Source organism: Candidatus Phytoplasma fraxini, from assembly GCF_038024965.1.
Classification (GTDB): Bacteria; Bacillota_I; Bacilli_A; order Acholeplasmatales; family Acholeplasmataceae; genus Phytoplasma; species Phytoplasma fraxini.
On record NZ_CP146843.1, the window covers coordinates 519,043 to 576,713 of the forward strand.

General features: G+C 23.9%; 46 protein-coding genes, 5 tRNA genes, 3 rRNA genes, 1 other RNA gene and 2 pseudogenes (2 of these 57 only partly in view). 7 read left to right on the forward strand and 50 right to left on the reverse strand.

Features of this window, described 5'->3' with window-relative positions; translation table 11 throughout:
• The 26 genes and pseudogenes from AADV48_RS02565 to AADV48_RS02680 form a co-directional block, all read right to left on the reverse strand.
• Window positions 1-373, reverse strand: the 5' portion of a protein-coding gene (locus tag AADV48_RS02565; RefSeq protein WP_341266509.1) for a hypothetical protein. The gene continues 212 nt to the left of window position 1, outside the view; the window shows 373 of its 585 coding nt (coding positions 1-373); it begins with the start codon at window positions 371-373; its stop codon lies off the left edge, out of view.
• Between the two features lie 87 nt (window positions 374-460).
• Complete coding sequence (locus AADV48_RS02570; protein WP_341266510.1) at window positions 461-904, reverse strand: hypothetical protein; 444 nt, start codon at window positions 902-904, stop codon at window positions 461-463.
• A gap of 55 nt (window positions 905-959) precedes the next feature.
• Window positions 960-3,641, reverse strand: a complete 2,682-nt coding sequence (locus AADV48_RS02575; protein WP_341266511.1) for a PHP domain-containing protein — start codon at window positions 3,639-3,641, stop codon at window positions 960-962.
• A gap of 51 nt (window positions 3,642-3,692) precedes the next feature.
• A complete protein-coding gene (lysS, locus tag AADV48_RS02580) occupies window positions 3,693-5,180 on the reverse strand; it encodes a lysine--tRNA ligase (RefSeq protein WP_341266512.1) in 1,488 nt (495 codons plus the stop codon).
• A 246-nt stretch (window positions 5,181-5,426) separates the two neighbouring features.
• Window positions 5,427-5,838, reverse strand: an RNA gene (gene rnpB, locus AADV48_RS02585) — RNase P RNA component class B.
• A gap of 158 nt (window positions 5,839-5,996) precedes the next feature.
• Window positions 5,997-6,863 carry a hypothetical protein gene (locus tag AADV48_RS02590; protein WP_341266513.1) on the reverse strand — a complete coding sequence of 289 codons (867 nt, stop codon included), beginning with the start codon at window positions 6,861-6,863 and terminating at the stop codon, window positions 5,997-5,999.
• A 142-nt stretch (window positions 6,864-7,005) separates the two neighbouring features.
• Entirely contained in the window at window positions 7,006-8,187 is a 1,182-nt protein-coding gene (locus tag AADV48_RS02595) for an AAA family ATPase (protein WP_341266514.1), read from the reverse strand.
• Window positions 8,188-8,650: 463 nt separating this feature from the next.
• Entirely contained in the window at window positions 8,651-8,896 is a 246-nt protein-coding gene (locus AADV48_RS02600; protein WP_341266515.1) for a hypothetical protein, read from the reverse strand.
• Window positions 8,897-9,069: 173 nt separating this feature from the next.
• Window positions 9,070-9,855, reverse strand: coding sequence for a hypothetical protein (locus AADV48_RS02605; RefSeq protein WP_341266516.1), 786 nt, complete (start codon window positions 9,853-9,855; stop codon window positions 9,070-9,072).
• Window positions 9,856-10,472: 617 nt separating this feature from the next.
• A complete protein-coding gene (locus AADV48_RS02610) occupies window positions 10,473-12,593 on the reverse strand; it encodes a polyribonucleotide nucleotidyltransferase (protein ID WP_341266517.1) in 2,121 nt (706 codons plus the stop codon).
• A gap of 76 nt (window positions 12,594-12,669) precedes the next feature.
• Window positions 12,670-12,745 (reverse strand) — tRNA-Asn (locus AADV48_RS02615).
• Between the two features lie 30 nt (window positions 12,746-12,775).
• Window positions 12,776-12,851 (reverse strand) — tRNA-Val (locus AADV48_RS02620).
• A 7-nt stretch (window positions 12,852-12,858) separates the two neighbouring features.
• Window positions 12,859-12,973, reverse strand: a 5S ribosomal RNA gene (gene rrf / locus AADV48_RS02625).
• A 44-nt stretch (window positions 12,974-13,017) separates the two neighbouring features.
• Window positions 13,018-15,872 (reverse strand): 23S ribosomal RNA (locus AADV48_RS02630).
• Between the two features lie 81 nt (window positions 15,873-15,953).
• Window positions 15,954-16,030 (reverse strand) — tRNA-Ile (locus AADV48_RS02635).
• Window positions 16,031-16,113: 83 nt separating this feature from the next.
• Window positions 16,114-17,648: ribosomal RNA gene (locus AADV48_RS02640) — 16S ribosomal RNA — on the reverse strand.
• Together the 16S, 23S and 5S rRNA genes with 4 tRNA genes alongside form the textbook arrangement of a ribosomal RNA operon.
• An 88-nt stretch (window positions 17,649-17,736) precedes the next feature.
• Window positions 17,737-17,822, reverse strand: a tRNA-Tyr gene (locus tag AADV48_RS02645).
• Window positions 17,823-18,015: 193 nt separating this feature from the next.
• Complete coding sequence (locus tag AADV48_RS02650) at window positions 18,016-19,155, reverse strand: hypothetical protein (protein WP_341266518.1); 1,140 nt, start codon at window positions 19,153-19,155, stop codon at window positions 18,016-18,018.
• A 1,127-nt stretch (window positions 19,156-20,282) separates the two neighbouring features.
• Window positions 20,283-21,251 carry a hypothetical protein gene (locus tag AADV48_RS02655; protein WP_341266519.1) on the reverse strand — a complete coding sequence of 323 codons (969 nt, stop codon included), beginning with the start codon at window positions 21,249-21,251 and terminating at the stop codon, window positions 20,283-20,285.
• 1,006 nt (window positions 21,252-22,257) lie between these two features.
• Entirely contained in the window at window positions 22,258-22,374 is a 117-nt protein-coding gene (locus AADV48_RS02660) for an SVM family protein (protein WP_341266520.1), read from the reverse strand.
• Between the two features lie 405 nt (window positions 22,375-22,779).
• Window positions 22,780-22,965: pseudogene (locus AADV48_RS02970) on the reverse strand (hypothetical protein); the annotation flags it as partial.
• Between the two features lie 120 nt (window positions 22,966-23,085).
• Window positions 23,086-24,219: pseudogene (locus AADV48_RS02665) on the reverse strand (DpnII family type II restriction endonuclease).
• Between the two features lie 64 nt (window positions 24,220-24,283).
• On the reverse strand, window positions 24,284-24,484 hold the full coding sequence (locus AADV48_RS02975) for a DNA adenine methylase (RefSeq protein WP_423064661.1): 201 nt from the start codon (window positions 24,482-24,484) through the stop codon (window positions 24,284-24,286).
• Between the two features lie 16 nt (window positions 24,485-24,500).
• Complete coding sequence (locus AADV48_RS02670; protein ID WP_341266521.1) at window positions 24,501-24,776, reverse strand: DNA adenine methylase; 276 nt, start codon at window positions 24,774-24,776, stop codon at window positions 24,501-24,503.
• Window positions 24,777-24,868: 92 nt separating this feature from the next.
• A complete protein-coding gene (locus AADV48_RS02675; RefSeq protein WP_341266522.1) occupies window positions 24,869-25,006 on the reverse strand; it encodes a hypothetical protein in 138 nt (45 codons plus the stop codon).
• Window positions 24,987-26,051 carry a hypothetical protein gene (locus AADV48_RS02680; RefSeq protein ID WP_341266523.1) on the reverse strand — a complete coding sequence of 355 codons (1,065 nt, stop codon included), beginning with the start codon at window positions 26,049-26,051 and terminating at the stop codon, window positions 24,987-24,989. The genes AADV48_RS02675 and AADV48_RS02680 overlap by 20 nt, the downstream gene beginning before the upstream one ends.
• Before the next feature lie 412 nt (window positions 26,052-26,463).
• Between AADV48_RS02680 and AADV48_RS02685 the strand changes: the two genes are divergently transcribed.
• The gene (locus tag AADV48_RS02685; protein WP_341266524.1) at window positions 26,464-27,117 is read left to right on the forward strand and encodes a hypothetical protein; all 654 of its coding nucleotides are present in this window, start codon (window positions 26,464-26,466) and stop codon (window positions 27,115-27,117) included.
• 33 nt (window positions 27,118-27,150) lie between these two features.
• Here the strand turns inward: AADV48_RS02685 and recU are convergent, their stop codons facing one another.
• On the reverse strand, window positions 27,151-27,696 hold the full coding sequence (gene recU / locus AADV48_RS02690) for a Holliday junction resolvase RecU (RefSeq protein WP_341266525.1): 546 nt from the start codon (window positions 27,694-27,696) through the stop codon (window positions 27,151-27,153).
• Window positions 27,697-27,835: 139 nt separating this feature from the next.
• Between recU and AADV48_RS02695 the strand changes: the two genes are divergently transcribed.
• The 6 genes from AADV48_RS02695 (at window position 27,836) to AADV48_RS02720 (ending at window position 34,709) form a co-directional block, all read left to right on the forward strand.
• Window positions 27,836-29,515 carry a ribonuclease J gene (locus AADV48_RS02695; RefSeq protein ID WP_341266526.1) on the forward strand — a complete coding sequence of 560 codons (1,680 nt, stop codon included), beginning with the start codon at window positions 27,836-27,838 and terminating at the stop codon, window positions 29,513-29,515.
• Between the two features lie 52 nt (window positions 29,516-29,567).
• On the forward strand, window positions 29,568-31,262 hold the full coding sequence (locus AADV48_RS02700; RefSeq protein ID WP_341266527.1) for a ribonuclease J: 1,695 nt from the start codon (window positions 29,568-29,570) through the stop codon (window positions 31,260-31,262).
• Between the two features lie 121 nt (window positions 31,263-31,383).
• Entirely contained in the window at window positions 31,384-31,713 is a 330-nt protein-coding gene (locus tag AADV48_RS02705; protein WP_341266528.1) for a hypothetical protein, read from the forward strand.
• A gap of 101 nt (window positions 31,714-31,814) precedes the next feature.
• On the forward strand, window positions 31,815-32,630 hold the full coding sequence (gene mutM / locus AADV48_RS02710; RefSeq protein WP_341266529.1) for a DNA-formamidopyrimidine glycosylase: 816 nt from the start codon (window positions 31,815-31,817) through the stop codon (window positions 32,628-32,630).
• A gap of 38 nt (window positions 32,631-32,668) precedes the next feature.
• Entirely contained in the window at window positions 32,669-33,874 is a 1,206-nt protein-coding gene (locus AADV48_RS02715; protein ID WP_341266530.1) for a DnaD domain protein, read from the forward strand.
• Between the two features lie 19 nt (window positions 33,875-33,893).
• Window positions 33,894-34,709: an ATP-binding protein gene (locus AADV48_RS02720; RefSeq protein WP_341266531.1), complete on the forward strand. Its 816-nt coding sequence runs from the start codon at window positions 33,894-33,896 to the stop codon at window positions 34,707-34,709.
• A gap of 550 nt (window positions 34,710-35,259) precedes the next feature.
• On the opposite strand, the gene AADV48_RS02725 is transcribed toward AADV48_RS02720, so the two are convergent.
• The 23 genes from AADV48_RS02725 to tsaD all read right to left on the reverse strand — a co-directional run.
• On the reverse strand, window positions 35,260-35,682 hold the full coding sequence (locus AADV48_RS02725) for an OsmC family protein (protein WP_341266532.1): 423 nt from the start codon (window positions 35,680-35,682) through the stop codon (window positions 35,260-35,262).
• A gap of 30 nt (window positions 35,683-35,712) precedes the next feature.
• Complete coding sequence (locus AADV48_RS02730) at window positions 35,713-36,063, reverse strand: hypothetical protein (protein ID WP_341266533.1); 351 nt, start codon at window positions 36,061-36,063, stop codon at window positions 35,713-35,715.
• A gap of 17 nt (window positions 36,064-36,080) precedes the next feature.
• Window positions 36,081-36,287, reverse strand: coding sequence for a YneF family protein (locus tag AADV48_RS02735; protein WP_341266534.1), 207 nt, complete (start codon window positions 36,285-36,287; stop codon window positions 36,081-36,083).
• Window positions 36,288-36,975: 688 nt separating this feature from the next.
• A complete protein-coding gene (gene yqeK, locus AADV48_RS02740) occupies window positions 36,976-37,545 on the reverse strand; it encodes a bis(5'-nucleosyl)-tetraphosphatase (symmetrical) YqeK (protein WP_341266535.1) in 570 nt (189 codons plus the stop codon).
• Window positions 37,546-37,563: 18 nt separating this feature from the next.
• Window positions 37,564-38,118: an HAD-IIIA family hydrolase gene (locus tag AADV48_RS02745; protein ID WP_341266536.1), complete on the reverse strand. Its 555-nt coding sequence runs from the start codon at window positions 38,116-38,118 to the stop codon at window positions 37,564-37,566.
• Between the two features lie 4 nt (window positions 38,119-38,122).
• Window positions 38,123-38,596: a transcription elongation factor GreA gene (gene greA, locus AADV48_RS02750; protein WP_341266537.1), complete on the reverse strand. Its 474-nt coding sequence runs from the start codon at window positions 38,594-38,596 to the stop codon at window positions 38,123-38,125.
• Between the two features lie 56 nt (window positions 38,597-38,652).
• The gene (locus AADV48_RS02755) at window positions 38,653-39,252 is read right to left on the reverse strand and encodes a hypothetical protein (protein WP_341266538.1); all 600 of its coding nucleotides are present in this window, start codon (window positions 39,250-39,252) and stop codon (window positions 38,653-38,655) included.
• 20 nt (window positions 39,253-39,272) lie between these two features.
• The gene (gene ruvX, locus AADV48_RS02760; protein WP_341266539.1) at window positions 39,273-39,722 is read right to left on the reverse strand and encodes a Holliday junction resolvase RuvX; all 450 of its coding nucleotides are present in this window, start codon (window positions 39,720-39,722) and stop codon (window positions 39,273-39,275) included.
• A complete protein-coding gene (alaS, locus tag AADV48_RS02765) occupies window positions 39,719-42,355 on the reverse strand; it encodes an alanine--tRNA ligase (RefSeq protein ID WP_341266540.1) in 2,637 nt (878 codons plus the stop codon). Before alaS ends, ruvX begins: the two co-directional genes overlap by 4 nt.
• A 62-nt stretch (window positions 42,356-42,417) precedes the next feature.
• Window positions 42,418-42,609 (reverse strand): 50S ribosomal protein L32, encoded by a 192-nt coding sequence (rpmF, locus tag AADV48_RS02770; protein ID WP_341266541.1) that lies wholly within the window; start codon window positions 42,607-42,609, stop codon window positions 42,418-42,420.
• Between the two features lie 126 nt (window positions 42,610-42,735).
• Window positions 42,736-42,812: transfer RNA gene (locus tag AADV48_RS02775), tRNA-Arg, on the reverse strand.
• A gap of 71 nt (window positions 42,813-42,883) precedes the next feature.
• Window positions 42,884-43,324 carry a tRNA (adenine(22)-N(1))-methyltransferase TrmK gene (locus tag AADV48_RS02780; RefSeq protein ID WP_341266542.1) on the reverse strand — a complete coding sequence of 147 codons (441 nt, stop codon included), beginning with the start codon at window positions 43,322-43,324 and terminating at the stop codon, window positions 42,884-42,886.
• Window positions 43,321-44,589, reverse strand: coding sequence for a sigma-70 family RNA polymerase sigma factor (locus tag AADV48_RS02785; RefSeq protein WP_341266543.1), 1,269 nt, complete (start codon window positions 44,587-44,589; stop codon window positions 43,321-43,323). Before AADV48_RS02785 ends, AADV48_RS02780 begins: the two co-directional genes overlap by 4 nt.
• A 26-nt stretch (window positions 44,590-44,615) precedes the next feature.
• Complete coding sequence (gene dnaG / locus AADV48_RS02790) at window positions 44,616-46,475, reverse strand: DNA primase (protein ID WP_341266544.1); 1,860 nt, start codon at window positions 46,473-46,475, stop codon at window positions 44,616-44,618.
• A 52-nt stretch (window positions 46,476-46,527) separates the two neighbouring features.
• Window positions 46,528-47,907: a glycine--tRNA ligase gene (locus AADV48_RS02795; RefSeq protein ID WP_341266545.1), complete on the reverse strand. Its 1,380-nt coding sequence runs from the start codon at window positions 47,905-47,907 to the stop codon at window positions 46,528-46,530.
• Between the two features lie 23 nt (window positions 47,908-47,930).
• Window positions 47,931-48,788, reverse strand: a complete 858-nt coding sequence (era, locus tag AADV48_RS02800; protein WP_341266546.1) for a GTPase Era — start codon at window positions 48,786-48,788, stop codon at window positions 47,931-47,933.
• A 45-nt stretch (window positions 48,789-48,833) separates the two neighbouring features.
• Complete coding sequence (ybeY, locus tag AADV48_RS02805; protein WP_341266547.1) at window positions 48,834-49,238, reverse strand: rRNA maturation RNase YbeY; 405 nt, start codon at window positions 49,236-49,238, stop codon at window positions 48,834-48,836.
• Between the two features lie 111 nt (window positions 49,239-49,349).
• Window positions 49,350-49,523: a 30S ribosomal protein S21 gene (rpsU, locus tag AADV48_RS02810; RefSeq protein ID WP_341266548.1), complete on the reverse strand. Its 174-nt coding sequence runs from the start codon at window positions 49,521-49,523 to the stop codon at window positions 49,350-49,352.
• Window positions 49,524-49,876: 353 nt separating this feature from the next.
• Window positions 49,877-52,225: an endopeptidase La gene (lon, locus tag AADV48_RS02815; protein WP_341266549.1), complete on the reverse strand. Its 2,349-nt coding sequence runs from the start codon at window positions 52,223-52,225 to the stop codon at window positions 49,877-49,879.
• Between the two features lie 156 nt (window positions 52,226-52,381).
• The gene (gene tig, locus AADV48_RS02820) at window positions 52,382-53,680 is read right to left on the reverse strand and encodes a trigger factor (RefSeq protein ID WP_341266550.1); all 1,299 of its coding nucleotides are present in this window, start codon (window positions 53,678-53,680) and stop codon (window positions 52,382-52,384) included.
• A gap of 330 nt (window positions 53,681-54,010) precedes the next feature.
• The gene (locus AADV48_RS02825) at window positions 54,011-55,081 is read right to left on the reverse strand and encodes a DUF2130 domain-containing protein (RefSeq protein ID WP_341266551.1); all 1,071 of its coding nucleotides are present in this window, start codon (window positions 55,079-55,081) and stop codon (window positions 54,011-54,013) included.
• Window positions 55,082-55,084: 3 nt separating this feature from the next.
• Window positions 55,085-56,716 (reverse strand): glutamine--tRNA ligase, encoded by a 1,632-nt coding sequence (glnS, locus tag AADV48_RS02830; RefSeq protein ID WP_341266552.1) that lies wholly within the window; start codon window positions 56,714-56,716, stop codon window positions 55,085-55,087.
• A 54-nt stretch (window positions 56,717-56,770) separates the two neighbouring features.
• Window positions 56,771-57,671: the 3' portion of a tRNA (adenosine(37)-N6)-threonylcarbamoyltransferase complex transferase subunit TsaD gene (gene tsaD, locus AADV48_RS02835; RefSeq protein WP_341266553.1), read on the reverse strand. 104 nt of this gene lie beyond the right edge of the window; the window shows 901 of its 1,005 coding nt (coding positions 105-1,005); the start codon falls outside the window, past its right edge; its stop codon occupies window positions 56,771-56,773.

A 57,671-nucleotide genomic window follows, 5' to 3' on the forward strand; every position in this document is an offset into this window, starting at 1 on the left:
ACAAAAAAACTGAAAACAATCTTTTATTACTAAAAAATTTTTTTTGTTTATCAAAACAAAAACCCGAGATACTAATAATCAAATCAGGAAATATATAATCCAAAAAAACAGAAAGCAAAATTTGAAAAAAACTTAATTTTAAACTTTCCATTACAGGTTGCCAAGAAGAAAAACTTCTTATTAAATGAAAAAAAGAATAAAAACAACAAATAAGAAAAACACTTGGAAAACCTAATAAACAACCTGATATAAAAATAATAACTAAAGGTAATTTGAATAATCGAATATATGAACTTATAAATATATCTGTTATAACGGATATAGTTATAAAAAAAGAAATAATAATAATTTGTTGTAAAAAAGTTTGCTTCATAAACAAAATCTCTCAAAAAATATACATTTTGTAAATTTTTCTATTTCTTATTTTGCAAAATATATAACTCAATAATTATTATTTTTTTTACGAAAAGATTTTACCAGAAAAAAAAAATTCTAAAAAATAAATAACAGAAGGACAACCTATAGAAATCCAAATACCCAAACAAGCACCTACCAAAAAACCCAAACTAATACCAATTAACCCTTTTTTAAAACCACAATAAATAACAAAAATAAGAATACCAATAATCATACCTTTAAGATAAATTATTGTTTTTTCTGTATCATTTAAATCTTTATTGAGATAATATTCTTTAATTTTTTTTATATCAAAAACATCAGAAAATGTACATAATTGATTTTTCCAAATGTCTCTTGTTGAACCTCCAACATTATAAGCAGAAACAAAACAAAAAATAATAATGCCTAAAACAATCACAAACCAACGAAAATATTTATTATGACGACAACAATTAGGAATCAATTTTTCCTGAAAAAATAAAACTGTTTTTTTATATAAATTCATTTAGATCATATTTCCTATTCCTATATATTCTATTATATCACTATAATATGATAATTCATAAAAGCAAAGTTTTCAAATCAAAACCAAAAATTTTATTCATTTCTTGTTTTAAATATTCTTCAGAAAACTCCTTTAAGAAAATTTGTTTTTTAAAAGGTAATAAATATTCTTCATGTTCTAAATATTCTAAATTAGATTCATTTAATAAAGTATTTTTATTAAGTCCGAAATCACTAAAAGCACCTGCTAAAACTAAACTTCTTAACAAATCATTGTTTAAAACCTTTTGACATCTATTTTTAAAATCATAAAAATTCACAAATTTTTTTATCTTTCTTTCTTTCATTATAAATAAAGCTATTTCTTCATTTACATTTTTAATCGAAATCAAAGGCAATAATAATTTTCCTTCAATTAACTCATATTTAAGACCACTTTTAAAAATATTAGGAACTATAATCTGAATCTTATTATTTTTTTGAATTTTTTTCAATAAATCTTCTGTTTCGGAAGGTATTTTTTGATATTCTTCTAAAAGTACTTTTGCAAAAAGATAAAAATAATGAGTTTTTAAATAAGCCATGCGATAACTAATCAAAGAATAAGAAACACTATGACTTTTATTAAAACTATAATTAGAAAATTTTAAAATATAATCGTAAACACTAGCAGCTATTTTTTCAGAATGTCCTTTTTGTTGACTACATTTAATAAATTCTGTTCTAATTATTTTTTGTTCTTTATCATCGCTATCAGATTTTTGAATTATATATTTTGTAAATATTTCTGCTTCACTAAAATCATAACCAGCAAAAGAAAAAGCTATTTCCATAATTTGTTCTTGATAAAGAATAAGACCGTGCGTATTTTTTAAAATATTTTGTAAATATTGATAAGTTTCTTTGTCAACTAAAAAATTTTGCTGCTCTTGTTTATGACGGCAATAAGAATCAATATAATTGATTTGTCCTGGTCTATTCAAAGCTAAAGCAGCAGCCAAATCTTCAATTTTTTCTGGTTTGACTTTTTGTAACACTTTTTGAGCCATTAAAGATTCTAATTGAAAAATATATTTAGTATCGCCTTTTTGTAATAATTGATAAGTCAATTTATCATCAAAAGGAATTTGGTGCCAATTTATTGTTTCTTTATTATCAACGTTAATTTCTTTTAAGATTTTATCAATTAAAGTCAAACTTTTTAAACTTAAAACATCTATTTTAGGCAAACCTATCTTGGATAAATATCGATCTTCTATTTGAGTTTGATATCGCAAAGGAGAATTACTTTGAGGATTATTTTGAACAGGAAGATATTTCGTTAAATCCTTATTACTAATAATAACACCAGATGGGTGAGTGCTAGTAAATTGCGGTAACCCTTCTAATTGACCTAAAATTTTTTTTTGTTGTTCATCAAGTTTTGATGTTTTTAAAAATTCTTTTTGATATCGAATATAATTAGTATTTTGAAGAAAAGATTTTTTAGTTAAAGTGTTAAAAGTAATAATATTAGCTGTATACGATGGGCCATATTTATCATAAATATATTTTAAAATAATGTTTATTTTATTATCTGGAAAATCTAAATCGATATCTGGTTTTTTATTTCTTTTAGAATTTAAAAACCTTTCAAAAAGAAGATTATAAAGTAAAGGATCCGCTTCTGTAATACCTAAACAAAAACAAACTAAAGAACCAGCTGAAGAACCTCTCCCCGGTCCTAATAAAATACCTTCATTTTTAGCATAACGCAATAAATCAAAAACAATCAAAAAATAATCCTCATAATGCATATCTTTGATAATTTTTAATTCTTTTTTTAATCTTTCATCGTAAAAAGAAAATTGAGACAATGAAATCGGAATTTTTTCTTTCAAAAAAGCATATGTTATTTTTTCTAAATAATCAGCAGACGATTCTTGTGATATTTGAGAAAATTTAGGTAATGTTAAATCTGAAGGAAAAATGTTTAAATATTGAATAGGTGCAATAAAAGACTCTAAATCTAAAAAAGATTCTTTATACTCATCGTAATAACTTTGATATTTAATATCTATTTCTTGTTGAGTTAAAAATTGAAAAGACATATCCAAATCTTTAGAAGGATACATCAATTGGAGTAATAATTGATGAGCTTCTCTTTGAGAAGATTCCAAAAAATTTGTTTTATGAACAACTACCGCTGAAATTTTCAATTTTTCTACTACAAGAGCTAAAATATTATGCGCAAATAATTCTAAAAAGTCTGATTGTAAAGATAAACCAAAAAAAAACAAATTGAAATTATTTTTTAATTGAACAAAAATTTTTTCTATCAAATTTAAATCCGAAATATCAGAAAGAAAAAAATCTACATTACTTAAAATAAAAAAAAGCCCTTCTTGAAATTGTTTTAAAGTTGTTAAAGTCATTTTTTGAGAATTAGTTCTTATCCAATTAGAAATCTGAATTAAATTATTAATGCCGACGTCATTTAAAGCGTAAATTAAGACTCCAATTTGTTTATTTTGACCAATAATATCATTTAATGCTAAATATATTTTTATTCCTAAAATAGGTTTTATTTTATATTTTTGACAAATATCAAAAAATTCCACTATGCCGTGTAAATTTTCATTATCGCTCAAAGCCACAAAACGATAATTATTCTCTTTAGCTTTCCTTACCAAAACCTCTACAGAAGGAATGCTTTCCATAATACTATAATTACTTTGTAAATAAAAAACACCTATCATGAACAAACCTCTATGAAAATGATATTTCTAATAATTTTAAAATAAAAAGAATTATTTTGGGTTATTAGCAAAATGAGGAAATAAAATAACATCTCGAATATTAGCAGTATTGGTTAAAAACATTACTAAACGATCTATTCCTATACCTAAACCCCCTGTAGGCGGCATTCCGTACTCTAAGGCTTCGATAAAATCTAGATCTAATTCTTCAGTTTCTTCATTACCTAATTTTTTTTGTAACAATTGATCTTCAAAACGTTTCTGCTGTTCAATAGGATCATTTAATTCACTAAAAGCATTCACTAATTCTTTACCAGCTATAAATAATTCAAATCTATCTACAAATTCTTCGTTTTCCATGCTCTTCTGAGCTAAAGGACTTGTTTCAAAAGGATAATTATAAATAAAAGTTGGTTGAATTAAATTTTTTTCTACAAATTCTTCAAAAAAAGCCATTATAATATGTCCTTTGGTATAAAAAGGTTTTATTTCAATATTATGTTCTTGAGCTATTTTTTGGCATTGTTCTAAATCCATTTTCTTTTTAAAATCAATACCTGTTTTTTCTTTAATTATCTCAACCATATCATATTTATAAAAAGTATTAAAATCAATCAAATATTCTTGATAATTAAATTTTAAACAACCTAACGTTTTTGTGCAAATTTCTTTTAAACATTCTTCTGTTAACTGCATTATATCTTTCATATTAGCATAAGCTAAATAAGCTTCTATTGTTGTGAATTCTGGATTATGAGTAGCATCAATGCCTTCATTGCGGAAAACTCTTCCTATTTCATAAACAGCTCTTATGCCACCAACTATTAATTTTTTCAAAGGTATCTCTGTAGCTATTCTTAGATAAAAATTAGATTCTAAAGCGTTATAATAGGTAATAAAAGGTTTAGCTGCGGCTCCACCAAAAACATAATGTAAAATAGGGGTTTCCACTTCTAAAAAACCTTTATTATCAAAAAAATTTCGAATAAGTTTAATAATTTTACTTCTTAGAAGAAATGTTTTTCTTGTTTCAGCATTAATAATCAAATCAATATATCTTTTTTTTCGAATATTTTCTTTATCTTTTAAACCTTTATATTTATCAGGCAAAGGCATTAAACTTTTACTTAAGTGAACTACATCTAAAGCTTTCACTGTTAATACTTGTGTTTTAGTTTTAAATAAATAACCAGAAATACCTATAATATCTCCTAAATCTGCTTTTTGATAAACTTGAAAAGCTTTGGCCGGAATTATTTTTTTATTTAAATAAATTTGGATAGAATGATCAAAATCTTGTAAATGCAAAAAACCAGCTTTACCCTGATTTCTATTAGTAATAATTCTGCCAGCAATATTAACTTTAATTTTTTTGCATTCTAATTCATCAGCATTTAAAGATGTATAATTATTTAAAATATATGAAATATTATTATCCACCACAAAATAATTACGAAAAGGATCTAATTGTAATTGTTTTAATTCTTCAATTTTGTTTCTTCTAATAATAGATTGTTCGATTATCTTTTTTTTAATCATTTTTAGTTTCAAAACCTTTTTTATTTTATTAAAATTAAAATTATATTTTTTTATATTCATTTTTTAAAACATAAATCATTATTTTATTTATTATATATTTAATAAAAAGAAAATGAATTTTAAAAATATATATAATTTCAATTCATTTACTAATAATTATAACACATTATAAAGAATAATAATTTCAACACGTGTTAATAAATAAAAAAAGAATCTTTCGAAAAAGATTCTAATTTAAAAAATAACATGAATAAGCCATGTTCTGTTCTTGTTTTTAAAATGAAAACAAGTGTGACCATTTATCTCTATTTTTAATTTTAAAAACAGTATAAAAACCAATTATAAAAATTTGCATTAGGAAAAATTGATTTTTATATGCTCCTACCATATTTTGGATTGCTAGCTTGAGGGGTTTACCGCGTTTCACTTAATTATTTCTAATTAACTCGTCTCTGTGGCACTTTATTTTTTATTTTCATAGATTTATAAATAATCCTTAGAATTTAAAAAGCCGTTACTTAATTTTCTTAAGTACCTTAAGTTATTTTTTTCTTAAGCACAATCACTACATGCTTCCCTAAAAACATGTGCTAACATGGACTTTCCTAAATCTAATTTTATTTGTCAAAATAAAATTAAACCTCGATCACCACTTTGTTATTTTTTAACAATAATATTTTATCAAAATTTATATTAAAAATATAAAGAATCTTGAAAATTTTTCATTTCATCCATATATTTTCTTTTAAAAAATTATATGGATGAATTATTTAATTATTGTTTATGATAACTACTCGTAATAATTTATGATTTGGTTTATTTTGAAGCAGTTGGGCTAATATCACATGCCACATGAATTGGTATTACACTGTTTAAGTTTACTTTATCTGCAATATGTCTAATTGAATCATTTATGTAAGGCACATATCTTATTTTCAATTTATATGTTATACGATCTTTTTGTAATAACTCTTGTAAATGTGCATGAATATCATTTTTGTCTTCATCTGAAGTGTCGGACTTTTCCATCATTCGAAATAATTCTATTTCCTTGTAGTCTTTACCTTTGTAATTTGTTTTTTGTGTTTGTGACAATGATCGAATAATTTGTTTTTTTTCATTAACAACTTGTTCTGATGATTTCCAATCTAAATCTTTATTTTTTTCATCAAACATTGGATCATTTTCTGGTCCGAATTTATATTGTAGTACTCCAAAATATTGGTTCCATTGTTGTGGACTATCTTTGTATGTAGCTAATTCATCTTTTGTTTCTTGTGAAAATTGTCCTTGAAGAAATTGACTCACATATACATAATATGGTTTCTCAGGTATTATATCTGGCAGAATTTCGATATAACAAGTTGCTGTTAGATACTTATTGTCTTCCAAACCAAACAACTTTAATCCTTTTTCGGTTTTACAAAATGCTGAATTTAACTCATCTTTTGTTACTATTGAACCTTCTCCCCAATATACTTTTTGTGTATCCGAATCTTTGTTGTATACTTTTATTTTTTGTTTGTCATATTCCCCTGGTGTGGCACTTTTTACAATTGAGTGAACTAAGTCGTATTTTACGGAATATTGTGTGACAGCAACAGCAAACAAAGACATTATTACTAAAGGGCAAAGTAAAACTAAAATGATAATAAAATTATATTTTTTTACATTAATTTTCAAATTTATCAACCTTTTACACTAAAATAAATCATTCTATTTAAATTAAAAATATTTCAATTATATTTGAAACATTTAAAAAATTTAATATTCATTTATACAAAATTCCTATTTGTTATTTTTATATTCTTGTGTTTTTCTTTCACTATTCTTTTTTGTTATGTCTCTCTGTCTTTTTTCGATCTTCAATATCTTTTACTTTTTCATCAAAAACTGATTTAACGATATCTTGAGAAATTACTGGGTTTGTATTGTTTTGAGAAACAGCACGAATAGAACATCCTCGTATAAACTTTTCTATTTCACGAATGGATTTTAAATCATCATGTTGCTCAATGTCTACTGCTAATACGTTTATAATATAGTTACAAGCTTCTGGGGTTATAGCATTTGTCTGTATTTTATTTAATTTATGTCGAAACAATTGTTGACGTGCTTGTGTTTCTAAGTATTTAACTTCTATGATATGTTCAAAACGAGATACAATAGCACTATCCAGTTCGTCAACATGATTAGTAGTTCCAATCCAAAAAACCATAGGCCCACTATTTGCATGGATACCAGTAAATTTATTTTTAAATTTAGTAACGATATTTTTAGTAGCTTGATTTTCAGCTTTTGTTAAATTCCCCCATGTATTTTCACATTCATCTATACATACTATAATTCGTTCGTGGTCTTTATCTTCTCGTACTTTGTGAAATAAAGCATCAACTCGACAAGGTCCTTCTTCCCTACTATATTTCTGAAAATCAGTTCCATCGATTTCAATATAAGCGCATCCAGCAGTTTTAGCTAAAGCTCTTGCTAAAGAAGTTTTTCCGGTCCCAGGACAACCATGAAAAATAATTCCTGTAGGTCGTTTTTGTTGAAATGTTGTTTCAATAGTACGTAAATTATTTATACACGTTTGAAATTCAGTTAAAGCTGCTTTTTCTCTATCTAATCCAATAAGTTGATCTAATGACAGCATGTCTTCAACATTTTCAAAAGTTATGTCCTTTGCTAATGCTTCTATATTATATCCCTTTGTGTGAAAACTAGCCATTTGATTTAAAGGTTTCTCAACTTGACTTATTTTCTCTGTCATATTGTTCAATCCTGTTTGTAAAGGTTTCTCAACTTGACTTATTTTCTCTGTCATATTGTTCAATCCTGTTTGTAAAGTTTTTTCTAACTGTTCAGTGTTTAAATTAATATTTTCAGATTCAAAAGTAATATTATTTTCTGAAGCAAAAAGTTTATAACAAATAATAATACTACAAATAGCCATTATTATTAATGATAAACTTGGAATAATATTAGATTTATAATTTTTTTTAACCATCTTAAATTTTTCTAATTAAATTTTAAGTTATTCCACTTTTTATCGAAATAAAATCTATAACTTATTGATTATATCATACTTTTTTAAAATAATTGTTAATATCTTCTGAAACAAATAGATATTTATATTTGTTTATTGATTTATATTAGTTTAAATATAAGATTTTTGATCTTTAAATAAAAAACATCTTTAATTTAATTCAAATAACTAATGTCATTTATTATAATAATTTAACTCATCTTAATAAATTCTTACTAAATTATTTATTGATAATCAACAATTTAATAAACAAAAAAATATCATTTTGTTTGCAATTATAATTTATAATAAGAAATTATATAAATATATAAATCGTTGAAAAAGAAATTATAATCAATTTGCATTAATATAACATTTTTGTCTATTGTTAAGATTTTCTCTTCTTCTCAAAATATATTCATATTAAAAAAGTATTCAAATCATCTTAATCAACATCTTTGGTTTTTGATTTATCTTCTTTTAATTTATTTAAAATATATTCATTCATTCCTTTGTTATATGCAAAGATATATATTGGAAAAGTACATATTAATAGATAATGCATAAAAGCACTTAATTGTTTACCTTGTTGTCCTCTTTTAAATCCTTTTTTCCATAAAACAATATTGCAAATAATAAGCAAAATCAAAATTAAAACATAACATATTTCTAATATTTGTGTTGTTGCCATTATTTAGCTCCTTTTCTAATTTTTTGAATATTTTTTTATAATTTTGATAATATTTTTGCTCTTTTTTTGTTTTTGATATATCTACACTTACTTTTATCAAAAATATTTGTTGTACCAATCTTTTATATTCATCACATTCAAATTACCTTTTATAATTTATTCATAAAGTATTATCATCTTATTTGATTTTTAAATTCTATTTGTTTAATTTTAATAAATAAATAACCACCGAATAAAAATATAACAAACAAAATAATACAAGACAAAGATATCAATATAATAAATGATTGATTTTTTAATTTGTTATTTATTTTATCTATTTTAATTTTGTATTTATTTAATTTTGTGATTAATTTATCTGGTTTTTGTATTGATTCTTTATATATTTCATTTATAATTGGTTTGTTTGGATTATTAGAATCTATTGTGTTGGATGGCGGGTTTGTATTAGAATCTATTTTGTTTTCTAACTGTGTGAATTTTTCATTAAACTGTTGTGTTAAGTTGTCATTTAATTTTTCTAATTCATCTATTTTATCTAATTTATCTAATTTTTCTAATTTCTTAGATATTTCTGGATTAATCCCTTGTGCATTATCTGTTTTGGATTTTGATACTGTTGATCTATTTTGCGACTTTGCTTTGTTTTTTTGTTCTAATTCATCATTATCTTTTCTTAATTTAGTATTTTTTTCTTCTAATACTTTGTGTTCCGCTTTATGTAATAATGTATCTATTTTATCTAATCCTAAACGTTGAGATACAACCGAAGGTAACAGACATAATTTATGAGATATATAAAGGATAAAAAAACAAAACAAAAAAATATGAAACAAAATTAATATATTACGTGTTAACGAATAAACAGATGAATTATTTTTATTTTTTTTAATATTTTTGTTTTTTCTAATTTTTTTGTTTTGTGTCAAATTTGAAGGTGTTTCAAAATCTAATTTCATTACTTATCACATTATCACTTATAAATTCGAAATAATCTATTAATATTCTTCATATATCCCAAACACTAATAAAATCCAAATAACAATCATCTCCAAGACTTTTGAAAATATATAAAAAAACTTTTATATATTTTCAAAAATTTTTTAATAAAAATAATTTATATAAAAAATAAATTATTTTGTAAAGTATAATATCATAAATAAAAAAAAATACAAGCCTTTATTTATTTTAGATTAAAAATCTAATACAAATTAGATATTTTGAATTATTTAAAAATATTAATCATCATATAAATTATGAAATTTTTTAATTTAATTGGTCTTCTTACACAAAAATCCAAACTAACAAATTATATTGTTGAGTTTGGATTATGTGGGTTATAATAAATAAAATATTATTTAATAAGAAAGTTTAACAAAAATTTATTAAAAAATAACTGTTTTTTATAAACAACTCAAACAATCTCTTTTTCATTATTGTTAGTTCGTTGAATCATCTTATAAAACTAACTCTATACCGCTTTGTTTTAAAATAATCCTTATAACCTTTTATATCTACTTAATTATAATCTTTTTTTAGATCTAAAATTATTTTTTTATTCATATTCAAAATAACTTTATATTTTCTTTTGTTCAACATCTCTTAAAGATAAAAATATTTTACCTTTATTATTAATTTCAATACACTTAGCTAAAACTTTATCGCCTACATTTAAAACATCTTCAACAAATTTTGTTTTTGTATGAGATAACTGACTAATATGTATAAAACCTTCAATATTTTGAAAAATCTCTACAACTGCTGCAAAAGATTGACCTTGATTATTAGTTAAAATTTTTAAAACGGTTACATCATAAATTTCATTTATCTCAATATTTTTAACTAAATTTAAAATATAATTAGCTGTTTTTTCAACAATATCAATATTTATATGAGTTATAAATATCTTACCATCTTGTTTGATATCTATTTTAACATCATCATGTTGTTCAATAATACGAGAAATAATTTTGCCGCCCGCACCTATAATATCTCTTATTTTATCGATTGGAATATTAATAATTTTAACTTTAGGAGCATAAATAGATACTTCCTTTTTATTTTTAGAAATAACCTGATTCATTTTTTTTAAAATTTTTAACCTAGCCAAACGTGCTTTTTGTAATAGTGTTTTTAAAATATTAAAAGTAATATCTTGTCTTTTAGTATCCATTTGTAAAGCAGTGATTCCTTTTTCAGTTCCAGCTACTTTAAAATCCATATCCCCTTCGTGATCTTCTAAACCTTGAATATCAGTTAAAACAACACATTGTGTATCATCACAAAACAAACCCATAGCTACTCCTGCTACAGCTTTTTTCAAAGGGACACCCGCATCCATTAAAGCCATTGAAGCAGCACAAATAGTAGCTTGTGAAGAAGAACCATTAGATTCTAAAATTTCTGAAACCGCTCTTATAGAATAAGGGAATTCTTGTTCCGAAGGTAAAAGATAAAATAATGCTTTTTCAGCTAAAATACCATGTCCAATTTCTCTTCTAGAAGGAGCCATATAACGACCTACTTCACCAACAGAAAAAGCGGGAAAATTATAATGTAAAAGAAAAATTTTTTCTTCTTCTTCTGTTAAATCATCAATCATTTTACTTTCTTTCAAAGTTCCTAATGTAACAGCTACTAAACTTTGTGTTTGGCCTCTAGTAAAAAGAGCTGAACCATGAACTCTAGGTAAAAAACCTACTTGACTTTCAATTGTTCTGATTTCATCTAATTCTCTACCATCGATTCTCTTTTTATCTTCGATAACCATTTTTCTAAATTCTTGACTTAACAAACGACTTACAATATTTTCTATTTCTAAAATTGTAACATTATCAATATCCTTATATTCTAATAATAATGTTTCTTTCAACTGATTAATATCTTTTTTAAATATTTTGGAATCTCTTTTTTGTTGTGCATTTATTTCTAAAATATTTTTTATTGAATTTGTATATTTTTCTCTAATTTGTTTATATAAATTTTCATTAATTTCTGGTTCTACCAAAAGTTGTTTTTGAGGATTTATTTTATCTCTAATTTCATCTTGAAAAATACAAAGTTTTTTTATTATATCATGCCCATAAACCATAGTTTCTTGTAATTCTTCTTCTGTTGTTTCTGCGGCAATAAGTTCGATCATATTTAAACTTTGTTTAGTACCTGATAAAGTTAATAAAAAATCTGATTTTTCTCTTTTATCTGAACTAGGATTAATAATTAACTCATTATCTATTCTGCCTATGCAAACACCTGCAACAGATTCTACAAAAGGAATATCCGATACAATCAAAGACAAAGAACTAGCTAAAATAGCGAACATCTCATTATTGCAATCATAGTCGCTACTTAAAATAGTATTAATGATTTGAATTTCTTTTTTTAAATTTTTAGAAAATAAATGTCTTAAAGTCCTATCTATTAATCGAGATTTTAAAACCTCATGATCAGAAGATTTTCCTTCTCTTTTAGTAAAACTTCCGGGTATTTTCCCTACAGCATAAAGTTTTTCTTGATAAATAACTGTTAATGGAAAATAATTTAAATCAGTATCTTTTCGACTTGCAACTGATACAGTTAAAATAACATTATCTTTATAACGAAGTAATACAGAAGAATTAGCTTGTCTAGCTAAATTATTTATTTCAACACTTAATAAATTATTTTCAAAAATAGTTTTAAATACTTTTGCAGTCACTTGAGTTTCCTTTTTTCTAAACAAATGTAAAACTATTTTTAAAAATAAAAATTAATTTTTACAAATTTTTTTATTATGGCGCCTATACTAGGGTTCGAACCTAGGACCCTCTGATTAACAGTCAGATGCTCTACCAACTGAGCTATATAGGCTTTTCATTTTATTATTTAAATTATCAATATTGGTAGAGGATGAGGGACTTGAACCCCCGACATTCTGCTTGTAAGGCAGACGCTCTCCCAACTGAGCTAATCCTCTAAAGTTTACCTTGGCTAATCTTATTTTTGCTTTTGAAATCAAAAACTATCTTCAGGTTAAAAGGACTTAACTACTGTATTCGGAATGGGAACAGGTGTTTCCCCTTTTATAAATAACCAAGGATCTTTCAAAACTAGATAAATACAACTTTTTTCATTCTTTTATAAAATCAAAGTCAATGGATCTATTAGTATCAGTCAACTCAAAAGATCACTCTTCTTACATCTCTGACCTATCAACCTGTTAGTCTTTCAGGGATCTCATAGGGAAATCTCATCTTAAAGGAGGCTTCACACTTAGATGCTTTCAGTGTTTATCCTTTCTATACATAGCTACTCAGCTATGGTCCTGGCGAACCAACTGAAACACCAGAGGTATATCCATCCCGGTCTTCTCATACTAGGGACAGCTCTTTTCAAATTTCCAACGCCCACGACGGATAGAGACCGAACTGTCTCACGACGTTCTGAACCCAGCTCGCGTTCCGCTTTAATGGGCGAACAGCCCAACCCTTGGAACCTTCTTCAGCTCCAGGATGCGATGAGCCGACATCGAGGTGCCAAACCGCTTCGTCGCTGTGAACGCTCAGAAGCGATAAGCCTGTTATCCCCAGGGTAGCTTTTATCCGTTGAGTTACGACCCTTCCATTCGGTATCGTAAGATCACTAAGTCCGACTTTCGTCCCTGCTCGACTTGTAGGTCTCGCAGTCAAACTCCCTTATGCCTTTACGCTCTCTAAATGATTTCCGACCATTTTGAGGGAATCTTATGAACGCCTCCGTTACTCTTTAGGAGGCGACCGCCCCAGTCAAACTGCCCACCAAACACTGTCCCTCGTAATACACTTACGCAGGTTAGAAACTAAAAAATTGAAGAGTGGTATCCCAAAGGTGACTCCCTCTAAACTGGCGTCTAAAGTTCTCAGTCTCCCACCTATTCTGTACATCAATTTCTCAAATTCAATATTAAGCTACAGTAAAGCTCCATGGGGTCTTTTCGTCCTGTCGCGGGTAATCGGCATTTTCACCGATAATTTGATTTCACCGAGACTCTTGTTGAGACAGCGCCCAAATCGTTATGCCTTTCGTGCGGGTCGGAATTTACCCGACAAGGAATTTCGCTACCTTAGGACCGTTATAGTTACGGCCGCCGTTCACTGGGACTTCAATTCAATGCTTTAACACATCTCCTCTTAATCTTCCAGCACCGGGCAGGCATCAGCCCCTATACATCACCTTGCGGTTTAGCAGAGACCTATGTTTTTGATAAACAGTCGCTTGGGCTTCTTTTCTGTGACTTTTACTTTTTACGTAAAAGTTCTCCTTATCCCTAAGTTACGGAGCAATTTTGCCGAGTTCCTTAACAAGAGTTTTCTCGCGCGTCTTAGTATACTCTACCATCCCACCTGTGTCGGTTTACGGTACAGGTAAAAAAACAATTAACCCTAGAAGCTTTTCTTGAAAGTATGACTTCGGTCATTTTACTTTCGGATCTCATTTTTTAGAATAAGAAAACGGATTTGCCTGTCTTCTCAAACTTGATCCTTCTACCCTAATCCATATAAAGGGCATGCCTAGCCTTCTTTGTCCCTCCATCAGTTGTTTTCTTAGTGCAGGAATATTCGCCTGCTTGCCATCGACTACGTATTTCTACCTCGCCTTAGGACCTGACTAACCCAGGGCGGACGAACCTGCCCCTGGAAACCTTGGGTTTTCGACGGATAGGATTCTCACCTATCTTTTCGTTACTTACACCGGCATTCTCACTTCTGATTTCTCCACCACTGCTTCCGCTATGGCTTCACTGACATCAGAACGCTTCCCCTACCATATTTAACATTTAAGTTAATATCCGTAGCTTCGGTATAATGTTTGAGCCCCGATAAATTTTCGGTGCGAAGTCATTAGACTAGTGAGCTATTACGCACTCTTTAAAAGATGGCTGCTTCTAAGCCAACTTCCTAGCTGTTTTAACGTCTTCACTTCCTTTTCCACTTAACATTAATTTAGGGACCTTAGCTGACGGTCTGGGCTCTTTCCCTTTTGACTATGGACCTTATCACCCATAGTCTGACTGCTGATTTATTTTCATGACATTCGGAGTTTAATTGAGTTCAGTACCCCGAGATGAGGCCATCACTCATTTAGTGCTCTACCTTCATGAAAATCTTTTGAATCAACGCTAGCCCTAAAGCTATTTCGGGGAGAACCAGCTATCTCTGAGTTCGATTGGAATTTCACCCCTAGCCACAAGTCATCCAAATACTTTTCAACGTATCCTGGTTCGGTCCTCCATGTGAGATTAATCACACTTCAACCTGCTCATGGCTAGCTCACTTCAGTTTCGGGTCTATGACATACAACTAAACGCTCTATTCAAACTCGCTTTCGCTGCGGCTCCGTTCCTTCAAACTTAACCTTGCTCTATATCATAACTCGCCGGTTCATTCTGCAAAAGGCAAGCCATCACTCCTTAACGAGCTCTGACTAATTGTAGGCATACAGTTTCAGGATCTATTTCACTCCCCTCCCGGGGTTCTTTTCACCTTTCCCTCACGGTACTAGTTCACTATCGGTCACTAAGAAGTATTTAGCCTTGGGAGATGGTCCTCCCGTCTTCCAACCAGATTTCTCGTGTCTTGCCGTACTTTGTAAGATACTCTAGATAAAAAGTTTTTCTTTACAGGACTATCACCTTCTATGGTATTTCTTTCCAAAAACTTCAAGTAACTTTTTATTTTGTAACTAGTATTAGTATCTAAGGCTTTTCCGCGTTCGCTCGTCGCTACTGACGGAATCGTTATTACTTTCTTTTCCTACAGTTACTTAGATATTTCAGTTCACTGCGTTCCCTTTTTGATATTAAATCAAAAAACTACAAGTTTATTGTAGTAGGTTGCCCCATTCGGAAACCCATGGATCTCCATTTATTTACAACTCCCCATGGTGTATCGCCGTTAATTGCGTCCTTCATCGGCTCTTAGTGCCAAGGCATCCACTGTACGCCCTTACTTTCTTCAATTTTATGAAGAGAATTTAAAAGCTATATTTATCTACTTTTCAAAGAACTTTCTTTTAAGCAGGACCGTTTATATTAATCTATTGGTGGGCCTAAATGGACTTGAACCACCGACCTCACGCTTATCAGGCGTGTGCTCTAACCAACTGAGCTATAGGCCCTTTGGTGCTTAAAAAAGAAAAACTTATTTTTTCAATCTAAGTCTTTCAAAACTGAAGATGATGAATTTATGTATTATCCTTAGAAAGGAGGTGATCCATCCCCACCTTCCGGTAGGGATACCTTGTTACGACTTAACCCCAATCATCAACCCTACCTTAGACAGTTCCCTCTTCTTGCGAAGTTAAGCTGCTGCTTTCGGGTATTGCTAACTTTCGTGGTTTGACGGGCGGTGTGTACAAACCCCGAGAACGTATTCACCGCGACATGCTGATTCGCGATTACTAGCGATTCCAACTTCATGAAGTCGAGTTACAGACTTCAATCCGAACTGAGACTGCTTTTTTGAGATTGGCTAAAAACTCGCGCTTCAGCTACTCTTTGTAACAGCCATTGTATCACGTTTGTAGCCCAGATCATAAGGGGCATGATGATTTGACGTAATCCTCACCTTCCTCCAATGTTTAATTGGCAGTCTCGTTAAAGTGCCCACCATTACGTGCTGGTAACTAACGACAAGGGTTGCGCTCGTTTTAGGACTTAACCTAACATCTCACGACACGAACTGACGACAACCATGCACCACCTGTGTCCCTGATAACCTCCACTATATTTCTATAGCTTTGCAGAGCATGTCAAGACCTGGTAAGATTTTTCGTGTATCTTCGAATTAAACAACATGATCCACCGCTTGTGCGGAGTCCCGTCAATTCCTTTAAGTTTCATACTTGCGTACGTACTACTCAGGCGGAGTACTTAATGTGTTAACTTCAGTACCGAGTTTTATCCCGACACTTAGTACTCATCGTTTACGGCGTGGACTACCAGGGTATCTAATCCTGTTTGCTACCCACGCTTTCGTGCCTCAGCGTCAGTCAAGACCCAGCAAGCCGCCTACGCTTCTGGTGTTCCTCCATATATTTACACATTTTACCGCTACACATGGAATTCCGCTTGCCTCTATCTAACTCTAGTCAAGGTAGTTTCTATAACAAGACAGCGTTAAGCACTGAAATTAAATTATAGACTTTCCTAACCGCCTACGCACCCTTTACGCCCAATAATTCCGGATAACGCTCGCCCCCTATGTCTTACCGCGGCTGCTGGCACATAGTTAGCCGGGGCTTATTCATTGAATAACGTCAAGATAGTTTTTCCACTATTTTTTCTTCTTCAATAAAAGAACTTTACATACCGAAATACTTCATCGTTCACGCGGCGTTGCTCGGTCAGAGTTTCCTCCATTGCCGAAAATTCCCTACTGCTGCCTCCCGTAGGAGTTTGGGCCGTGTCTCAGTCCCAATGTGGCTGTTCGACCTCTCAGTCCAGCTACACATCATCGTCTTGGTAGGCCATTACCCCACCAACAAACTAATGTGGCGCAAGCTCATCTTTAAGCATACCTTTCGAAAAAGGTCTTTTAAAAATAAAAAGATGCCTTTTTATTTCCTATCCAGTCTTAGCAACTGTTTCCGGTTGTTATCCTCGTCTTAAAGGTAGATTACTTACGTGTTACTCACCCGTTCGCCACTAAAACCTTTTGAGGGGTTTCCGTTCGACTTGCATGTATTAGGCACGCCGCCAGCGTTCATCCTGAGCCAGGATCAAACTCTTTGTTTTATATTTTAATTTCATAATAATAAAATTAAAATGTTTAATTAAATTTTTATATAAATATCATCTTCAGTTTTCAAAGAAATAAACTAAATGGTGGAGAGGGATGGATTCGAACCATCGTACCTTTTACGGAGCAGTTTTACAGACTGATGCGTTTAGCCACTTCGCTACCCCTCCTAACATAATAATTTAAAATTTTAAATAAGTATTTCTACCTAAAATAAAACTACAACTAATTTTAACATAAATTTTAATCAAAATAAATATTTTTATAAAAAAATTGAAATTTTTTTAATTATAAAAATAATAATAAAAAATCGAATAATTTTATATACATTATTCGATTTATAAAAATTTTATAAAAATTTTTTTATTCTAATTTTTTCTTATTCATATTATAAAAGTAATAACCTACAAAAGCTAAAGTTGCTATAACTATAGCAATTCCTAAAGAAATCCACCATTTTACATTACTGCTTTTATCTTTGTCTTCTGTTTTAACATCTTCTGTTGTAGATTCTTTATCTTTAGAATTTTCTTTTTTCAAATCTTTTTGGTCAGTTATTGATTCTTTTTTTTCAGTTGTTGATGAAGTTTGAACTTGTTTTTTCCATGTTAAATCGTTAACTTTTCCTTTAATTAAAGAATCATCAACTTGAAGATTAAATTTCCCTTTATCATGTGCAGAACCTTCTGTAATTTCTGGATTAACATCACTAATTATAATTTTATCTTCTTGTAATTGATTATCTTTAAAAGACTTGCTTATTTCCTCTTTAATATATTGACGAATAAATTTTTCAAATAAATCTTTTTTTAAAGTTTTTTCTTGAGGTATTGAAATATCTAATTTTTTGGAAACATCTATAAAATTAGACAAATCAAAAAAATAAGTATAAGAAAATTCTACTTCGCCTTCGTAAACTTTTTTCCAATCATTTTGTTTATCTTTAATTTTAACTTTATTTGTCTTTAAATCAGCACCTGTTACTAAACTTAATATTTGTTGTAAATATTCTTTCTTTGGAGCCTTTATATTTTTTTCTAATATTTTTGTTAAAAGATCATCAAACTCAAAAGTTTTTTTATCTTTTTGAGATAATTTTATTGCTCCTAATTCTCTATTAGAAAATATTTCTGACAACGGGCGTGTTTTCAAAGTAAAAGTAACTTCTACCTTATTTCCTTCAGTTTTTTTATAATTATTATTATTAGTACCAACTTGAATATTAGCTTTTGTATTATTTTGAAATACAACATCCAGTTGATCTATTTTAACATTTGAATTTTTAGCTTTTAATGTATCTAAAATCTGTTGCTCTGGTGTTTTGTCAGCTTGTCTAATTATTTCACCTAAATTTCTTGTTGTAAGATCTGTTTCTAATTTAGTTTCTGTTTCACCCAACACACTTATTAAAGCAATATTATTAAAAAATAAAATCATAAAAACAAAAAATATAAATACTGTAATACTAACATTTATTTTTTTATTTATTTGTTTTATTTTCATTAAGATTTTATGACTCTTTCCATTTTATATTTATAAATTTAATTAAATAATTTGAAATGCAAATTAACTAAACTATAAAAAACATGAAAGGAATATAAATATTAATATTATATTAATACATATTAATTTTACAATAAAATGAATTAAAAAATTCATAAAAGATTTTTTATTATTATTTAATATTTATTCTCAATAAAACCAAAAATGAAAACAAACCATTTAAATTAATACTAAAATTTAATACAATTAATTACAGCAATTAGATTTTTTTCATTTTGCTTCAAATATCATTCACAAAATGGATCATCTTTCAAAATAATAATTTTACATGCTTTATTAACATCATATGATATTAATTTTATTTTTAATTGGATTTTGTTTAATTCTTTTTTTTGAACAAAATTATTAACAGTTGTTTTGAAAAAATTTTTTTAAAATTATATGAACTTTGAGATTCTTTAAGAACTTCCAATTGTTCTAAAACTTTATTAACACTGTCTAAAAGATGTTTTAGTTATTTAACTGTTTTTTAAAACAATAAACATTGTGGCGACCACTGTGATGTCCCTTTTTTTGTCAAATCATTATTTTTTTCATCATTTACACAAAGAAAAAGTAAACTCCAGTTGTTAAAAAACCTGCCAAAAAGAAAAAAAGGAAAAAAGTTAAAAAAACTTTGTTTTTTAACTTTTTTTAAAAAATATTAAAACAAGTAATAATGAATTTTTTCGGTATAAATATTTGAAAATTTTTTTGAGATATTTAAATAGTTCTATGCACTGTTCTTTTCGATTTAGTTACGAAATGATTTTTTTATGCGTTTTTAAGTTTTTTGTGCAACTTATCCATAAAATTCTTTATTTTGCGTTATCATCTTGACGTTTAAACTTTGCTTAATAAATTTTTTTGCTATAATCCTTTATTCTTTTATTTAGTAGATGAAGGCGATGAATTATTGCATTATCAGGTATTATAGTTCGTTAAACTGTTTTTAATAAGGATTTTTTAACTCTTTTTTTTGACTCCTATTTGTTTGACTTTTAGGTAAAAGAAAAAGTCAAACTGTTTTTTAATAAACATTTTGACTTGTATTTATTTTGACTTTTAAGTGTTTTTGTGTTAATAAATCAGAACCCTTTTGTCCACCATGGTCCCTTTTTTTTTGAAGGAGCTGAATCTTTTGGATTATTTCTTTGGACTGTAGAACCACTCGAACTTGTTGAATTAGATTCTTTGCGAAGAACATGTTCTAATATTCGTTCTACATCTGAATTATCAGAAGTAGATTGTGCTATATTATCACGAAATTCTGATGAAGATAGTTTTTTAAACAATTGTCCATCCAATAACGAAGGATACCAAAAACCACCCAAAGACACAGCAATTAAACATATACCCAACACTTGCAACCCCGATCTAACTGATTTATTATTCACAATAAATTCCTTTTTCAAAAAACATAAACCTACAACCGATAACATAACAGATAAAAAAGAAAAAATAATAACAGTTACAAAAGGTAATAAAAAATCACACTTCAATAAGCGATTCAAAGTTAGTTTTTGATTCGAAGAAGTAGAATAACTACTTAAAATTCCCATCATTTTAGAAAATTCAAGACTTACAATATAAACAAAAGGGGAAATAAATATAATAAATAATTTCTTTTTGTCTATATTAGAAGATGCATCCATAGTAAAATAAAAAATCAAATATAAGGCAGGTAAAATAAGTCGTTGTAAACGAAAGAAAAAATTAGTAGCATCATTTCTATCCATTAAAATGTTCATACGATTAGAAATTATTTTTGCTCCATCTAAAAACACATAAGTACTGAAAATTAAAGCAATAAAAGTTAATAACTTATAAATTTTACTATTATGTAAATGAACTTGTAAATACATAAAAAAAACAATTATAATTAATATATTAGATATATTAGGAGCATAGCTAAATAAAACGGCACTTTGGATACCGTCTCCTGTTTGAGCAGCAGCCATAATATTAATAACTAAAGTAAAGCCGCCAATAATAAAAGTACCAACAAAAATAATTGTTTCTAATACTTTTATATTTCCGCGATTAGATAACTTCATAATTTTTATAGCTTTGTCTTTCTAAATATTTATTTAAATATTTTATAATTCATAATTTTGTTTAATTATATTACAACTAAATTCGATGTTTATTTAAAATAAAAATAAATTATAAATGAAACAACAAGAATTAAAAGAATAATTTAGTATTCTATATAAATAATATAATTTATCCAAAAGTAAATAAATTTAAATTTATTTATTATTCTTATAATAACTTAAAAAAATGAAAAAATCAATACTTTAAAATTTTGTAAATTTTATTATCCAAATAAGATGAAAATGATATTTTATTTTATTAAACACTTTTTTATACCGAGATAAGACATTATCTGCTGAAACGCATTTTATCTATCCATATTAGATATTTGTTATATTTATATTTGGAAAATATTTTTCTGTTTTTCTTTATGAAAAGATTATAAAAATTAGTTTATTAAAAAATAATTTTTATAAATGTTCAAAAACAATTATTTTGAACATTTAATTTAATAAAAAAACTTTTATAAATTCTTACCAAGAATTTATAAAAGTTTTTTTATTTTTTATTATCACAAAATTAATTAAATTTAAATGTCAAAAATTTTAGCTTTCTACTGTTTCAGTTTTCAAGAACACTCCATTCATTTTATTTATCCTTTCTTTTTATAAATTGAAATAATTTCATGAAGGGAGTTGAAAGAAGTTTAATTTACTTTTTTAAATTTAGTTTGTTGTTTATTTTCTATATTGTTTTGTTAAATAATAAAGACCTTAAAAGAATAATTTTCGACTTATATATTTTGTATTTTAAATAGATTGACTTCTTTTTAATTTTGTGAAATTATTTGCATCATTATTTTTTGGTTTATTTATAGAATTTATTATATTTATCTTATCAGAGACACTTTGTAATGATGAATCTTTATCACTGATATAATAGCTCATTTTTAATGAATTATTTTTATTTTGGTTAACATTCATTTTATAAATTGTTTTAAATTGTTTTTCATTTGAAGAACTTAAATCAGTTTTTTTTATTATCAATCGCCATTAATTGAGCATTGTTAAAAATCAATATTAAAGTTATAAAAGTCATTAAATAAAAATAAGTTATTTGGAATTGGTTTTTTAATTTTAACATAATTCAAATCTCCTTTATTTTTATCTCTCAACTGAGGTAATTTCGTAGAGGCAGTGAGGGAATATAGGGTAGATTGTTTTTATTCTAATATTTTTGTATCATAATTATGTTGTAATAAATCTTTTAATGAACAGCATATGATGATGTGCTCTCATAATATTCTTGATTGAATTATTGTTTCCTTTTTTTATATCATATACATAAACTATTATAACTCTAAATGATTATATTTATTTAAAAAAAAGGGGGGGTTGCGCGCAACTTTGGGGTTTTATTTTTCTCCTTCTTTGATTTATGTTTACTTATAATGTTTGTTAGCGATTCAGCAAGTTAATCTTTTGTTTAATATATAAATAATTTCAATACTTGGTAAGGTTGTTAATTTAAAAATTAAAGTTTATTTTATTTTTTTTTGAGGCGGTAGTTTGCTTGTTGGTAGGAATTTTTCTTTTTAGAATCAAAAATAATGGTAATATTTAATAATTATCTTTTTAATGTTTGTTAAAAGTTTTTGATTTGAACTAAGTCATTGGGGATTGATTTTGTTTCCCAACCCACCTGAATGATTCCTTGATTTATTTCGTTTTTCATATTTTTATCCTTTTATTTTCATTTTGGATAATAAAAAAAGACTCTCAATTAAGAGAATCTTATTTTATTAATTTTTTTGTTTAATTGTTTAAAACTTTTATTAAATTACTTTAAATATTATTATTTTTTTTTAAATTTAATGAAATTTTCAAATCTTTGAAGATTATAACAATATTCTATATTTTCTAATGCTGATTTTAAAGGATCGTTTGTACTTTTTAATCCTTTTCCGTCAACAACATAAATAAATTCTTTGTCTTTAAATTGTTTAATTGTTTTATTTAAATTTACAAATCGAGACAATTCACTGTTTATTTTAGAACCCGCAACATTAAAAAAACTACATTCCAAATAAAACATAGTTTTTTGTATTTCAAAAACAAAATCTATTGTTTTAGTTTCTTTTAATTTGGTATTTGAAAAAATGTCTTCTAATTTTACTTCAGTTCGAAATTCAATATTATTTTTTTTTAATATTTCGGAAATCATAAACATCATTATTTGTCCAGTTTTATTTTTATTCATATTTGAATTTAAACCAATTTTTATACCTAATAACAAAGATTATATATTATTAATTGTTGTGTTTAAAAAAATATTGTGTAATAAACCAGATTCTTCAACAAAATGCAAAATAGATGTTAAACAAGTAAAATTAACTTTAAATTCTTGTTTATCCTTATTTAAAAAGATCAATTGTTCTTCTTGTAAATGTTTTTTTGTAAGCAAACAAGGTAAAATGTCAAAACATTCAGTTTGTTTATTTTTAAACAAATACTCAATTTTATTGTTAAATTCAGTTTTTGAAGAAGAAAACAAAGTATTTAATTTGTTTATTTCAACATTATATTTTATTAAAAAAGTATCAATTTTAGTCCAATCAATATAAGAATTTAAATTATAAGTAGTCATTCGTAATTCTTTTTTAAAACTTAAATAATTTAATTCTAAAAGTTGATTTTTTGTAATGGGATAATTAGTAATAATTGTTTCATAATTATTATTTTTTCTTTTCGAAGCATCTGAATTAATAAAACGCGAAACAGAAATTCTATTTAAATAAAATTTAGAATATAATTCATTAATATAAGGTGTATCATGATTTGTTAAAATCCATTTAACTCCTCTATTATGAGCATTTTGTAAAGTTTCAAATAATCTTCTTTGTCCTTCTTTACCAAAAGGTGCAGTAGTATAAGCATCGAAAGAATTATTATGCGAATCATAAGGGGGGATCAACAAAAAGAAAATCATCTTTTTGTGCTCGATCTATTATTACTTGATAATAATCACAAAAAAATTCAATATTTGAATGTTTTTAAAAATAAAAAATGATTTTTTCTATATTTTTAACATCAATTAAAGATGATAAAGAAAGATTTGTTTTTTTATTAAAAGGGGTATTAAATTCATTTTTTCTATTAACGCGATAGATACCATTGAAACAAGTTTTATTTAAAAAAATAAAAAGAGCGGTTTTTCTAATATTTGAGACCGATCGATTATATTCATCTCTAATTTGCCAATAAAAAGATTCACCATCTTTTTTTGAGTTGTTCGTTTAATTCATTTAATATTTTAATAATTTCTTGAGAATGTGTTATTAAATTTTGCCATACTAAAATCAAATCTGAATTAATATCATTAAGAATCGCTTTATTAGGTTGCAAATGCAAAAAAAGAGCACCACCGCCTAAAAACGATTCATAATAAGTATTAAATTCTGATGGAACAACTATATCTAAAAAAGGCAATAATTGATTTTTTCCACCAATCCATTTAATAAAAGGTTTTAAAGTTGTTTTTTTCATTTTTTAAATTACCTGTCATTTTTAAAATTGCAATGTTCCTAAAGTTTAGACATTTTTTGCTTTTTAAAAATTCTTTAAGACTAACTTAATAGTTAGTCTTTTTTTATTGAAATTAAATTTTTTACAAAATTTTTGAATTTTTTTAAATTTTTTATATCTTTAATATCGAAATATTTCAAATTTTGTTGTAATTCTTCTTCATATTTTGCTTCATAATCTATCTTTTTCATAAATACTATCCTTATTTATATTATTACAACAATTTATAAAAGCTTTTGTTAAAATATTTCTAGCTAAATGAAAATCCAACCTGCGTCTACGCTGATTATCCTTGTTATTTCCTTTGAATGGAGACAGCAAAACATCCTTAGTTTTTGTTCTAAATATATTTAAAATGTGGTTTGCGTTAATAATTATTTGTTCAATTTTTGAATAATCTAAATATTTAAATTCTTCACTGTTAATTATAGTAATCGCACGAGACGAAGTTTTTATATTTGAAATATTATATTTTAATTGGTTTTTATGTATGAATTTAATTTTTTTGTCAGGATTTGTGGAATCTACACACAACAACGCAATAAATCCATTAACATCGTTAAATCGTAATTTTTTTAAAAACTCGCTTTTTTCTTTAACAAAAATTTTTAATTTTTTTAGTTCTTGTAAAGAACCAATTTTATCATCATTTTTATAAAGAATTTGTTTTTCTAATTTGGCGCCATTAAAACAAACAATACAAATAGGGGCGGTAGTATCTTCAAAAGGGTTGGGTTCAATGATAATAATTCTGTTAACATTGGTTTTATCAAATTTTGAATTAATAAAAGTTTCAGGGACAATTGCAAAACCTGGTTGATTTGTGGATATCATCTTACTTAAAGCTAATAAATAAAGATCAACAAAATTAGATGTTTGAAAATAGTCTTTATAAATTTGTGTATATTTTTTACGATAACAACTATTCTTTGCTAAATACGGGGGGTTTGTTGATATAAAATATTTATGTTCTTTTTCATAAGGTATATCTTTTAAAGAATCATTCATTTTATATTTAATAAATTTCTTATCAAGATCATATCCTATAAAATTTAAATTAGTAATTTTATTTTTAAAATAATATTTTAAAAAATTTAAAATATCACCTTCGCCAGCGAAGGGATCTAAGATAATATGATTTTCTTTTAAATTATCAAACATAAATTCTTCTAATGGTTTTTTGAACCAATTTTGTTTTTTAGTAAAAAATTGACCGAATTGAATTTTGTTTGTCAATTTAAAAACCTATCTTTCTTTTCACTGTTACAGAATTTAAACAATTTTTTTCAAAAAATGTTTATTAATTACCTTTATTATACTAATAAAAATCTTTTTTTATAACAGAAAAATAAAAAATTAATTAATGAAATTATTTTATATTTATTAAGTTATTTGATATAATATTTAAGAAATTAAAAAAATAATTAAATCTTATGAAAATAATTTGTTTAAATTTGGAATATTTTCACAAAATAATATTAATTTCAATTATTTTTCCTAAAAATAGAAATTAATATAAAAATTTATAATCATATAATCGATCTAAATATATTGTGTATTCAACAAAATAATTATAGAAATTATAATACATTCATTTAAATAAATGCTCAAAATGAAAAAATGATGAATAACAAGAAAAGGAATAAAAATGAACAAATTTTCATTAAAAAAAATAATTGTTATTTCTTTCATTTTATCTATATCTTTAATTATAGAAATTATTTTAACTAAAACGGTTTTACACGAACATAATTGCGAAAGCTCTATTATAAAATTAGAATTATTACCGCTTTTTTTAATAGGTTTTCTTTTTGGTTTTAAATATAGTTTTTTTTCTAATTTATTATATAATTTTATACATATTACTTTAGAAAGTACTTTAAGTTTTGGGCAAAATAGCTTATTACAAAAATATGACAATAAAAATTCTTCACTATATATAGGTATTTTATTATTTTTATTTATAATTCCTTATTTATCTTGTTCTTTAACAGGTTTATTTTATTCAAAAGATTCAAATAAATTATCTCAAAAAAAAAATATTTTCAATAGTTTATTATTGATAACAATTATACAAATAATCTCTTATATTCTATTTATTTGTATATTTTTTGAAACAAATGCAAAAGAAATTTCGCATCATATTTATCATAACCATAATAATTGGACTAACAAAATCCAACCTAATATATTTTTAATTTTGTATTTTTGTTTTACATCAATAATAACTAATATAATTAGCGGCTTTTGTTTATTTTTTATTAAAAATATTATCCAAAAAAATATACAATTTATTTCTTAAAAAATTGTTCTGTCATTTAAATTTTGTAAGTTATTATAAAAAATTATCTACTATTTTTAGATAATCTAGTCTAGGTGACAAAGAAAAAGGAATTTGATAAAATTTTTCTTCAAAAATTTTATAATTTATACTTTTTTTGTCAAAATTTTCGATATAATCGATTAAATTTTTTATCGGAAGATAAAAATATTTTTTATGAAATTTAAAATTAATAATAAAAAAAGCAATTCCTTTTAATTCTTGTATAAGTTGTAAAGTTTTTATTTGATGTTGAGGTATATTAGACAAAGGAAAACTATTTTTATTATTAGTTTCTTTAACATCAAAACATAAATACCTTCCGCGATAAAGTCCTTGATAATCAGGTAAAGCTTTCAAACAATAATAAGCTTCTGTTATTTTAGTTGTTTGTCTAGAAGCATAATCAACTTTAACAACTTTAATAGGTATTTCATTTTTAAAAATTAAAGCAATTTTGTTTGTTTGATAAAAAATATTGGTTAAATTAATATCTCGTTCTAAAGTGCTACCTAAATTACTTTTATGTGATTTATTTTTTGCAAAAATATTTGTAAACATTTTATATATTTGACTTTCTTTTTATTTTTATAATTATATTAACTATTTCTATTTAACATAAAAACATTATAATACTTTTATGTTAAATGTTTATAATTTATTTTATAAGAAAAAATTTTAATAGGAGTTTTTATTGAATATGCAAGATATTGGATTTACCGTGTTAGGAGGAATAGGAGAAAATGGGAAAAATTTATATTTATTAAAAATAAAATCTTCTTATTTTATTCTAGATACAGGTTTAAAATATCCTAATATGACTATGCGCGGAATAGATTCGATCATTCCTGAATATACCTCTTTAGAAAATATAAAAAACAAAATTAAAGGTATTTTTATAACTTCTGCTTTTGAAACACATTCTGGTTCTATTCCTTATTTGATTAAATACTTTCAAGCACCTATTTATGCTTCTGATTTTGTTATAGATATTTTAAAAGCAAATTTAGAAAATCATACTAATAATGTTGATATTAAACAAATAAATTTCAACAAAATTAATGAAAATTCTCAAATTGATTTCAAAGATACAAAAGTTAATTTTTTTGGAATAGCTCATTTTTTACCAGAAACTTTAGGTTTAGCTTTTGAAACATCTCAAGGTTATATAGTTTACATTAGTGAAATGCATTTCTTACAATCCAAAAATAAAAATTTTCAAACTAATTTTTTAGCTTTATCCAAGTTAAACTCTAAAAAAGTTCTCGCTCTAATGATAGCATCACAAGGAACATTTAATATTGGACAACAAATAAAAGAAGAAACTTTAGAATATTCTATAAGTAGTTGTTTTGCGAATATAAAAAATAATATTCTTATTTCTTTTTTAATTCCTGATTTACTAAAAATTCAATTAGTTATTGATATTGCAGTTGCTTTTAATTTAAAAATAGTTTTATTAGGTAGAAAAAACGAAAAAATTGTAGATATTGCTATTCAAAAAGGTTATTTAAAAATTCCTAATGGTTTTTTAATAAATTTAAAAGGAATGAAAGATTATTTAAAATATAAAAATTTAGTAGTAATAATAATAGGAAAACGTTTCGAACCTTTATATCGTTTACAAAGAATGTGTAAAAAAACAGATCGTTTAATGATGTTGCATCCTCAAGATAAAATTTTATTATTTTCTATAGAAATAACAGGAATTGATAAAATTCAAAGCAAAACAATAGATTCTTTAGCCCGAAATGGTTTTGTTGTAGACTTATTAGTTAAAGATTTATTAACAGCTTCTTACAATTATGAAGAAAATTTTAAATTATTTCTTAATTTATTGCAACCTGAATACCTGTTACCAATAACAGGAGAATATCGTCATCAATATCAAATGAAAAAAATTGCTATAAATTTTAATTTTCCTGAAAATAAAATTTTTATGCTTGAAAATGGAGATAGTTGGGTTTATGATTTCAAAAACAATCCTCATATTAATAAAAATTTTTTCAAAAACTTAGGAGAATTTTTAATTGATGGTACTCCCGTTTTAGAAGGTAATAATTATATTATCAAAGATCGAGAATTATTAGCTAACGATGGAGTTATTATAATAGCTTGTAATTTAAATTTAAGATTAAAAAAAATTATAGGAAATATAGAATTAATTAGCAAAGGTTTTTTAGATAAATCAAAAATAATTACATTCATATCAGATTTAAAAAACATTTTTGCGCAATTCATTGAAGAATATTTAAAAAACAATAGACAAACTAAATTAAGTGATTTTAAAACTTATTTAAGAGAAGAATTATCAAAATTTATTTTCAAAAAAACACAAAAAAGACCAATTATAATACCTGCTTTGATAACTATTGATTAAGCAAAATTTCGTAATTTCAAATGAATAAAATAAATAAAGGAAATTAAAAATAATGGATTTATTAAATAAAAGTCCTGAATTAAACAATTTTGATATATTCTTTTATGCTTTAGGCGGTTTAGGTGAAATCGGCAAAAATATGTATATTTTCGAAATTGAAAAAAAAATATTTATCGTTGATTCAGGTATTTCTTTTTTTGGAGATTCTTTTTTAGGAATTAATTATGTTATTCCTAGTTATGAATATTTATTACAAAATGAACACAGAATTGAAGCTCTTTTTATTACACATGGCCACGAAGATCATATCGGTGGTATCCCCTTTTTATTAAAAAAAATTAAAATTAATAAAATATTTGTTTCTGGTATAGCATTTAATTTAATAGAATCTAAATTAATTGAACATAAATTGAATCAATATATAAAAATTATACATAAATATAATAATGATTCCGAATTTCAATTTGAAAATACTACAGTTTCTTTTATAAGAATGAATCACTCTATACCTGATACATTTGGTATAGTATTTAAAAATAAAAACATAATACTTTTTTATACAGGAGATTTTAAAATCGATAATACACCTGTTGGGCCATTAGCAGAATATAATAAACTAACAGAATTAAATAAAAAAAATATTTTATGTTTGTTTTCTGATTCCACTAATTCACAAAATAAAGAGTTTATTCAATCAGAAAATGAAATTAGTAAAACTATTAACCAATTATTCTATAAAATAAAAGGCAGAATTATAATTGTTACTTTTGCTTCAAATTTTTATCGTATCAAACAAATTATAGAAGCTAGCCTTTTAACAGGAAGAAAAATCGCTATTTTTGGACGTAGCATGGAAAAAGCTATCGAAATAGGAATAAAAAACGGTTATTTAAAAATTCCTAAAGACAAAATCGTAAATGGTTTTAATTTAGATAAACACCATAATATAACTTTAATTTGTACTGGTTCACAAGGAGAACCTTTGGCAGCACTAAGTAGAATGGCTCATGGAATTCATAGACAAATTAAATTATTGCAAAAAGATACTGTTATTTTTTCTTCTTCTCCTATACCTGGAAATCAATATAGTATAAATAAAGTTTTAGATTTACTTTTTAAAATGGGGGTTGAAGTTATTACACATGGCGATGTTGTTAACACTCATGTATCAGGACATGCTAATCAAAATGATTTAAAGTTATTATTAAACTTAGTTAAACCAAATTTTTTTATTCCAGTTCATGGCACGCATATTATGTTAATAACTCACAAACAATTAGCTATAGAATGTGGTATGCAACCCGAAAATGTTGCCGTTTTAGATAATGGAGATGCTGTAGGAATAAGTCATAAATGTATTAAAAAAATAACTAATGCAATACCAGTAAACAATATTTATATAGATGATTCAGGTACAGAAGACCTTAGCAATTGTATTTTAAAAGAAAGAAAAATTTTAAGCGAAGAAGGTTTATTTTCTATTATTGTAAGTATCAATCTAAAACATAAAAAAATTTTAAATATTCCTATAATTTTTTCACGTGGTTTTATTTATATGAAAAGCCATAAAGAATTAATGAAAAAAACTTCTTTAGAAATTAAAAAAACAATTGAAAACTACTTATCTAAGTGTGACAGAGTGAATAAAAATAATTTAAAAAAAGCTATTATAGAATTTATAACTCCTAAAATTTATGATTTAGTTTTAAGAAAACCAATTATCATCCCTATTATTTTAACAACATAAATAAAATTTAAATTAAAAATAGTTTTTATTTTAAATCTTAAATCAAATATATATTTTTATATAATATTTAGTGTATTAAATTATTTTTAAAAATATAATAGAAAGAGTTTTTAATTTTAAAATGAATTCTCCTGAAATAAATAATATAACAAAAGAGCCAATCATCTTAAAAGAGTTTAGTATTGAGATACAAAATAGATATATAAAAACAAAAGATCAAAATAAAAGAGAATGGTTTACTAAAAATCTAAAATATGTTGACGCAAATAAAATTTATACATTTACAGAACTAATAATTAAATTCGATCATATCGACGAAGATAATCCAGAATTTTTTTTACAACCAGGTCAATTTATTAAAATCCTTAAAGGGGAAATAGAAAAAGATAAATCTGTTCCAGACAAATATAATTTAACAATTTATAAATTTCAACAAGAGATAGAAAGATAAAAATTATACTCTTTTTATTTTAAAACATAAACTATCTCATTATGATTGTTTTTATTTCAAAGTAAAAATAAAAGAAAATGTAAAATGGATGTGATGAAAAAATGCCTGAATTACCAGAAGTGGAAGTTACGATTCGTCATTTAAAACAAAAAATAACTAATCATCAAATACAAAAAATACAAGTTTTTCATCCACCTTCCTTTAAAAGTTTATATGATTTAGACAACATAAAACAAAAAACTTTTTTAGATATTCAAAGAAAAGGTAAATTTTTATTATTTTTTTTAGAACATGATTGGGTTATCGTAGGACATTTTAGAATGGAAGGAAAAATATATATTCACTCTCCAGAAGAATGTAATATAATTCATAAATACGAAAACTTTAGAATATTTTTGGATAAAAATAAAATTTTACGATATTATGATTTCAGAAAATTTGGTCGTTTTTCATTACATAAAAAAGACAAATATTTAGAAGAAAGCGGTTTAAATCAATTAGCTTTAGATCCTTTTGAGATAATAGATGAAAATTTGTGGACCAAAATTCAAAAAAAGAAAACAAAAATTAAACAAATTTTATTAAATCAAAAAATAATTTCGGGCATCGGAAATATTTATGCTAGTGAAATTTTATTTTTATCTCGAATCCATCCAGAAAAAATAGCTAATTCTTTAAATATAAAACAAATAAAAATTATCATCTCAAAATCTAAAGAAGTGTTACAAAAAGCAATTGATCACGGAGGAACATCGATTAGTAGTTTTGAAGCTTTAGGAGTAAAAGGTTTGTTTCAAAAACAACTTTTAGTATATAAAAGAGATAAATTAAATTGTTTTATTTGTCAAAATAAAATTGAAAAGAAGAAAATAGGAGGTAGAAGTTCTTATTTTTGTTCTCAATGTCAAAAATTATAACTAAAAATGACAATTTTTAAAATTATCAAAATATAGAGGTGATTTGTTTGTATTCGTTGCAAAAGTTTAATATTAAAAATGATTACGTTTTAACAAATGAAGAACAAAAAATTTTATATTTACTTTATCAACCTGTATTAGGTATAGAAGCACTCAGTCTTTATAATACTTTGTATTTTTTGAACCAAAATAATAATCTAAACTTTATTTATAATCATCAATTTTTATTTGATTTATTAAATATTAATGAAACGAATTTTATAAAATATAAAGAAAAACTTGAAGCAATGAATTTATTACAAACTTTCGAAAATACAAAAAAAGAAAAACTTTATTTGTTGCAACCACCATTAAATTATAAGAATTTTTTTCAAGATCCTATTTTCAATCAATGTTTATTTAGTGAAATAGGAGAAAACCTATATTTACAATTAGTTAATATATTTTGTTCTGAACAAAACCAAATAATGTTGCAAAATTACAAAAACATAAGTAAAAATTTTACAGATATTTATAATTTTCAAAAAATAAATTTACCTTCAACCATCAATCATTTTAAACAACTTCAAAATGATAAACCTTATAATGATTTAATACAAAAATTCAATTATGAATCTTTTATCGAAAAATTGCCACAACGTTTCAAAAAACCTTTTTTATTAGAGTGGAAAAACATTGAATATATTTCAAAATTAAGTTTTATTTATGATATAAATCCTGAAAAAATGGCCTCTTTATATCAAGATATTTTTCGTAATAATCATGACGATAATATAGATTTAAATAACTTACAAATTACATTTAAAAGAAAATATTTAAAACAAAATATAACATTAACAAGCGCTTCCAATATTAATGATGAAGAAAATGAAATGATTCTTTATTTAAAGAATACTAATCCAATTAGAATAATACAAAATTTTAGCAAAAATATTAATGTTTGTTCTGATTTATGCGATATAACTTTTAAACTTATAGGCCAAACAAACACTGATATTGGGGTTATTAATGCTTTATTCATGTATGTTTTAAAATTAAAACAAAATATAAACGAAAAATTGATTTTTAATTTTAATTATTTTAAAACTATATTGGATTCATGGACTCAAAAAGGAATTATTTCAGCAGAAACAGCATATGATTTTTTGATAGAAGATAAAAATTTTAAAAATATTAAAACTAATAACAAAAACCGTCCTAAATGGTTAGATGAAATAAAAACAGAATTAGGTTTTAATAATTAAAAAAGGTATTAAAAAAATAATGCATCTTATAAAAGAATTAAATTTTGAACAAATCAAAAAATATATCCAACAAAACAAAGAAACAAAAAATTTACAACTCAACGATGAGGATGTTATCACAGTTTATAACTATTTAATAAATAAAGATAAAGATAATTCTTTAGGATATCAAATGGTTTTACAAACAAAGCCTTATATTTCTGTTGTTTATAAAGAAACGCCTAAATCTAAACAAATTAATTTAGAAAATAATTTATATAAACAAAATATTTTATTTAATCAAAGTGTAAATTTTGAAAATATCGAATTAAAAAATTTTCAAACACAAAATTCTGAAGTTAAACAAAAAGTTTTAATCAAAACTCAAAATATAATTCAAAATTTTCCTAAAATAAACAAAAGTTTTTATTTATACGGTAAATTTGGTACAGGTAAAACTTTTATACTAAAAAGTTTAGCTAAACAATTAATTAAAAAAAATATTTCTGTATTATTTATTTTTATGCCTGAATTAACTAGACAATTTAAAAATATTTGGAATAATAATGATATTTTAGAAAATAAATTAAACCATTTAAAAAGAGTTCCTTGTTTAATTTTAGATGACTTAGGTGCAGAAAATATGAATATTTTTTTTCGTGATGATATCTTTTTACCTCTAATATATTATCGTTATGAAAATAAATTACCTGTTTTTTTTAGCAGTAACTTAAACGAAAAACAACTACTAGAATATTTAAATTCTTATAAAGATATAAACCATGACATAAAAGCTTTTAAAATAATTAGATTTATTAAAATAATGGCTGATTTTTATAATTTTGATTCTAACTAAACATAATATAAAATAAAAAAATTTATTTGAAGCTATATCTTTATATATAACAATGACTTCAAATAAATTTTTTTATTTTATAATATCCTGGTATTATTATTAAACACAGTTTAATAATCAATTTATTATATTACTTTAAAACCCTTAAACTTTAATAAGCTATCTAAAAAAAGTAGGGTTTTAAAGGGTGTTTAATCTTTGATAATAAATATAATTTATTATCAAAGAGAAAAAGAAAAAATAATTTTCTTTTCTTCTTTCATAATAATTAAATTTTTTATCATTCTAATAATTTTTTAAATAAAATAAAAAATAAAAATATAATAAATAAAAAATTCTTAAATTGACAAAAATTTAAACTTATTAAATAAAATAATAAACTAATAAAATAGTATAATAATAATTATTTAAAAAATCAAAAATAAATATAATTACTTTATGCAAAAAAAATATTTTTTATTTATAACATATTCAATAACTTTATTTTATTAAAGTATTTTATCTTTTTGACAACAAAAATAAAATTATTTAGTTAATGTGCATAAATTATTTATATTTCTTGAAATAACACAGGTATCAAATTAATATGAGGATAACTATGAAATAACCTTGAAACAGGACATTTTATATGAGTTAAATCCATAATTTCTTTGATTTGAGGAATAGATAAAGTTTTAATACTAAAAAACAAATCAATTTGAAAATAAAAACCTTTTTGATCTTTTAAAGTATTACACAAAATTTTAATTTTAATATCCGATGATGATATATTATTATTTTGGATAGCCAAAATATTTTTAGCTGTAGTATAAAAACAATAAAGAATAGATAAACATACAAGTTCATTTGGTTTACTATAATCCTCATTACTATTCAATAAAGCAGAAATTAACTTTGTTTTTAAACCATTTTTTATAATGCCTAATCCTTTAAATTTTTCTTCATAATAACCAATAATTTTAATCTGATTCATCACTGATATATAACAAACTCTTTCTTTTTTTTAATAATTTTTTTCTTCTAAATACATTTTTTTTAAATTTAAATCTTTTTGGATTAAATTTAAAATTTCTAAATTTAAAACACAGCTTAATTGCATATTATTAGAATTTTCTTTAATTTCAAATGCTATATTGAAATTAATAATATTATTAGTAATTGAATTATTTTTCGTTAAAAAAAATTCTTTATCTTTATTATCAGTAAAAATAGATTTTAAAACTTGTCGTTCTAATTTTGAACAATTCAATAAATAAATTTTTATTTTATTCTTTTCACGACTATCATAACATTTATTCATAATGAAAATAATAAATAAAACTACACAAATAATTAAAACAAATTGAAAAATCATAATCTCAAATATATAATCTACTTATTATTTTTAATATTAAACATAATTTGTTTAATTTGCTTTTGACTTGGTGTTCTACCCATTTGTTTAAACATTTCTTTAATTTGTTTTTCTGTAATAGGTGGATTTTTCTCTAAATATTTTTTAAACCAAAAAAACATTAATATAGCTCCAATAACTAGACCTAAAATTAATCCTAATATTCCGCTCCAAACCTCATTCATAATAATAAATTATTGACCTTTCTATTAGATTGATTTATTTTATCCAACTTTTTTATTATAATAATAAACATCTTTCTATCTATTATTTTAATAAAAGTAAAAAGTAAATACTAATAAAATTAAAAAAATAAATTTTTTTGATAATAATTTATTTTTTTAATTTTATTTAGTCTTTAAATAAAATAGAATTATCTATTCTTTAATTTTATAAAAAGTTTCTTGCATAATTACACTTTTATCATAAATAATTTTATCTAAATTTTGAAATAACAAAAATAAAATAATAAAAATCAAGTAGTTCTCAGATAATCAAATAAAAACTAATTCTTATTAAATAAATTTTTTTAATATTTTAACAACATCATAAAAACAACTTTAACTTTTTCTTTATTTAAATTTATTTTTATTTCTTTAAAAAATTTTAAAAGAATATAGAAATAAATTATCAATAAATAAACTTTTTTTATCTTTTCTGCTTAAAGCGTCCAATCCATGAAACTCCTAAAACAACATAAAACATAATACTTGCATCAATAAAATCTATAATTTTATCAAATAAAACTGTGTATGAATAAATGTGGGTATTTCTTTTTTGGTTTTAAAAAAATACTTAATAAAATTTAAATCTTGTATATTTGCCTATAATAATATATAACATATATTTTGATTCATTTAATTATATCAACAATTATTCTATTTTATTTTTAAAAAATTTAAAAATTTCTAACTGTTCAGGAAAAATTCGAAATTTTTTTTCTTTATAAAAAGAAAAAGTAAATTTTAAAAAAAAATAAATTGTTTTATCTAAATTTTCTAGAGATAATTTTCGTAAATAATCAATATTCTCAAAAGTTCTATTATGTTCTATTTTATCACTAATAAAAATTATTTTATCCAATTTATTCATTTTTAAATGACCCCAAACGTGTTTTTTTATAGCATTTAAAATCTTTCTGTCTTTTATATCGAATTCTTTTTGAATAATAACAGAAGCACTTAAAGCGTGATAAAAAAAAGGAGCTAGTTTGTATTTATCAATATTTTTTTTTGTTAAAACTGATAAATGAAATTCTAATGATTCGTTTTTAGTATAATCATGTAATAATGCGGCAATTTGTGTTTTCTCAACATCTACTTTATATAAACGAGATAATTCTACGGCTTTTCTATGAACACCTAAAATATGTTGTAATTTATTAGGATCATTATGAAATTTTTTTTTGATTTTTTGCAAAATTAGTTGAATTAAAATACTCATAATCTTTTCATCTTTTTTTTATTTTATAAAACTCTCAAATTTAGATTTATATTCTGATAAATCAAATTTTTTAATTTTATTAATAAAACGTTTTTCAAATAAAAAACGCATAAATTTAGTCTTAAAAGATTCATTTTTTCTATCTAAAGGTTTAACTAAAATAGATATTATATTCATTTTATTAGCACTAGCAATATCAGTTCTTAATTGATCACCTATCATAATAACTTCATCACAAGAAAAATTACATAATTTTAAAGTTTGTTTTAATCCCCATAAAGAAGGTTTTTTATTCAAAATATTCAAATATATATAACTGAAATTATGAGGTTCTAAAATTTTTTTAATTTTAGACAATGAAGTATTCGAAATTATCACTATTTTAAAATTATTTTTTAAATCATTTAATTTTTTTATAATTTTATGATTTAATTTTGTCTCAGTTGGACTTAACAAAGTATTATCTAAATCAAAACACAAAATTTTAATTTTTTTTTTCAAAAAATAATCATAAGGGATATCAAAAACGGAATTATAATAAAAAGAAGGTAAAAATTTATATTTATTCAACATATTTTCATTCTACCTTCAAAATATTAACTTGAAAACTTTTACCTGTTTCTGTTTTAACTAAAACTTGATCACCTTCTTGATGGCTTTTAAGACTTTGACCTATTGGTGATTCAATAGAAATTTTATTAGCAAAAGGGTTAACTTCTAAAAAACCTACTAAATGCAAAGTTTGTTGTCTATTATCATGTAAAAATTGAATTGTAACTGTTTTACCAATATTAATTTCTTTATTCTTATTAGAAGTATCAATAATTTTAACATTTTTTAAGATATTTTGAATTTCTAAAATACGAGTTTCTATAAAAGCTTGTTCATCACGAGCTGCACTATAATCAGCATTTTCACTTAAATCACCTTGTTCGCGTGCTTCTTTAAGAGCTTCTAAATTTTCATTTCTTTTAACATTTTTAAGATATTCTAACTCTTCTTTTAATTTATCTATACCCGATTGAGTCAATTCATAATTTTTTTTATTCATTTTATTTATTTCTACCTTATTCCAGTTTTTATTTTATAAAAAGACAATAATTATTCTCAATAATCTAATTTATTAATATTTTTGCGAGAAATACTTAAACCATCACCAATGTTCAAAAAAAATGTTGTAAAAAAATAATTTTTTTGTAAGAAAACTTTGAATTCGTTCATTTTGATAATTAATCGCCGAGTACTTCGAGAAATATCAGGATTATCAATACATAAATCGTGAAAATTTAAATTATCACAAATAATAAATTTATTTTCATTCAAAAAAAGATTATACTTTTGGAATAATTTTTGATATTGAACTTTAGCAGCATCAATAAAAATTAAATCATATTTTTTAGTAGGTTGATAAAACAAAGCTTCTGACCAAATAAACTCAATATTAAAAGTTGTTTTCTCTAATAAATGTAAAGCTAATTTATATTTATGAAAATCTCTTTCTATAGTTTGAATATGATTTTGTTCATTGCTCATAGCAAGAGCACTATAACCAATAGCTGAACCTATTTCTAAAATATTAATTAAATTATTTTTTTTAATTATTTTTTGTAAAAAAATTAAAGTCTCACCATGAATAATAGGTATATTATGTTCTAGAGCGTATTTTTTAATTTTTCGTAAATACTTTATTTTTTCTATATTTCCCATATTTAAAATTTTCTAATTGATTATTTTTTTAATTGATTATTAGAATAATTTAAAAAATTTTGTAAAATTATAGATGCTGCTATTTCATCTTTTAATTTTTTACTTTTATATTTGTTATATTTATTCATATAAAATAATTGATATGTTTGTTTAGTAGATAAACGTTCATCCCATAAAATAACTTCTATATCAGGTAAATTTTTTTGAATCCTCTTACAAAAATCAATACTAATTTGTGCTTTAATACCTATATCATTATTCATATGTTTAGGATAACCTAATACTATTGTTGTAACCTTAAATTTATCTATAATCACTTTCAAAGGTAGTATTAATTCTTGATATTGATGAACATTAAAAAAAAGAGTTTTTAAATTATGAGCAAAAAAACCAGATTCAGAAATAGCAATACCTAATGTTTTTTCTCCTAAATCTAAACCTAAAAAACATTTTTTTGGTTTATTTATCATAAAAAATCTTTCCAATTTTTTTGAAATTCATAAAATTTATCGATGTCACTAATATTTAATTGTCCGAATATTTTATTACCACCGCCTTTAAATTTCATTTTTTGATTAATTTTTTGGATAAAATTACCGACGTTAATTACTGTACTTTTACATAAAACAATAATTTGTTCTTGTTTTTTTTGACATAAACATAAAATATCTATTCGTAATTTATTAAATAAATATTCTAATAAATTTTTTAACATAACATTAGTTGCTTCGAGTTCATCAACAAAAATCAATAAATTTTTTTCAATTTTTGCAGGAATAAATTTTTGAGATTCTTTAATAATTTTTAAATTTTCTACTTGTAAAATTTGTTTCTTTATTTCGCTTAATTGTTGTCTCAAAGAATGTAAATAATTTTTATAATTTTGGATATATAAATAACTATCTTGATATTTTGGAGGCAGTGAAATTATATTAAAAAAAGTTAAATAATCTTTAGAGTTTTTATCTTTTTTTATTTCTTCTATTTGAGTTAAAATTTTTTTTTCTTCAGATAAATAAAATTCTAATTTGTCTAATAAAATATTAGAAATTATTACGCCAGAAGTTGCTTCTATTCTATGAATACCTGAACCAATTATTTTATAATCTAAAATAGCAAACTTATTCAAATCTATTGTATTAAGAGCATGAGTCCCCCCGCATAATTGAGCAGAAATATCACCAATCTGAACTATTCTTACTTTATCTTGATAACTTTTATTATCTAAAAAATGAACTTTTCTTTTTTTAGCTTCCGAAAAGGATATCTCATTAATATTAACTAAATATTTTTGTTCAATCCATCCTTTGACTTTATTTTCTATTTGAATTAATTCTTCCAAAGATAAATGTTGAAAATGATTAAAATCTAATCTTAAGGAATTAGGACCTAAAGATGAACCTCTTTGTTTAACATGATCGCCTAAAATTAATTGTAAAGAATCATATAATAAATGAGTAGCTGTATGATTATTAGAAATTTTTTTTCTATTCACGATATCAATAGAGGCTATAACTTCTTGCTTTTCATAAAACAAATCATTTAACGAAACATTTAAATTCTGAAATTGATGTAAAATTTGATTATTTGGTAATTTTATAACTTTTGTTACTTCTAAATTATTAATAGTTCCTGAATCAAAAATTTGGCCACCCATTTCAGGATAAAAAGGAGTTTTTTCTAAAACAATACCTTCGTCAAAAATTTTTAAAACTCTTGTTTTAACTTGGTTTTCATTATAACCAACAAAATCACTTTTATCCACAAAATTTAGAAAAATGTCATTTTGTTTCTTCATGTTATGTTGAATATTATTTTGTCCGCGCGACAACTTTTTTTGTTTATCTAAAAAAAATTGAAATTCTTTTTCATTTATATAGATATTATTTTTTTTTGCATATTCCAATATCATATCTTTAGGTAAACCATAAGTATCATAGAGCTTAAAAAAATTTTCACCTGACAAAATTTTATTATTAACTAACTTAAAAAATAATTTTGGACTTTTTTTTAAATTAATTATAAATTTCTCTTCTTCCAAACTAATAATATTTTGAATAATATCTTTTTTGTGAATTAAATAAGGATAAAAATCTTTCATTGTATCTATAACACTCGATACTAATTTAAATAAAAAAGGTTTATGAAATCCTAATATTTTACCTTTTAAAAAAGATCTTCTTAAAAGTTTCTTTAAAACATATCCTCTTCCTTCGTTAGATAATACAACACCATCACTAATTCCAAAAACTAAAGATCGAATATGATCAGCAATAATTCTAAAATTTTCTTTATTAGGAATATATTCTTTTTTACTCAAAAAACTAATTTGCTTGATAATAGGTAAAAATAGATCAGTTTCAAAATTAGTTTCTGTTTCTTGTAAAACACAAGCTAATCTTTCTAATCCTGCGCCTGTATCAATATTTTTACTCGGTAATTCAAGATAATCTTGTCTATTTTTACCTGATTCACTATTATATTGAGAAAAAACTACATTCCAAATCTCTATAAAACGATCATTCGGAATATCTTCTAAAATTAATTTTAAACCTCTTTTATCATATATCAAACCACGATCAAAAAAAATTTCTGTACAAGGACCGCAAGGACCTTCACCAATTTCCCAAAAATTAGTTTTCAAAGGAATTAAATGATTAGAATCAATACCTTTTTTTAACCATAGTTCATATGTCATTAAATCTTTATAAAAATAAGTAATGTACAACTTATCTTTAGGTAAAGCAAACCACTTCTCAGATATTAATAATTCATAAGCTAAATCTATAGCTTCTTTTTTAAAATAATCACCTATGGAAAAATTACCTAACATTTCAAAAAAAGTATGATGAATACAAGTTTTACCTACGTTTTCAATATCATTAGTTCTTAAACATTTTTGAATACTTACTATTTGTGAAGAAAAAGTTTTTTCCGAACCATAAAAATACTTTTTTAAAGGAACCACACCAGCATTAACCCATAATAAACTAGGATCGGACGAATCAGGAATTAAAGAAACTGATTCTGTGAAACAATGACCTTTAGCAATAAAAAAATTCAACCACATTTTGCGAATTTCACTAGTAATCATTTTTTTCATTTAAAAATTTCCTTTTTTTACACATATCAAAATATTTTTTGAAATAAAAAAAAACAAAACTTTTAATCTTTATTTAGTTTTGCCTTATGTTTTAAAATTAATTGTCCTTTGTAATAAGGATTATTTAAAGTAACACGATGTGATAAAGTGAAATTATTATCTGGACAAATCACTAAATTAGGTTTATTTAATTTGTAATGTGTACGTCTTTTTCTTTTTGCAGTTTTACTCGTTCTTCTAAAAGGAACAGCCATTATTTTATATTCTCCTATTTTATTTTATTATCAAATAAAAATTTATCAAAAAAATATTTATTTGATAATAAAAATTTATTGTTTCAAAATATTAATAATAAAGATTTTATATCTAAAATTAAAATATGGCGTTTGAGAAGGGATTCGAACCCCTGACCGACGGCTTAGAAGGCCGTTGCTCTATCCTGCTGAGCTACTCAAACTTTTTTTTAAATCAATTTATATTATACTTTAAATATTATTATTTTTCAATCTATTATAAAATTTTGTTGATTTATTTTTTAAAAACTTTCAAAAAAATATAATGAAACTTATCATAAAAATTATGACATTCTAAAATAACAAAATCATTCTCATTTAACCAATCAATTAAATAATGAATTTTACCTTGACAACCTAACAAAAAATACTTATTTTTATAATTAGTTCTACTTAAAATTGTAGCAATAGTATGTGGTCCTAAACCACAAATCAAAGCCAAATCAAAATAATCATCTATTTTATCAAAACCATCACTTAAATAAAATTTAACAGGATAATTTTTTAAATTTTGATAAGCTCTTTGTAAAGGTTTTATTTTATTATCTGAAGCAATGCCACTTTTAATATATTTTAAGTCTAATGATTTTTTCAACACTAATCCATGGTCTGTACCGATATCAGCAACTACATTATAACCTTTTAATAAAGATGCGATAAAAAGAATTCTTTTCATTTTTTAGTAATATTACTGTATAGTGTTTTTAATTTATTTTGTTTAGAAGGACTTCTTAAACGTCTTAAAGCTTTGGCTTCTATTTGACGAATTCTTTCGCGAGTAACTTTGAATTTATCGCCTAATTCTTCTAAAGTATAAACATGGCCGTTTGTCAAACCATAACGCATTTTTAAAACTTGTTTTTCTTTATCAGATAAAACTTCTTCTAAAGATTCATCTAAAGTTTTTTTCAACATTTCTTGCAACATATAATCATGAGGAGAAACAGCATTAGGATCGTTAATAAAATCTCCTAAAGATGAATCATCTTCTTCTCTAGCTGATGTTTCTAAAGAAATAGTTTCTTTTTCTATCATCTGAATATCAATAATTTCTTTCTTTTTGATATTCATTTGCATAGCTAATTCTTGATTATCTACTTTACGTAATAAAACTTGTGTTAATTTTCCTATACAACGAGAAATTTTATTCATTGTTTCGATAATATGAACTGGAATTCTAATTGTTCTAGCTTGATCAGCAACAGCTCTAGTAATAGCTTGTCTTATCCACCAAGTAGCATAAGTAGAAAATTTAAATCCTTTTTTGTAATCAAATTTATCAACTGCTCTCATCAATCCCATATTGCCTTCTTGAATTAAATCCAAAAACAAAATTTTTCTTCCTATATAACGTTTGGCTATCGAAACTACTAAACGATAATTAGCTTCAATTAATTTATTTTTAGCTTTTTCAGATTCTACTATTATTTTATTTATTGCTTCTAATTGTTCTTCTGTTAATTGAATTTCTTTTTTGTTATATTTCTCTAATTCTTTTTTTGCTTTTAAACCTTCATAAACCATTTTAGATTTAGCTTTTTCTTCTGCTAAAGTTAATAAAGGAATTTGCCCAATTTCTTTTAAATACATTTTAACAGGGTCATTGACTTTAATAGAATTAGAAATATTATCTAAATTTAAATCTTCTTCTTGTGAATCTTCTTTGTTGTGCAAAATATAATCTGTTAAATACGAGTTATTAAAAACATCAGTGTTTAATGAATTTCTTTTTTTAAAAGTATTTTTTGTATTTTTAAATTTTTTTTCATACATAATCAAACATTTTACAATTTTTCTATTAAAACAATCTTCATCTTTATAAAATTTGTCTAACCATTTGATTTTTTGTTTATAAAGGGTTATTGTTGAACTAGTAAATTCTTGTTCCACTTTTAAATGATGTTTTTTATAAATTTTTTTAAAAATTTTTCTTAAATTCATAATTTTTCCTTTTTTAATTTATAAATTTATTTAATTGTATTTTGTTCGATATGAATTAATTTTTCTTCCAACTGTTTTAATTTTTCAAATAATTTATCTACTTTTAACTGATCTTCTTCATTAATAATAATTTCTTTAATTGTTTTAATGTCTTTTTGTATTTGTTGTTTTTGTATAAAATATTCTTCTATTTCAAAAGGATAAAAAAGACTTTTTAAATAATCTTGACTATCTATTAGAATTTTTTGTTTAAATATAAAATTGTTTTCAACTTGCAATAATAAATTATATATTTCATTTGAATTAGATAAATCATCTAAAAAATTTTTATAAATTTTTTTGAAATTTAAAATATTTATACCATTTTTAACTTTTTCATCTTCTGTTGCGTATTTGATATAATATTCTTTAATCATACGGATTAATTCTATAATATTTGGATGAATATAACTATATTTATAACTTTCTTCTAAAATAAAATCAATATATTTTGGAGTTAAAAATAATTCAGTTAAAATACTTTTTTCTTTATCTTGATGCTTAATTATTCCATTTAAAGAAATTTTATCGTTTTGTTGTTTTAATAACTTATTATTGATATCCCGCGGCGAATCAACAGGAAATAAATTTATTTGTATCTGATATTTTTCATTTATTTTATTTTGAAAATATTGAATAACTTCTTTATCATGATATTTCAATAATGATATAATTTTTGATTTTATTTGATCTTTACCTAAATCTGCGATTATGAAATTATCTATTTTCATAAAAATATAATTTTTAATTTTGTTCTCTAATTTTTTTTTTAACAATTCAATATTATCTTGATTTAATACAATATACTCATCAGGATCTGAATCAGAAGGTAGACTTAAAACATCAACTCTAAATTGATTCTTATTCAGTAATAAAGCCATATGTTCGATAGCTTCTTGACCTGCACTATCCGAATCTAAAGCGATAATAAGTTTTTTAGTTATTTTTTTCAATGATACAACTTGAAATTGATTTAAATAAGTGCCTAATGTAGCAATAACGTTTTTTATTCCTATCTTATAAAAAGAAATAACATCAAAAAAACCCTCACATAAAATAAGTTTTTGTTTTTGTTGAATAAATTTTTGATGTTCGAAAAAACGATATAATAAATGTTCTTTTTTTAATTGGCGATTGAATAAATATTTAGGTTGTTTTATTTCTTCATTATTTTCTATAAATAAACGTCCACAAAAACCAACTATTTTGCCTTCTATATTCGTCAAAGGAAACATTAAACGATTTTGAAACAAATCAAAATATTGTAGATTTGTTTCTTTATTACTAGAATCAAAAATTAATCCTAATTTTAATAAATCTTCATATTTATAATTAAGTTTATCTATTAAATGTCGAATTAAAGCATTTGGACTTTTATGAGAATAACCTAAACCAAATTCTTGAATTAATTCAAGATTTAATTTTCTATCATCCAATAAATATTTTTTTAAAGGATGTTCTTTATATTCTTCTTTATTCAATATTAAAAATAAAGATTTTTGATAAAATTTATTCACTGCTTCTAAAATTAAATCTAAAGTATTGGTTGTATATTTTTGTTTATCAGGTAATTTCAAATTAAAAAGTTCAGATAATTGTTGAATTGCTTCCGATACAGATATTTTTTTCAACTGGCAATAAAAATTAATAGGAGAACCGCCTTTATGGCAAGCCATACATAAAGCAATATTTTTTTCAGGAGAAACAGAAAAAGAAGGAGTTTTTTCTTTATGAAAAGGACATAAACCAAAAAAATTTTTTCCTTTTTTTCGTAAAACAATACCCATTTTAATAACTAATTCATGAATAGAAATCTCTTGATTCAATCTACTAATTACATCATTCATATTAAATCAATTTATATACCTATCAAAAATATTTTTATCCATAGTTTTAAAATCAAAATATTATTTTCTCTTCTACATATGTTTTGATATCTTTAATTAATATTCTTTGTTGTAACAAAGAATCTCTATCTCTTATAGTAATTGTATCATCTATTAAACTCTGTTCATCTACAGTACAACATAAAGGAGTGCCTATCATGTCTTGTCTTCGATATCTTTTACCTATACTTTGACTTTCATCATAATAAACTTCAAAAAAGAAAGACAATTTTTTTTGTATTTCTTTAGCTTTTAAACTATGTTTTTGTTTGATCAAAGGTAAAATTGCTAATTTATAAGGAGATAAAAAAGGATGGATTTTCAAAATTCTTCTTGTAGTTCCATTTTCTAATTTTTCATCTCTTAAACACAAAATTATAAGAGCTAAAAATAATCTTTCAACACCTACAGAAGGTTCAATAACAAAAGGCCAATATTTTTCTTTAGTTGATACATCTAAATATTGTAAATCTTTTTTAGAATATTTTTGATGCGTCTTTAAATCAAAATCAGTTCTAGAAGATATTCCCCATAATTCATCAAAACCCCAAGGAAAAAGAAATAAAATATCCGAAGTAGCATTAGCATAATGACTTAATTCATTTTTGTCATAATCTTTCATTCTTAAAATCTTTGAATTAAAACCTAATTTTAATAAAAAATCATAAACATAATTTTTCCAAAAACAAAACCATTCATGATATTCTTTAGGATGACAAAAAAATTCTAATTCCATTTGTTCAAATTCACAAGTTCGAAAAATAAAATTTCCGGGTGTAATTTCATTACGAAAAGCTTTTCCAATTTGTCCAACTCCAAAAGGAATTTTTTTCCTAGTAGAATGTAAAATATTTTTAAAATTAACAAAAATACCTTGACAAGTTTCTGGTCTTAAATATAAAAGCGAAGCTTCTTGAACAACAACACCTTGATGAGTTTGAAATAATAAATTAAATTCCTTCACAGGAGTCCAATTAGTAGTACCTAAAACTTTATTTTGAATTAAATAATCATGCATTTCTTCATAAGTTAAATTATTAACATTTATATTAGGATTATGATGTTGAATTAATTTATCTACTCTATAACGTTTATTATCATCTTTATTTTCTGTTAAAAGATCAATAAAACAAGATAAATGTCCGGATGCTTCCCACACTTTAGGATTCATTATAATCGAACTATCTATAAAAACATTATTTTCATTTTCTTGAAAAAATTTTTTTTTCCAAGCTTCTTTAATATTTTGTTTTAACAAACTACCTAAAGGTCCGTAATCAAAACTATTAGCCAAACCATTATAAATTTCACTACCAAAAAAAACAAAACCATTTTGTTTCATGAAACTCACAATATCTTTAAAAAAAATATTATTTATTTTATTTTCTATCATTGTTTTATAACCGATTTTAAAAATTATTTTTTATTATTAATTTTAGAATCTAATTTTACCCACAAATTTAAAAAAACTTTCTTTTTTAAAAAATTTTTGATATCCTTTTGAGCTGTAATTCGAATTTTTTTTAAATTAGACCCATTTTTGCCAATTAAAATTTTTCTTTGACTTATTTTTGGAACTAAAATCAAAATATCTAATTTTAAAGAATAATTTTCTTTATCATCAATAATATTTTCTAAACAAACACTGCAAACATGAGGCAATTCTTTATCTAAATAATAAAAAATTTTTTCTCGTATAAATTCTAACATCAAATCTTCCTTAGAAAGATTAGTAATAAAATCTTTAGGAAAATAAAGTTTTCCTTCATCTAATAAAGAAACAATATTTTCTTTCAAAATATTTAAATTTTGATTTTGAATACTAGATAAAGGAATAATAGCATTAAATTGAAAATATTTTAAATAACTTAAAATAATTTTATCAATAAATTTTGTTTTATTAAAAAGATCTATTTTAGTAATAATTAAAATAATTTTTTTTTTATATTTTTGTAGAAAAGTTAACAACTCTCTATCTTCTTTTTGACATTCGTCATTAACAAGAAATAAAATAACATCAATTTCGTCGAGATTTTTCAAAGTCACACAATTCAACTTAGAAATTAAAAAATTTTGGTTTTTATAGATTAATCCGGGATTATCTATAAAAACTAATTGATAATCATGATCATTATAAACGCCTATAATTTTTTTTTTTGTAGTGTTATGTTTATCACTTGTAATAGAAATTTTTTGTTCTACTAAAGCATTTAATAAAGTTGATTTACCAACATTAGTTTTGCCTATCATAGTAATAAAACCTGATTTAAACACTACAAAAAACCTCTCTAAAATCAATTTTACTAAAGCAATAAAAATTTAAATATTATTTTGTTTTAAAATGTCTTCTTGGATGCTAATCATTTCTTGTAAAGACTCTTCTGTATCATCATTATAACCTTTTAAATGAAGATAACCATGAATAACTAAAAAAGCAATTTCTCTAATTACACTATGACCTACTTTTTGAGCTTGCTCAGAAGCTTTCATTAAAGAAATAAAAATATCACCTAAATATTCATCAGAATTTGTATTTGGGAAAGTTAAAACATCAGTAATATAATTTTTTTGACAATAATAAAAATTCATTTTTTGCATTTCATCATCACTTATAAAAATAATATTAATTTTTTTTTCATCTTTTATAGAATCAAAAATATTAATTAAAATATTTTTAAATTGCGTAACATTTTTTTTTGTTTCATTATATATTTCAATAATCATTATTATAATGATTTCATTTCTTTTAAAAATTAGTATAAAAAAGTTAAATAATTTATTTCTTTCAAAAATAAAAAAACACCTTATAAAATAGAGGTGAATTTTTTAAGTAATTTAATATTTTTTATTTTTAGAAAATCTTCTACGATTTTTTCTTTCTGTACTTGGCTTAATATAATATTCTTTTTTACGAGCTTGTGCCAAATTACCAGATTTAACAACATCACGCTTAAAACGACGTAAAGTTTCGTCAAAAGTTTCTTCCTTACGAACAACAGTCTTAATCATCAATATCAACTCCTTTTTTTTGTAAACGATAACTGAAATGTTATAATCAAAATAACAAAAAATATTTTTCAGTATTTTATAAATATTATAACATAATTAATACAAAATTTGAAATATTTTTTATTTTAGATTTTTTAAATAAAAATAAGAAAAAACAAAATAAACAAAAACCAAAACAAATATAAAACGGTTTAAAAAAACCTGAGAACTATCTGATCTATGATTACCATATTGTTCTGAAAATATATCTATTATATTTTTTTCTTGAGTAAATAAAACCGATAGAATTATAAAAACACAATTAATATATATCATAATAGCAAGAACATCCATTATAAAATTCTCTCTTTAATTTAATTAATCAAAGCTTTGACAAAAATATCATTAGCATTTTCAACAACAATAATTTCTAATTTTTGCTTTACTTCTTCAGGAATTTCATCTAAATCTTTTAAATTATCTTTAGGAATGAAAATAATATTTAAACCACTTCTGTCAGCAGCAATAGCTTTTTCTTTCAAACCACCTATTGGTAAAACAGTTCCGTTTAAAGTAATTTCGCCAGTCATTCCGATATCTTTTCGCACAAATTTCTTTTTAATAGCTGAAAAAATGGAAGTAGCTATAGTAACACCAGCTGAAGGGCCATCTTTAGGTGTAGCTCCTTCTAAAAAATGAATATGAAAATCATTATTATCAAAAACACTATATTCAATACCTAATTTATCAGCATTAGCTTTTAAAAAACTAAAAGATGTTATTGCACTTTCTTCTAAAACCTTACCTAAATGACCAGTTAAAACTAATTTACCAGTCCCTTTATAATGAGTTACTTCAACAGGTAAAATATCTCCACCAAAAGAAGTATAAGCTAACCCATTTACGACTCCAATTTTATTTGTATTATTGATCAATAAATGTTGAAACATTACTTTTCCTAAAAAATTTTCAATATTTGTAATATCTATTTTAATTTGTTCTGTTTTATTAAGTAAAATTTCTTTAACTGTTTTTCTTACCAAAGCAGCAATTTGTTTATTTAAATTTCTAACTCCAGCTTCTTTAGTATAATGTCTAATCAAATAAAGAATAGTTTCTTTATCTATAGAAAAATGTTTTTTATCAATACCATGTTCTTGTAGTTGTTTAGGAATTAAATGTTCTTCTGCGATAATCAATTTATCTTGTTCCGTATAAGAATTTAATTCTATAATTTCTAAACGATCTCTTAAAGGTTCTGAAATACCACTTAAATCATTGGCAGTTGTTATAAATAATACTTTAGATAAATCAAAAGGCTCAGATAAATAATGATCTACAAAATTTTGATTTTGTTTCGGATCTAAAACCTCTAATAAAGCAGATCCTGGATCATGATTAAAATTATGAACTAGTTTATCTATTTCATCTAAAAGAAAAACTGGATTCATAACTCCAACATCTTTTAACCCGCTTAAAATTTTTCCAGACATCGCACCAACATAAGTTCTTCTATGACCTTTAATTTCGGTAATTTCTTGTAAACCGCCTAAGGATTGTTTTACAAATTTACGTCCTAAAGCTTCAGCAATTGAAATAGCTAAAGTAGTTTTCCCAACACCAGGAGGACCTAAAAAACAAATAATAGTTTGTGGATTTTTTTGAGTCATTATTTTTACAGCTGCATATTCTATAATTCTTTCTTTAACTTTTTTTAATCCATAATGATTTTTTTCTAAAACAGCTTCAATTTTTTTTAAATCATCGACATCTTTACTAATTTTCCCCCAAGGCAAAGAAATAACAAAATCTAAATAAGTGCGAATAACAAAAGAATCAGCTAAAGATGAAGAAATAGATTGATAACGTGAAAGTTCTTGTAAAGTTTTTGTTTTAATATCTTTAGGCATTTTAAAAGAATTAATTTTTTTTCTTAATTCTTCTATATCTTCTTCTTTTTTAGCTTGATCCCCTAATTCATTTTGAATAGCACGCATTTTTTCTCTTAAATAAAATTCTTTTTGATTTTCATCAATGCTGCGTTTAACTTCTGCATTAATTTTATTTTCTAAATCTGTCAATTCTAATTTCAATTTAATATCACGTAAAATATGCATAAGTCTTTTATTTAAATTAGTTTCTTTTAAATATTTATTTTTATATTTTTCATCGATTTTTAAAGCAAAAATAATTAAATCTGCAGCTTTTTCAGTTGTAATTCCGTCTTTAATTTGTTCTAAAAAAGTATCTCCTGAAATGGATAAAAGTTGATGAATATTAGAAGCTATTTTTTCCATTATCAATTTAATAAGAGTTTGTTCTTTTTTTGCATCCCCAAAAACAATTGGTAATTCTTCATATTTAGCAAAATATAAATTTTTATTTTTAGAAATATTTTTAATTTTAACTCTTTTAATAATACGAAATTTTACCTTATAAACATCATCACTAATTTTAATAGAAACTAAAATTTTAGCTAAAACTCCATATCTTTCTATATCATTTATTTTAGGATTTTCTTGAAATAAATTTTTTTGTAACGAAATAATAACATAAGGAAGTTTAACTTCTTCAGAATATTTTAAAGCATTTAAAGAAAAAATTCTACCTATTTCAATTCTTAAATCATTAAAAGGAATAGGAACAATGTCTCTAACAACAATTAATGGTAAGTCAAAGGGAATAATTTCTGTTTCTAATTCTTTATCATTTTTAATAGTCATATAATGTTCACATCCTTTATATTTTATTTATTGTTGGACATCTTTAATCACCAAAAAGAAGGAAATGGAAGTTATAAAAATACATTTTAGTTTCGGCCAGGTGTCTACTCTATAGATTAAATAATAAAAAACTCGAAAAAAATAAATATTAATTTTTTATGAATTATTTTTTTGTAATAAAAAATAAATAGTTTTTTGTCTCATTAAATTTTCTTTTATATGTTGAACGAAAGAAGGATTTTCTTTTATTACTTTAATATCTATCTTATATTCTTGATTTATTTGTTTATAATTGTCCTCTAACTCTTCAGGAGAAATATTTATTTTTTCTTTAGAACCGATTTCATCTAATAAAAAATTAATTTTACTAATTTTAGCAGCTTGTTGTTGAATATCTTCGTTAAATTTTTCCTCGGTCAAATTCATTTGTTTTAAATATTGTTCTAAAGTAATTTTTTGAGATTTTAAATTTTCTTCTAATTCTCTTTTTAAATTTTGAGCTTCTTCATCGATTAAAACTTGGGGTACTTCTAAAACAGAATTTTGATATATAAAATCTAAAATTTCTTCTTTTTTATTTTTTTCATCTTCATTTTGTTTTTGAATTACTAATTCTTTTTTTAAATTTATTTTAAATTCTTGAACATTATTAATGTTAGGAAATTGCATACTTTGAACTAATTCATCATTCAATACAGTATCTTTTTTTATTTTAATATCGTTTAAAACAACTTCAAAACAGACTTTTTTGCCTGCCAACTCTATATTGCCATAATTTTGTGGAAAAGATACATTAATATTTCTTTTTTCGCCTTTTTTTAAACCTATCATTTGTTCTTCAAAACCTGGAATAAACTTATTAGAACCAATCTCTAAAGTATAATTTTCAGCAGAGCCACCTTGAAATAATTTATTATTTAAATAACCTTTAAAATCAAAAACAGCAAAATCTCCTGTTTCTAAAGATAAATTATTTTCTTTTTTTTCTAAAATAGGATGATTTTCTAATATAAAATCTATCTTTTTTTGTACTTCTTCTTCTGTAACTTCTAAATTAGTTTTTTTCAAAGGAATTTGTTGATAATTACATAATTCTGATTTAGGTTTTAATGTAAATTCCAAACCAAAATCAAAAAAATCTTTTGTATTAGTTAATTTTTCTAAATTAAAATTAATTAACTTAGGTTGACTACCTATAAAATTATACTCTTTATTTTTAGCTAATATTTCTTGTAATTTTTCTTGAACTAAAGTTTCAAAAGCATCTTTATATAAAGATTGAGAATCAAAATGCTTTTCAAAAACTGATCTTGTTACAAAACCTTTTCTAAAACCTTTAACTTCTACTTTAGGTTTGATTTTATCAAAAGCTTTATCAACAAATACATCAAAATCTTTTTTATTTATTTGAAAATAATATTGAACAAAATCATTATTTATTTTTTTAACTTCCATTAAATTTATTTACCTATTTTATTTATGAATATCTTTTATTAAAATTATTTTACAATCATCTTTAAATAAAAAATAATCCATTTAGAATACCTTTCAAATTATATAAAATTTTAAAAAATACAAATTCTCTTAATATTTAGTAATAATATGATCAAAAAATACTTAACTTTATAATTATATTATATTATAATAAATATACAATTATTTATTATTCTAATTATTATAGATTTCATTAAATTGAGGTGTTCCAAAAGTATCTAAAATTTCGGAACACCTCAAAATTGTTTTATAAATCTTACAAAATATTTATTTTAAAATTTAGCTTGTTTTTTATTTATGTAAACGATTAATTTGTTTAATTATACGTGTTATTTTAAAATTTTTAATTTGATTAAATACCGTTTCTAAATGTTCTTTAGAAATAATTTGAATTTTTTCTTGAATAAAATAACAAGAATGATTTAAAGTTTGTACTATTTGTTTTATTTTTTCATTTTCGTTAGAAATTTTTAATAAATTATTTTTAATTTTAGTTAACGCGTTGTTTAAAATTTGTTCTTTCATTTTATTAAAATTTTCTTCTATTCCTTGTTCTTGTGCAAATTCTTGTTTTTTTTCAGAAAGAGCTAAAATTAATTCTTTCTGTTTACGTCCTAAAGCAGTGATAATATTTAAAAAAATAATCAAATAAAAAGGGCGAATAATAAACATATTTTTGTATTCATGGACTTTACGAACTGGAGCATCATTTTCTTTATCATATTCTAATTCACTTACCAAAATAGCAAATTCTAAATTTTTATTATTACGATCTTTATCTAATTTTTTAAAAAATTGTTCGTTTTTCTGTTTTTTAACGTTTTCTAAAGATTTATCTTCTGATTTAACTTCTAAAATAGCTGAAGTTAAAATTTCATCTGTTTTTTTCTTTTCATCATAATGCAATTTATAAACAAAATCACCTTTACTACCTTTAATAATTTGATTATCTTTATACCAAGAAATATCATCAGAAATTAATAACTGATTTTGTACTTCGTTATTACACCATTTTTCTAAATTTTCACCTATTAATTTAACATTATAACTCGATCTAGTCAATGTAAGTTTATTAATTTCGTTTTTTAATTGATAAATTGTATTATTTTTTTGGTTTTCTAAATCCATCATTGCTTTTGCCAAAAATAATTCTTTTTGATTATTCAAATCTTTTATTTTGTCTTCATATTTTTCTGTTATTTTTTTTATTTCTTGTTGTATCTCGTCTCGGTGTAATGTTTTTTGTAATGAAGTTAAATTTAACTCTAAACATTCTTTAAGATCAATAATATCACCTTTATTGGCATTTTCCTGTAATTCTAATTCATATGAATTTTTAATTAAAACTTTTATTTTTTTCATATTTTATTTTTTTTCTTTATTAATTTTTTTTAAAGAAATAATTTCGTTAAAACGTGGTATTTTTTTTTCTTTATTAACAAAAATAAAATAACCTTTACGGATGAATTGGAATTTATCGTTCTTTAAAATATTTTCTACTCCTCCTTCTATAAAACCTTCTTTTTCTTGCAAAGAAGAATGATTAAAATCATTTTCTAAATTTTGAGGATTATCTTTTTGAAAAAGTGGTTGATAAAAATTTAAACAAGATTGTTTAGCTGTATTCATTTCTACAAAATGAATAGTACCATTAGGTTTTCTTTCTTTAAAATTAGTTCCGCTTTTAGTTTTAGGATCATAAGTGGCTAAAATTTCAATAATTTCGCCTTTTGAATTTTTAATAACTTCAATAGCTTTAATAAAATAAAAATAAAAAAACCTAACTTCCTCATTTAAACAAAATTTTTTTGATTTAATATCTAATTTTTCCATTTGAAAATCTGTTTTGTCAATGTAAAGATGTTTAGAGAAAAAAACCTTTCTCATACCTAAATCAATCTTATTATGATAAGGGATATCACGATATTCTATTTTATTATCTGGATAATTAATAATAGTTACTTTTAAAGGATCACTAACAACCATTATTTTTTTAGCCTTATTTTGTAAATCTTCTCTTAAACACGATTCTAACATTTCTGGATTAATGTGAGAATTATTTTTTGATAATCCAATACCTAAAATAAAATTTTTAATAGATTCTGGGGTATAACCTCTATTTTTCATACCTCTCAAAGTAGGCATACGGGGATCATCCCAACCACTAACTAAACCAGAATTAACTAACAATTTTAACTTTTTTTTACTTAAAACTATTTTATTAATATTAAGGCGTCCAAACTCTATTTGAGTAGGAACGTGTTTTGTTTCAGTTTCTTTTAAAACCCATTCATATAAAGGACGATGATTTTCAAATTCTAAAGAACATAAAGAATGACTAATACCTTCGATAGCATCTTCTAAAGGATGAGCAAAATCATACAAAGGGAAAATAAAATAATGTTTTTTTTTCAAAGTATAAGCATCTAAAATCTTATACAAAATAGGATCTCTAAGATTCATATTAGAACTAGCCATATCAATTTTGGCTCTTAAAGTTTTAGTTCCTTCAGGAAAAAATCCTTCCTTCATTTTCAGAAATAAATCTAAATTTTCTTCTATCTTTCGATCACGACAATGAGAAATTTGACCAGATCGAAATAAATCTCCTCTTTGTTTTTTAATTTCTTCTGGAGTAAAATCATCTACAAAAGCTAATCCTTTTTTTATTAATATAATTGCTTTTTCAAAAATTTCATCAAAATAATCAGAAGCAAAACAAATTTTATCTGGTTCATAACCTAACCATCTTACATCTTGTAAAATAAAATCTACATATTTTTGTTCTTCTACATTAGGGTTGGTATCATCATATCTTAAATAAGTTTTACCATTGAAATATTTAGCTAATTCAAAATTAATAATAATAGCGCGAGCATGTCCTAAGTGAAGAAAACCATTAGGTTCTGGCGGAAAACGAGTAATTATTTGATTATATTTTTTTTGTTTTAAATCTTTTTGTATAATAGTTTTAATAAAATTTGATTCTTTAAACATTAGGGACATGAAATCAATTTCCTTGCTTATAAAAATATATTATATATTTTGCCATTATTCACAAAATAAAGATAAATCAGGTATTCCTGTTAAATTATATTTACTAACTTTTTGAGAACGACCAAAAAGATGTTGATAATAAGCAGCGATACCAATCATAGCTGCTTGATCAGTGCAATACTGAGGGGAAGGAATGATTAATTCTGAATTAACAAAAACATTTTGGAATTGGCTTTTTAAAAATTGATTAGAAGCAACTCCACCTACAATTATTAATTGTTTAAAAGGGAATAAAGATGCGGCTTTTTGAGTTTTCTTTATTAAAACATCAATTATACTATGTTGAAAAGAAGCACAAATATCATTTATATATAATTGTAAATTATCTTTTTTTTTATCAATAAAATTAATAACTTGACTTTTTAAACCAGAAAAACTAAAATTTAAATTTTTATTATTCAAATAAGGCCTTGTAAAAGAAAAAACATCTTTGCCTTTTAACGCTAACTTTTCAATAACACTCCCACCAGGATAATCTAATTTTAAACTACGAGCAATTTTATCATAAACTTCGCCGACAGCATCATCTAAAGTATAACCTAATTTTTCAATCTGAAAATGTTGTTTAAGATAAAATAATTCAGTATGGCCCCCAGAAACTAAAAGAACTAAAGAAGGGAATTTTAATTCATTCTCTATTTGAGCAGCATAAATATGACCTATTAAATGGTTCACACCTATTAAAATTTTATCATGAATATAAGCGAATGTATTTGCAAAATTAATTCCAGTAAATAAAGAACCAATCAAACCTGGTCCTTGTGTAACTGCTACCAAATCAATATCTTTAGGAGTAATTTTAGCTGTTTTTAAAGCTTCATCTAAAACAAAAGTAATAACTTCTAAATGTTTACGTGAAGCTAATTCTGGTACTACACCGCCAAATTGTTGATGA

Coding starts and splice junctions, on each gene's coding strand:
- AADV48_RS02570 (WP_341266510.1), bottom strand. CDS start 904: ATGAATTTATATAAAAAAACAGTTTTATTTTTTCAGGAAAAATTGATT.
- AADV48_RS02575 (WP_341266511.1), bottom strand. CDS start 3,641: ATGATAGGTGTTTTTTATTTACAAAGTAATTATAGTATTATGGAAAGC.
- lysS (WP_341266512.1), bottom strand. CDS start 5,180: ATGATTAAAAAAAAGATAATCGAACAATCTATTATTAGAAGAAACAAA.
- AADV48_RS02595 (WP_341266514.1), bottom strand. CDS start 8,187: ATGGTTAAAAAAAATTATAAATCTAATATTATTCCAAGTTTATCATTA.
- AADV48_RS02600 (WP_341266515.1), bottom strand. CDS start 8,896: ATGGCAACAACACAAATATTAGAAATATGTTATGTTTTAATTTTGATT.
- AADV48_RS02605 (WP_341266516.1), bottom strand. CDS start 9,855: ATGAAATTAGATTTTGAAACACCTTCAAATTTGACACAAAACAAAAAA.
- AADV48_RS02650 (WP_341266518.1), bottom strand. CDS start 19,155: ATGAAAATAAAACAAATAAATAAAAAAATAAATGTTAGTATTACAGTA.
- AADV48_RS02655 (WP_341266519.1), bottom strand. CDS start 21,251: ATGAAGTTATCTAATCGCGGAAATATAAAAGTATTAGAAACAATTATT.
- AADV48_RS02660 (WP_341266520.1), bottom strand. CDS start 22,374: ATGTTAAAATTAAAAAACCAATTCCAAATAACTTATTTTTATTTAATG.
- AADV48_RS02670 (WP_341266521.1), bottom strand. CDS start 24,776: ATGAAAAAAACAACTTTAAAACCTTTTATTAAATGGATTGGTGGAAAA.
- AADV48_RS02675 (WP_341266522.1), bottom strand. CDS start 25,006: ATGAAAAAGATAGATTATGAAGCAAAATATGAAGAAGAATTACAACAA.
- AADV48_RS02685 (WP_341266524.1), top strand. CDS start 26,464: ATGAACAAATTTTCATTAAAAAAAATAATTGTTATTTCTTTCATTTTA.
- recU (WP_341266525.1), bottom strand. CDS start 27,696: ATGTTTACAAATATTTTTGCAAAAAATAAATCACATAAAAGTAATTTA.
- AADV48_RS02695 (WP_341266526.1), top strand. CDS start 27,836: ATGCAAGATATTGGATTTACCGTGTTAGGAGGAATAGGAGAAAATGGG.
- AADV48_RS02700 (WP_341266527.1), top strand. CDS start 29,568: ATGGATTTATTAAATAAAAGTCCTGAATTAAACAATTTTGATATATTC.
- AADV48_RS02705 (WP_341266528.1), top strand. CDS start 31,384: ATGAATTCTCCTGAAATAAATAATATAACAAAAGAGCCAATCATCTTA.
- mutM (WP_341266529.1), top strand. CDS start 31,815: ATGCCTGAATTACCAGAAGTGGAAGTTACGATTCGTCATTTAAAACAA.
- AADV48_RS02720 (WP_341266531.1), top strand. CDS start 33,894: ATGCATCTTATAAAAGAATTAAATTTTGAACAAATCAAAAAATATATC.
- AADV48_RS02725 (WP_341266532.1), bottom strand. CDS start 35,682: ATGAATCAGATTAAAATTATTGGTTATTATGAAGAAAAATTTAAAGGA.
- AADV48_RS02730 (WP_341266533.1), bottom strand. CDS start 36,063: ATGATTTTTCAATTTGTTTTAATTATTTGTGTAGTTTTATTTATTATT.
- AADV48_RS02735 (WP_341266534.1), bottom strand. CDS start 36,287: ATGAATGAGGTTTGGAGCGGAATATTAGGATTAATTTTAGGTCTAGTT.
- yqeK (WP_341266535.1), bottom strand. CDS start 37,545: ATGAGTATTTTAATTCAACTAATTTTGCAAAAAATCAAAAAAAAATTT.
- AADV48_RS02745 (WP_341266536.1), bottom strand. CDS start 38,118: ATGTTGAATAAATATAAATTTTTACCTTCTTTTTATTATAATTCCGTT.
- greA (WP_341266537.1), bottom strand. CDS start 38,596: ATGAATAAAAAAAATTATGAATTGACTCAATCGGGTATAGATAAATTA.
- AADV48_RS02755 (WP_341266538.1), bottom strand. CDS start 39,252: ATGGGAAATATAGAAAAAATAAAGTATTTACGAAAAATTAAAAAATAC.
- ruvX (WP_341266539.1), bottom strand. CDS start 39,722: ATGATAAATAAACCAAAAAAATGTTTTTTAGGTTTAGATTTAGGAGAA.
- alaS (WP_341266540.1), bottom strand. CDS start 42,355: ATGAAAAAAATGATTACTAGTGAAATTCGCAAAATGTGGTTGAATTTT.
- rpmF (WP_341266541.1), bottom strand. CDS start 42,609: ATGGCTGTTCCTTTTAGAAGAACGAGTAAAACTGCAAAAAGAAAAAGA.
- AADV48_RS02780 (WP_341266542.1), bottom strand. CDS start 43,324: ATGAAAAGAATTCTTTTTATCGCATCTTTATTAAAAGGTTATAATGTA.
- AADV48_RS02785 (WP_341266543.1), bottom strand. CDS start 44,589: ATGAATTTAAGAAAAATTTTTAAAAAAATTTATAAAAAACATCATTTA.
- dnaG (WP_341266544.1), bottom strand. CDS start 46,475: ATGAATGATGTAATTAGTAGATTGAATCAAGAGATTTCTATTCATGAA.
- AADV48_RS02795 (WP_341266545.1), bottom strand. CDS start 47,907: ATGATAGAAAATAAAATAAATAATATTTTTTTTAAAGATATTGTGAGT.
- ybeY (WP_341266547.1), bottom strand. CDS start 49,238: ATGATTATTGAAATATATAATGAAACAAAAAAAAATGTTACGCAATTT.
- rpsU (WP_341266548.1), bottom strand. CDS start 49,523: ATGATTAAGACTGTTGTTCGTAAGGAAGAAACTTTTGACGAAACTTTA.
- lon (WP_341266549.1), bottom strand. CDS start 52,225: ATGACTATTAAAAATGATAAAGAATTAGAAACAGAAATTATTCCCTTT.
- tig (WP_341266550.1), bottom strand. CDS start 53,680: ATGGAAGTTAAAAAAATAAATAATGATTTTGTTCAATATTATTTTCAA.
- AADV48_RS02825 (WP_341266551.1), bottom strand. CDS start 55,081: ATGAAAAAAATAAAAGTTTTAATTAAAAATTCATATGAATTAGAATTA.
- glnS (WP_341266552.1), bottom strand. CDS start 56,716: ATGTTTAAAGAATCAAATTTTATTAAAACTATTATACAAAAAGATTTA.